The 55,000-nt window shown below is 69.5% G+C and carries 57 protein-coding genes and 1 tRNA gene (1 of these 58 cut by a window edge); 30 read left to right on the top strand and 28 right to left on the bottom strand.

The genetic code is table 11. The annotated features are described in order from the left end of the window. Positions 1-13: 13 nt before the first annotated feature. Entirely contained in the window at positions 14-1,312 is a 1,299-nt protein-coding gene (locus NCG93_RS16870; protein WP_194412909.1) for an ABC transporter substrate-binding protein, read from the bottom strand. A gap of 162 nt (positions 1,313-1,474) precedes the next feature. Between NCG93_RS16870 and NCG93_RS16875 the strand changes: the two genes are divergently transcribed. After that, a complete protein-coding gene (locus tag NCG93_RS16875; protein WP_194412910.1) occupies positions 1,475-2,500 on the top strand; it encodes a LacI family DNA-binding transcriptional regulator in 1,026 nt (341 codons plus the stop codon). 63 nt (positions 2,501-2,563) lie between these two features. Here the strand turns inward: NCG93_RS16875 and NCG93_RS16880 are convergent, their stop codons facing one another. From NCG93_RS16880 to NCG93_RS16890, 3 genes are read right to left on the bottom strand one after another with little or no spacing between them, the layout of a single operon-like run. Beyond that, a complete protein-coding gene (locus NCG93_RS16880) occupies positions 2,564-3,154 on the bottom strand; it encodes a DnaJ family domain-containing protein (RefSeq protein ID WP_194412911.1) in 591 nt (196 codons plus the stop codon). Further along, on the bottom strand, positions 3,151-4,002 hold the full coding sequence (locus NCG93_RS16885; RefSeq protein ID WP_194412912.1) for an NAD-dependent epimerase/dehydratase family protein: 852 nt from the start codon (positions 4,000-4,002) through the stop codon (positions 3,151-3,153). Before NCG93_RS16885 ends, NCG93_RS16880 begins: the two co-directional genes overlap by 4 nt. Positions 4,003-4,051: 49 nt before the next feature. Next, complete coding sequence (locus NCG93_RS16890) at positions 4,052-4,990, bottom strand: oxygenase MpaB family protein (RefSeq protein ID WP_194412913.1); 939 nt, start codon at positions 4,988-4,990, stop codon at positions 4,052-4,054. 151 nt (positions 4,991-5,141) lie between these two features. Here NCG93_RS16890 and NCG93_RS16895 point away from each other — a divergent pair, with 151 nt between their 5' ends. The 5 genes from NCG93_RS16895 to NCG93_RS16915 all read left to right on the top strand — a co-directional run bounded on the left by NCG93_RS16895 (position 5,142) and on the right by NCG93_RS16915 (position 11,578). After that, complete coding sequence (locus NCG93_RS16895; RefSeq protein ID WP_194412914.1) at positions 5,142-6,155, top strand: LacI family DNA-binding transcriptional regulator; 1,014 nt, start codon at positions 5,142-5,144, stop codon at positions 6,153-6,155. Positions 6,156-6,237: 82 nt separating this feature from the next. Beyond that, complete coding sequence (locus NCG93_RS16900) at positions 6,238-7,020, top strand: L-ribulose-5-phosphate 4-epimerase (RefSeq protein ID WP_194412915.1); 783 nt, start codon at positions 6,238-6,240, stop codon at positions 7,018-7,020. Next, positions 7,017-8,849: an FGGY-family carbohydrate kinase gene (locus NCG93_RS16905; RefSeq protein ID WP_241741586.1), complete on the top strand. Its 1,833-nt coding sequence runs from the start codon at positions 7,017-7,019 to the stop codon at positions 8,847-8,849. The genes NCG93_RS16900 and NCG93_RS16905 overlap by 4 nt, the downstream gene beginning before the upstream one ends. Before the next feature lie 94 nt (positions 8,850-8,943). After that, a complete protein-coding gene (araA, locus tag NCG93_RS16910; protein ID WP_194412916.1) occupies positions 8,944-10,455 on the top strand; it encodes an L-arabinose isomerase in 1,512 nt (503 codons plus the stop codon). Positions 10,456-10,633: 178 nt separating this feature from the next. Further along, positions 10,634-11,578 (top strand): aldose 1-epimerase family protein, encoded by a 945-nt coding sequence (locus NCG93_RS16915; protein WP_194412917.1) that lies wholly within the window; start codon positions 10,634-10,636, stop codon positions 11,576-11,578. A 135-nt stretch (positions 11,579-11,713) separates the two neighbouring features. Here NCG93_RS16915 and NCG93_RS16920 read toward each other — a convergent pair whose 3' ends face one another. Further along, positions 11,714-11,914 (bottom strand): hypothetical protein, encoded by a 201-nt coding sequence (locus NCG93_RS16920; protein WP_194412918.1) that lies wholly within the window; start codon positions 11,912-11,914, stop codon positions 11,714-11,716. Positions 11,915-12,016: 102 nt separating this feature from the next. After that, positions 12,017-12,865: an SDR family NAD(P)-dependent oxidoreductase gene (locus NCG93_RS16925; RefSeq protein ID WP_194412919.1), complete on the bottom strand. Its 849-nt coding sequence runs from the start codon at positions 12,863-12,865 to the stop codon at positions 12,017-12,019. A gap of 102 nt (positions 12,866-12,967) precedes the next feature. On the opposite strand from NCG93_RS16925, the gene NCG93_RS16930 reads away from it, so the two are divergent. The 3 genes from NCG93_RS16930 to NCG93_RS16940 all read left to right on the top strand — a co-directional run bounded on the left by NCG93_RS16930 (position 12,968) and on the right by NCG93_RS16940 (position 14,213). Next, on the top strand, positions 12,968-13,597 hold the full coding sequence (locus NCG93_RS16930) for an asparagine synthase (RefSeq protein ID WP_194412920.1): 630 nt from the start codon (positions 12,968-12,970) through the stop codon (positions 13,595-13,597). A 31-nt stretch (positions 13,598-13,628) separates the two neighbouring features. Further along, entirely contained in the window at positions 13,629-14,024 is a 396-nt protein-coding gene (locus NCG93_RS16935; protein ID WP_206687301.1) for an MmcQ/YjbR family DNA-binding protein, read from the top strand. 116 nt (positions 14,025-14,140) lie between these two features. Continuing rightward, positions 14,141-14,213: transfer RNA gene (locus tag NCG93_RS16940), tRNA-Arg, on the top strand. Between the two features lie 244 nt (positions 14,214-14,457). Here NCG93_RS16940 and NCG93_RS16945 read toward each other — a convergent pair. Next, positions 14,458-14,805, bottom strand: a complete 348-nt coding sequence (locus NCG93_RS16945) for a nuclear transport factor 2 family protein (RefSeq protein WP_194412921.1) — start codon at positions 14,803-14,805, stop codon at positions 14,458-14,460. A 107-nt stretch (positions 14,806-14,912) separates the two neighbouring features. Then, entirely contained in the window at positions 14,913-15,473 is a 561-nt protein-coding gene (locus NCG93_RS16950) for a GNAT family N-acetyltransferase (protein WP_206687302.1), read from the bottom strand. Between the two features lie 207 nt (positions 15,474-15,680). Between NCG93_RS16950 and NCG93_RS16955 the strand changes: the two genes are divergently transcribed. The 7 genes from NCG93_RS16955 to NCG93_RS16985 all read left to right on the top strand — a co-directional run bounded on the left by NCG93_RS16955 (position 15,681) and on the right by NCG93_RS16985 (position 22,834). Next, entirely contained in the window at positions 15,681-16,688 is a 1,008-nt protein-coding gene (locus NCG93_RS16955) for a LacI family DNA-binding transcriptional regulator (RefSeq protein ID WP_194412922.1), read from the top strand. A gap of 125 nt (positions 16,689-16,813) precedes the next feature. Further along, positions 16,814-18,121: an ABC transporter substrate-binding protein gene (locus NCG93_RS16960; RefSeq protein WP_194412923.1), complete on the top strand. Its 1,308-nt coding sequence runs from the start codon at positions 16,814-16,816 to the stop codon at positions 18,119-18,121. A 66-nt stretch (positions 18,122-18,187) separates the two neighbouring features. Next, on the top strand, positions 18,188-19,102 hold the full coding sequence (locus NCG93_RS16965) for a carbohydrate ABC transporter permease (protein WP_194412924.1): 915 nt from the start codon (positions 18,188-18,190) through the stop codon (positions 19,100-19,102). Further along, the gene (locus tag NCG93_RS16970) at positions 19,099-20,022 is read left to right on the top strand and encodes a carbohydrate ABC transporter permease (protein WP_194412925.1); all 924 of its coding nucleotides are present in this window, start codon (positions 19,099-19,101) and stop codon (positions 20,020-20,022) included. The genes NCG93_RS16965 and NCG93_RS16970 overlap by 4 nt, the downstream gene beginning before the upstream one ends. Next, the gene (locus NCG93_RS16975; RefSeq protein ID WP_194412926.1) at positions 20,019-20,957 is read left to right on the top strand and encodes a dihydrodipicolinate synthase family protein; all 939 of its coding nucleotides are present in this window, start codon (positions 20,019-20,021) and stop codon (positions 20,955-20,957) included. Before NCG93_RS16970 ends, NCG93_RS16975 begins: the two co-directional genes overlap by 4 nt. 21 nt (positions 20,958-20,978) lie before the next feature. Beyond that, positions 20,979-21,881, top strand: coding sequence for a dihydrodipicolinate synthase family protein (locus NCG93_RS16980; RefSeq protein ID WP_194412927.1), 903 nt, complete (start codon positions 20,979-20,981; stop codon positions 21,879-21,881). Further along, positions 21,878-22,834 (top strand): aldo/keto reductase, encoded by a 957-nt coding sequence (locus NCG93_RS16985; RefSeq protein WP_194412928.1) that lies wholly within the window; start codon positions 21,878-21,880, stop codon positions 22,832-22,834. The genes NCG93_RS16980 and NCG93_RS16985 overlap by 4 nt, the downstream gene beginning before the upstream one ends. Positions 22,835-22,980: 146 nt before the next feature. On the opposite strand, the gene NCG93_RS16990 is transcribed toward NCG93_RS16985, so the two are convergent. After that, entirely contained in the window at positions 22,981-23,256 is a 276-nt protein-coding gene (locus NCG93_RS16990) for an HPP family protein (protein WP_206687303.1), read from the bottom strand. A gap of 97 nt (positions 23,257-23,353) precedes the next feature. Here NCG93_RS16990 and NCG93_RS16995 point away from each other — a divergent pair, with 97 nt between their 5' ends. The 3 genes from NCG93_RS16995 (at position 23,354) to ppk2 (ending at position 27,727) form a co-directional block, all read left to right on the top strand. Next, positions 23,354-24,202, top strand: coding sequence for a caspase family protein (locus tag NCG93_RS16995; RefSeq protein ID WP_194412930.1), 849 nt, complete (start codon positions 23,354-23,356; stop codon positions 24,200-24,202). Between the two features lie 33 nt (positions 24,203-24,235). Beyond that, entirely contained in the window at positions 24,236-26,707 is a 2,472-nt protein-coding gene (locus tag NCG93_RS17000) for a caspase family protein (protein WP_194412931.1), read from the top strand. A 162-nt stretch (positions 26,708-26,869) separates the two neighbouring features. Then, positions 26,870-27,727 carry a polyphosphate kinase 2 gene (gene ppk2 / locus NCG93_RS17005; RefSeq protein WP_194412932.1) on the top strand — a complete coding sequence of 286 codons (858 nt, stop codon included), beginning with the start codon at positions 26,870-26,872 and terminating at the stop codon, positions 27,725-27,727. Between the two features lie 2 nt (positions 27,728-27,729). On the opposite strand, the gene NCG93_RS17010 is transcribed toward ppk2, so the two are convergent. The 6 genes from NCG93_RS17010 to dinB all read right to left on the bottom strand — a co-directional run bounded on the left by NCG93_RS17010 (position 27,730) and on the right by dinB (position 32,901). After that, positions 27,730-28,371, bottom strand: coding sequence for a nitroreductase family protein (locus NCG93_RS17010; protein WP_194412933.1), 642 nt, complete (start codon positions 28,369-28,371; stop codon positions 27,730-27,732). 147 nt (positions 28,372-28,518) lie between these two features. After that, positions 28,519-29,079: a dihydrofolate reductase family protein gene (locus NCG93_RS17015; protein ID WP_194412934.1), complete on the bottom strand. Its 561-nt coding sequence runs from the start codon at positions 29,077-29,079 to the stop codon at positions 28,519-28,521. A 1-nt stretch (position 29,080) separates the two neighbouring features. Beyond that, complete coding sequence (locus NCG93_RS17020) at positions 29,081-29,896, bottom strand: alpha/beta fold hydrolase (RefSeq protein WP_194412935.1); 816 nt, start codon at positions 29,894-29,896, stop codon at positions 29,081-29,083. Positions 29,897-29,951: 55 nt separating this feature from the next. Beyond that, positions 29,952-30,674 (bottom strand): helix-turn-helix transcriptional regulator, encoded by a 723-nt coding sequence (locus NCG93_RS17025; RefSeq protein WP_194412936.1) that lies wholly within the window; start codon positions 30,672-30,674, stop codon positions 29,952-29,954. 114 nt (positions 30,675-30,788) lie between these two features. Further along, positions 30,789-31,676: a zinc-ribbon domain-containing protein gene (locus tag NCG93_RS17030; protein WP_194412937.1), complete on the bottom strand. Its 888-nt coding sequence runs from the start codon at positions 31,674-31,676 to the stop codon at positions 30,789-30,791. Between the two features lie 28 nt (positions 31,677-31,704). Further along, the gene (gene dinB, locus NCG93_RS17035) at positions 31,705-32,901 is read right to left on the bottom strand and encodes a DNA polymerase IV (RefSeq protein WP_194412938.1); all 1,197 of its coding nucleotides are present in this window, start codon (positions 32,899-32,901) and stop codon (positions 31,705-31,707) included. Positions 32,902-33,049: 148 nt separating this feature from the next. Between dinB and NCG93_RS17040 the strand changes: the two genes are divergently transcribed. Next, on the top strand, positions 33,050-33,193 hold the full coding sequence (locus tag NCG93_RS17040; RefSeq protein ID WP_194412939.1) for a hypothetical protein: 144 nt from the start codon (positions 33,050-33,052) through the stop codon (positions 33,191-33,193). Between the two features lie 39 nt (positions 33,194-33,232). On the opposite strand, the gene NCG93_RS17045 is transcribed toward NCG93_RS17040, so the two are convergent. The 4 genes from NCG93_RS17045 to NCG93_RS17060 all read right to left on the bottom strand — a co-directional run bounded on the left by NCG93_RS17045 (position 33,233) and on the right by NCG93_RS17060 (position 35,531). After that, a complete protein-coding gene (locus tag NCG93_RS17045) occupies positions 33,233-33,442 on the bottom strand; it encodes a DUF2188 domain-containing protein (protein WP_194412940.1) in 210 nt (69 codons plus the stop codon). Positions 33,443-33,531: 89 nt separating this feature from the next. Beyond that, complete coding sequence (locus NCG93_RS17050) at positions 33,532-34,824, bottom strand: cytochrome P450 (protein WP_194412941.1); 1,293 nt, start codon at positions 34,822-34,824, stop codon at positions 33,532-33,534. A gap of 13 nt (positions 34,825-34,837) precedes the next feature. Next, positions 34,838-35,143, bottom strand: a complete 306-nt coding sequence (locus NCG93_RS17055) for a hypothetical protein (protein WP_241741587.1) — start codon at positions 35,141-35,143, stop codon at positions 34,838-34,840. Between the two features lie 214 nt (positions 35,144-35,357). Then, positions 35,358-35,531: a hypothetical protein gene (locus NCG93_RS17060; protein WP_194412942.1), complete on the bottom strand. Its 174-nt coding sequence runs from the start codon at positions 35,529-35,531 to the stop codon at positions 35,358-35,360. A gap of 124 nt (positions 35,532-35,655) precedes the next feature. Between NCG93_RS17060 and NCG93_RS17065 the strand changes: the two genes are divergently transcribed. Continuing rightward, entirely contained in the window at positions 35,656-36,024 is a 369-nt protein-coding gene (locus NCG93_RS17065) for a VOC family protein (protein ID WP_194412943.1), read from the top strand. A 104-nt stretch (positions 36,025-36,128) separates the two neighbouring features. Further along, complete coding sequence (locus NCG93_RS17070; RefSeq protein ID WP_194412944.1) at positions 36,129-37,727, top strand: L-serine ammonia-lyase, iron-sulfur-dependent, subunit alpha; 1,599 nt, start codon at positions 36,129-36,131, stop codon at positions 37,725-37,727. Between the two features lie 131 nt (positions 37,728-37,858). Here NCG93_RS17070 and NCG93_RS17075 read toward each other — a convergent pair whose 3' ends face one another. Then, positions 37,859-38,443 (bottom strand): thymidine kinase, encoded by a 585-nt coding sequence (locus NCG93_RS17075; protein ID WP_194412945.1) that lies wholly within the window; start codon positions 38,441-38,443, stop codon positions 37,859-37,861. A gap of 165 nt (positions 38,444-38,608) precedes the next feature. On the opposite strand from NCG93_RS17075, the gene NCG93_RS17080 reads away from it, so the two are divergent. Genes NCG93_RS17080 through NCG93_RS17090 form a run of 3 tightly spaced genes read left to right on the top strand, consistent with a single transcriptional unit; the run spans position 38,609 to position 41,261 of the window. Further along, complete coding sequence (locus tag NCG93_RS17080; RefSeq protein ID WP_194412946.1) at positions 38,609-39,604, top strand: DUF2804 domain-containing protein; 996 nt, start codon at positions 38,609-38,611, stop codon at positions 39,602-39,604. A 20-nt stretch (positions 39,605-39,624) separates the two neighbouring features. Then, the gene (locus tag NCG93_RS17085; protein ID WP_194412947.1) at positions 39,625-40,530 is read left to right on the top strand and encodes an ABC transporter ATP-binding protein; all 906 of its coding nucleotides are present in this window, start codon (positions 39,625-39,627) and stop codon (positions 40,528-40,530) included. After that, entirely contained in the window at positions 40,527-41,261 is a 735-nt protein-coding gene (locus tag NCG93_RS17090; protein WP_194412948.1) for an ABC transporter permease, read from the top strand. Before NCG93_RS17085 ends, NCG93_RS17090 begins: the two co-directional genes overlap by 4 nt. Positions 41,262-41,370: 109 nt before the next feature. Here the strand turns inward: NCG93_RS17090 and NCG93_RS17095 are convergent, their stop codons facing one another. Next, positions 41,371-41,811 carry a MarR family winged helix-turn-helix transcriptional regulator gene (locus NCG93_RS17095; RefSeq protein ID WP_194412949.1) on the bottom strand — a complete coding sequence of 147 codons (441 nt, stop codon included), beginning with the start codon at positions 41,809-41,811 and terminating at the stop codon, positions 41,371-41,373. Between the two features lie 42 nt (positions 41,812-41,853). On the opposite strand from NCG93_RS17095, the gene NCG93_RS17100 reads away from it, so the two are divergent. Then, positions 41,854-43,665 carry a DUF2207 domain-containing protein gene (locus NCG93_RS17100; protein ID WP_194412950.1) on the top strand — a complete coding sequence of 604 codons (1,812 nt, stop codon included), beginning with the start codon at positions 41,854-41,856 and terminating at the stop codon, positions 43,663-43,665. A gap of 3 nt (positions 43,666-43,668) precedes the next feature. Here NCG93_RS17100 and NCG93_RS17105 read toward each other — a convergent pair whose 3' ends face one another. The 4 genes from NCG93_RS17105 to NCG93_RS17120 are packed head-to-tail and all read right to left on the bottom strand — an operon-like array spanning position 43,669 to position 47,643. Continuing rightward, positions 43,669-45,153: a sodium/solute symporter gene (locus tag NCG93_RS17105; protein WP_194412951.1), complete on the bottom strand. Its 1,485-nt coding sequence runs from the start codon at positions 45,151-45,153 to the stop codon at positions 43,669-43,671. Further along, positions 45,150-45,662 carry a DUF485 domain-containing protein gene (locus NCG93_RS17110; protein WP_308212194.1) on the bottom strand — a complete coding sequence of 171 codons (513 nt, stop codon included), beginning with the start codon at positions 45,660-45,662 and terminating at the stop codon, positions 45,150-45,152. Before NCG93_RS17110 ends, NCG93_RS17105 begins: the two co-directional genes overlap by 4 nt. Beyond that, positions 45,659-46,402, bottom strand: a complete 744-nt coding sequence (locus NCG93_RS17115; RefSeq protein WP_194412952.1) for a LytR/AlgR family response regulator transcription factor — start codon at positions 46,400-46,402, stop codon at positions 45,659-45,661. Before NCG93_RS17115 ends, NCG93_RS17110 begins: the two co-directional genes overlap by 4 nt. Then, complete coding sequence (locus NCG93_RS17120) at positions 46,399-47,643, bottom strand: sensor histidine kinase (RefSeq protein ID WP_194412953.1); 1,245 nt, start codon at positions 47,641-47,643, stop codon at positions 46,399-46,401. The genes NCG93_RS17115 and NCG93_RS17120 overlap by 4 nt, the downstream gene beginning before the upstream one ends. Positions 47,644-47,825: 182 nt before the next feature. Between NCG93_RS17120 and NCG93_RS17125 the strand changes: the two genes are divergently transcribed. Together NCG93_RS17125 and NCG93_RS17130 are read left to right on the top strand one after the other, a co-directional pair. After that, positions 47,826-48,206, top strand: coding sequence for a DUF485 domain-containing protein (locus NCG93_RS17125; RefSeq protein ID WP_194412954.1), 381 nt, complete (start codon positions 47,826-47,828; stop codon positions 48,204-48,206). Next, on the top strand, positions 48,206-49,819 hold the full coding sequence (locus tag NCG93_RS17130; protein WP_194412955.1) for a monocarboxylic acid transporter: 1,614 nt from the start codon (positions 48,206-48,208) through the stop codon (positions 49,817-49,819). The genes NCG93_RS17125 and NCG93_RS17130 overlap by 1 nt, the downstream gene beginning before the upstream one ends. Before the next feature lie 352 nt (positions 49,820-50,171). On the opposite strand, the gene NCG93_RS17135 is transcribed toward NCG93_RS17130, so the two are convergent. After that, the gene (locus NCG93_RS17135) at positions 50,172-50,666 is read right to left on the bottom strand and encodes a hypothetical protein (protein WP_194412956.1); all 495 of its coding nucleotides are present in this window, start codon (positions 50,664-50,666) and stop codon (positions 50,172-50,174) included. A gap of 554 nt (positions 50,667-51,220) precedes the next feature. Between NCG93_RS17135 and NCG93_RS17140 the strand changes: the two genes are divergently transcribed. Both NCG93_RS17140 and NCG93_RS17145 read left to right on the top strand, forming a co-directional pair. After that, entirely contained in the window at positions 51,221-52,879 is a 1,659-nt protein-coding gene (locus NCG93_RS17140; RefSeq protein ID WP_194412957.1) for a sensor histidine kinase, read from the top strand. 94 nt (positions 52,880-52,973) lie between these two features. Beyond that, positions 52,974-53,549, top strand: coding sequence for a response regulator (locus NCG93_RS17145; protein ID WP_308212197.1), 576 nt, complete (start codon positions 52,974-52,976; stop codon positions 53,547-53,549). 112 nt (positions 53,550-53,661) lie between these two features. On the opposite strand, the gene NCG93_RS17150 is transcribed toward NCG93_RS17145, so the two are convergent. Both NCG93_RS17150 and NCG93_RS17155 read right to left on the bottom strand, forming a co-directional pair. Continuing rightward, a complete protein-coding gene (locus NCG93_RS17150) occupies positions 53,662-54,234 on the bottom strand; it encodes a YdeI/OmpD-associated family protein (protein ID WP_194412958.1) in 573 nt (190 codons plus the stop codon). Positions 54,235-54,319: 85 nt separating this feature from the next. Next, on the bottom strand, positions 54,320-55,000 hold the end of the coding sequence (locus NCG93_RS17155; RefSeq protein WP_194412959.1) for a carbohydrate-binding protein. The gene runs 1,959 nt beyond the window's last position; the window shows 681 of its 2,640 coding nt (coding positions 1,960-2,640); its start codon lies off the right edge, out of view; its stop codon occupies positions 54,320-54,322.

Raw genomic sequence — 55,000 nt, forward strand, 5'->3', positions numbered from 1 at the left:
CCACCGCCGCGGCTCACTGCGCGAGGATCTCGGTGATGGCGTCGTTGTCGCTGTCGACCGTGTCGGTGCCTTCGAGCACCGCGTTGCGCACGAGCGTCAGCCAGGGGCTGCCGGGTGCGTTGAACGCCTGCTGGAAGTTCAGCGCCACGGGCGTGTCGCCCTGCGAGGCCACCTCGTTGATGGTCACGAGCCGCGGGTCCTTCGCGGCGTACTCGTTGTCGGCGAAGTCCGCGCGTGAGACGACGTCGTTGTCCTTCGCGAGGACGTCCACCTGGGCATCCTCCGACATCAGCCACGTGAGGAAGTTCCAAGCCTGGGCGGCCTTCTTGGAGTCCTTCGAGATGCCGATGCCGTCGCCGCCGACGAATGTCGACGCGCCGCCGTCGACGCCCGGGATGCCGGCGACGCCCGCGTCGAACGGTGTCGATGACAGAAGGGTCGCGGGGTAGAACATCAGGCCGACGTTGCCTTCGGTGAAGCCGGCGGTCCAGGTCGGACCGGCTTCGTCCTGGGAGCTGGGCAGCACCGCGCCTGCCTCCCACAGATCGCGCCAGGTGTCGTAGACCTCCTTGGCGGCGTCGTTCGCGAGCAGCGATTCGTGGCCGTCGTCGCTCAGCACCTCTTCGCCGGACGCCCAGATGCTCGGGAACCACGTGAAGACGAGGCATCCGCCGCAGTTCAGGCCGGTGGCTGTGCCGTAGACGCCGTCTTTGCCGAGCGCCTGGATCTTCTTGGCCGCATCGGCGTACTCCGCCATGGTCGCGGGAGCCTTCTCGGGGTCGAGCCCGGCTTCTTCGAACAGCTCCTTGTTCCAGAACAGCATCGACAGGTCGAGCACGAAGGGCAGCACATGCTCCTTGCCGTCGGCGTCCGTTCCGGCCGAGAGGTGGCCCTGATTGATCTGATCCTTGTAGTCGAGGCCGTCGACCTGGGCACTGATGTCCTGGAACAGACCCTGCTCGACCCAGTTCGGCACGTAGACGATGTCGGCGGCGAAGAGGTCGGGCAGCCCGCCCGAGCCGGCAGCGGCGCCGACCTTCGCGACATAGTCGTCGTTCGGCACGACCGTCAGCTCGACCTGGTTCTCGTGCGACTCGTTGTAGGCGTCGACCAGCAGGTTCGCCTGCTTCTCGAGGGGCGCGCGGGTCCAGAGGGTGAGGGTCGTCCCGTCATCCGTCCCCTCGGCCGGGATGTCCTCCGCAGGCGTCGCCGCACCACCGGCGGCGCAGCCGGCGATGCCCACGAGGGCGCCTGAGAGGAGGAGTGCGGTCGCCGCGCGCCAGCCGGCGGCGCGACGTCGGGTGTTGGTCATTGCAGTCTCCTTGGCTCGTCTTCGAGCGTGCGCGTGCGGGATCGCCGCGCCGCTGCCGTGATGGATTCCGAAAACATCGAAATCGCTTTCGGCACGGTATCGTGAGAGTTCGCGAGCGGTCAAGACGTTGCTTCGATAACGTTTCCGCAACGAGGAGGGGTGATGGCGGCCAACGAGTCCGCGGGACGCAGCGCGACGCTGAGCGATGTCGCACGGCGTGCGGGAGTGTCGATCGCGACAGCGTCGAAGGCGCTCAACGGCCGCGAGGATGTCGCGCCGGCGACCCGGCGGCGGGTGATGGATGCCGCAGAAGAGCTGTCGTTCACGCCCAACGCCATGGCGCGCGGGCTCCTCGCGGGGCGCACCGGCACCGTCGGCCTGCTCACGAGCGACCTCGAGGGCCGCTTCATGATCCCGATCCTGATGGGTGCCGAGGACGCCTTCGGTGCCGGGCAGGTCAACGTGTTCCTCTGCGATGCGCGCGGTGACGCGATCCGCGAGCAGCATCACCTCAAGGCGCTGCTGAGCCGGCGAGTCGACGGCATCATCGTCGTCGGCCGTCAGACCGACCCCCGGCCCTCGCTCGGTCAGGAGATCCCCGTGCCGGTCGTGTACGCGTACGCCCCCTCCGACGATCCGCGCGACCTCTCACTCACGCCCGACAACTACGCCGGCGGCCGGCTCGCCGTCGAGCACCTCATCGCCTGCGGTCGCACCCGCATCGCCCACATCACCGGCGACCCCGCGTACGCCGCCGCACAGGATCGCATCGCGGGGGCGCGAGCGGCGCTCGACGCGGCAGGACTCGAGCTCGTCGGCGCGCCCATGTTCTCGGAATGGACCGAGCACTGGGGGCGGGATGCCGCCGCCATGCTGCTCGAGCGGCATCCCGACGTCGACGCGATCTTCTGCGGATCCGACCAGCTCGCCCGCGGCGCCCTCGACACCGCCCGCGATCTCGGTCGTCGCGTGCCGGAGGATCTCGCCGTCATCGGCTACGACAACTGGGAGGTGCTGTCGACGAACTCGCGCCCCGAGCTGACGAGCATCGACGCCAATCTGCAACAGCTCGGTCGCCAGGCGGCTCAGCGGGTGTTCGACGCGATCGACGGGGTCGACATCGGCGAGGGCACCCACCACCTCCCGGTGCGCCTCATCATCCGCGGCTCGACGATTCCACGACGCTGACGCGGCGTCCCGTGCGGCGGCGCAGCGGCGCGCGATGCGGCGCAGCGGCGCCCGACGCCGAAGCTACCCGCGTCCGCGACGGCGCCACCACGGGCTCCGACGCCGGGACACGGCATCCGCGTCCGCCTGCGCCTGCGCAGCCATGCGGGAGCTGCGGCGCTCCTGCCACGCCGCCACTTCGGAGTCGACGTCGCGGGTCGGTGTCACGACGGGCGGGCCTCCCTGCAGCTGTCGCCGGGCGTCGATGACGCGACGGTTGAAGTCCTCGAGCGCCTCACGCACGTCCGCCTCGCGGGACAGCGCGTCGAGCGTGCCCTCGAGCTCGGCGTTCTCGACCCGGAGCCGGAGGGCAGGCGGGCCGAGCCCGGTGAGCTTCTCGCTCTCGATCTTGCGCCGGATCCACCAGTCCGGATCATGCGTCTCGCCGAGACCGGGGATCGGCTTCCCCGCGCCCGGCAGGTCGTCGAACTCGCCGCGGCGGATCGCCTGCTGGATCGCGTTCTCGACGACGGCCGCACGCTCGGCGGCCGAGAAGCCCCGTGCCGGCGGGGCGGCTGCGTCCGCGGCATCCTCTTCGTCCGATAGGAGACCCTGCTCGCGCTGCCACTTCTCGAAGCGGTAGCGCTCGGCGGCTTCGCGCGGCCCCTCGGTCATGACGCCGGGAGGTGATCCCGCCACGAGTGCTGCGGGTCGTACCCGAGCACACGCCGGGCCTTGTCGATCGAGAGCAGGGTGTCGTGCTCGCCGAACTCGCGGGTCTCGACGCCGGGGAAGACCTCGGCGACGAGTTCGGCGTTGGGTCGCGACATCACGGTGTCGGCGGCGGCGATGATGTACGTCTCGAAGCCAAGAGGCGCAACCTCGAGGGCACGCTGCACCACCTGGGCGCCGTCGCGGGCGTCGATGTACCCCCACAGGTTCCACTTGCGCAGCGTCGCGTCGGCGTCGTACGAGGGGAACGCTTCGTAATCCTCGGGCACCATCACGTTCGAGAAGCGCAGGCCGGTGATCGACAGGTCGGGATTCCACCGCACGAGCTCGACGGCCATGCGCTCTTCGAGCGTCTTCACGAGCGAGTACACCGACTCGGGCCGCGGCGGGTACTCCTCGTCGACCGGGATGTACGGCGGCGGAACGTCGAACGGCAGGCCCAGCACGGTCTCGCTCGACGCGTAGACGATCTTGCGGATCCCGAGGCGCACCGCCGCCCAGAACACGTTGAACGTCGCGTTCATGTTGTTGTGGAACGTCGCCACGTCGGAGCGGATGCCGGGGGCCGGGATCGCGCCGAGATGCACGACCGCGTCGAACCCGTCGTGGCGATCGTTGACGGCGGTCAAAGCGTCGACGACCTGCCCGTAGTCGGTCAGGTCGACCTGGACGAAGCCGGGGCCGCGCGCCCCGACGACGTCGAGACCGATGACGTCGTGGCCGGCCGCGCGCAGTTCGCGGGCGACGACGGTGCCGAGCTTTCCGGATGAGCCGGTGAGGGCGATGCGCATGACTCCAGCCTGCCATTTCGTCGGACCGGTGGGGCGCTCGGGGGCGATGTCAGTGAGCGGCGGCTGTATCAGTGGTCGCCGTGGTCGTGCCCCGGAGCCGGAGGAGCCGCTCGCGGGCGAAGTCCTGCGCCCGCGGGCCCTCCTCGAGCGCCTTCGCCGACACCGCCAGCACGATCCGCGTGAGGGTCACGACGGGAAGCGGAGACCGGCGCAGCCCGAGCAGGCGCCGGTAGCTCCGCGGCAGGCTGGCGACGGCCGCCGCGAACAGCACGCGGTAGGCGAGGCGCATCATGCCGGTGAAAGGCGCCTTTCGGAGGAACCGCACCACGTCGTCGACGCGGTCGTCGCGGCGGAGCTCGCCGCGGGCGAGGAACCCATCCATGCGCGCGCGCAGGTCGGCCTCGGTCAGCGGCGGGTCCTCGAGGCGCATGAGACGCCCGGCCTGCGCCCACTCGCGCACGTACGCGTCGGCCCCGCCGGGGATCTGTCCGCCCCACCGCTGATGCGCGCCGAGGAACGCCTCCGTGAAGGCCAGGTGCACCCATTCGACGAGGTCCGCATCGCCGGCCGAGTACGCCCGCGGGCCGGTGACCGACTCGTACGAGCCCCGCACCCGCTGGTGGAGCCTGCCGACGCGCTGCGTCTCGCGCGCCGCCTGCGCGGTCGAGCCGTAGGTGACGCAGATGATCCAGCGCACGGTGCCGGTGAGGCGCCCGATCGGGTCGTCGCGGTAGCGCGAGAAGTCGTGCACGCCCGCCATCGCACCCGGATGCAGCGCCTGGATGAGCAGGGCACGGATGCCGGCGACAAAGGTCCCCGTCCCGGCATGCACCGTCCACACTGCGCCGCCGTCGGCGAAGTATCCGGCGTCGTCGCCCTCGGCGAGGGCTCGCACCCAGGGCGGCGTGCCGTCGGGGTCGCCGGCGAGGGCGGTCAGCAGCCGTGCGCGCAGCGTCGGCCGCCGCGTCTTCGGAGAGCGTGCACCCATGCGTCCAGCGTGCCACCGACACGGCGCAGTCGGGCGGGTTCGTCGCTGCGCGAGTCGGTGCGTTCACAGCGACTCGGCTCCGCGCATGAGCCGAGTCGCGGCAGATCGCCCGAGTCCGCCGCGGCGCGGACCGACGGATAGGGTGTGCGCCATGGACGACACGCGGCCGCTGCCCGCCGACCCCACCCGCGTGGGCGTGCGCGATGTGGCGCGGGCTGCCGGTGTGTCGACGCAGACGGTGTCGCGCGTCATCAACGAGCATCCGAACATCCGGCCCGAGACGCGCGACCGCGTGCTGGAGGCGATCGCCGCGCTCGGCTACCGGGTGAACAACGCGGCCCGCACGCTGGGCACCCGCACGACCCGCACCCTGGGAGTGATCGCGTCGGATGCGACGCTGTACGGGCCGGCGGTCGGGATCGCCGCGCTGGAGGCAGCCGCCCGCGACGCCGGACGCTGGATCGCCACGGCGTACTCGGATGCCTCGTCCGAGGCATCCGTCCACGATGCCGCCGATCGGCTGATCGGCCAGGGTGTTGACGGGCTCATCGTGCTCGCCCCGCATGCAGCCACGCTGATGGCGCTGACCGCGGCGCATCCCGGCGTCGCCATCGCCGCGTTGCACACCGGACCGGGCGCCGAGCAGCAGGAGGCGGGTGCGGCTCTCGCGATCACGCATCTCCTCGAGCTCGGCCACCGCCGCATCGGCCGGGTCGCCGGCCCCGAGGAGTGGCTGGAGGCGCGCTCGCGCGAAGCGGGGATGCGGCGCGCCCTCGAGGGCGCCGGCCTCGAAGCGGGGCCGCACTGGAGCGGCGACTGGACGGCCGCCGCCGGCGCAGCACTCGCTGGGCGGATCGCTGCGGCTGTCCGCGCGCCCGGTGGCCCCACGGCCGTCGCCGCTGCCAACGACCAGATGGCGCTCGGACTCATCGCGGGACTGCGCGAGGCAGGTGTCGGCGTGCCCGGCGATGTCAGCATCGTCGGCTTCGACGACAATCCGGATGCCGCGTACTACCGCCCCGCGCTGACCACCGTGGGCCTCGACCTGGCGGGGGAGGCCCGCCGTGCCGTCGCGGCCGTCCTCGGCGAGCCCGCAACCGCCGTCGCCGCACCCCGGCTCGTCGTCCGCGCGTCCACCGCCCCGCCTCATCCCTCGACCGCGTGAAAACGTCGGGACGGATCGTGGTTGTTACCGGTAACATAGCCGCGACGGCCGCGTATGGCCCGAAAGTTCCACACGAGACCCGATGGAGGACCCCGTGACCAGCCCCGAGCCGACGACGCCGGCACCCGCGTTCGCACCCGAGGTCGAGGCATCCATCGCCGCCGTCCGGGCCGATGTCGCGAAGCTCCACGGCGAGCTCGTGCGCTACGGCCTGGTGGTCTGGACCGGCGGCAACGTGTCGGGACGCGTGCCCGGGGCCGATCTCTTCGTCATCAAGCCGTCGGGCGTCTCGTACGACGACCTCGCCCCCGAGAACATGATCCTGTGCGATCTCGACGGGAAAGTCGTGCCCGGCAGCCAGGGCAGCGACCGCAGCCCCTCGAGCGACACCGCGGCGCACGCCTACGTGTACCGCCACATGCCCGACGTCGGCGGCATGGTGCACACGCACTCGACCTTCGCCGTGGCCTGGGCGGCGCGCGGCGAGGAGATCCCCTGCGTCATCACCGCCATGGCCGATGAGTTCGGCGGGCCTATCCCGATCGGCCCGTTCGCCATCATCGGCGACGACTCGATCGGACGCGGCATCGTCGAGACCCTCACCGGACACCGGAGCCGCGCCGTGCTCATGCAGAACCACGGTCCGTTCACGATCGGCACGTCGGCGAAGGATGCGGTCAAGGCCGCGGTGATGGTCGAGGACGTGGCCCGCACCGTGCACTACGCGCGGGAGGCCGGTCCGCTGATCCCGATCCCGCAGGAGGCCGTCGACCGCCTCTTCGACCGCTACCAGAACGTCTACGGCCAGTCGTCCGACGAGCGTCGCGACGGCACCGACGAGCGCGCGGAAGAGGGCGGGCGATGAGCGCCGACGCGATCCAGGCCGGGCGCACGGCGCTCGGCATCGAGCTGGGCTCGACCCGCATCAAGGCGTGCCTCGTGGATGCCGACGACCCGGCGAACGTCCTCGCCGTCGGGTCGCACGCCTGGGAGAACCGGTACGAGTCCGGCCTCTGGACGTACTCGCTCGACGACGTGTGGTCGGGTCTCCAGGCCGCGTACGCCGGCCTCGTCGCCGATGCGCAGCAGCGCCACGGCGTCGCGCCCGACACGTTCGGGGCGATCGGCGTCTCGGCCATGATGCACGGCTACCTCGCGTTCGACGAGGCCGGCACGCTCCTCGTGCCGTTCCGCACCTGGCGCAACACGAACACCGGCCCCGCGGCGGGGGAGCTCACCGACGCGTTCGGCGTGAACATCCCGCTGCGCTGGTCGATCGCCCACCTGCATCAGGCGGTGGTGGATGCCGAGCCGCACGTTCCCGACATCCGCTTCGTCACGACCCTCGCCGGCTACGTCCACCAGCGCCTGACGGGGGAGAAGGTGCTCGGCGTGGGGGACGCGTCGGGGATGTTCCCGATCGACTCCGCGACGGGCGACTACGACGCCGGGATGCTCGCCCGCTACGACGCCCTTCGACAGGCTCAGGGACCGGTGGCGGGACAGGCTCAGGGACCGGTGGGGGGTCAGGCTCAGGGACCGGTGGCGGGACAGGCTCAGGGACCGGTGGGGGGTCAGGCTCAGGGACCGGTGGCGGGCCAGGCTCAGGGACCGGTGGGGGGTCAGGCTCAGGGACCGGTGGGGGGTCAGGCTCAGGGACCGGTGGCGGGCCAGGCTCAGGGACCGGCCGCCGGCCGGCTGCCCGTCGCCCACGTCGCCGACCTGCTGCCCCGCGTGCTCGCCGCCGGCGCGCCGGCGGGCGAGCTGACAGCCGAGGGCGCGGCCCTCCTCGATCCGACAGGCGCGCTGCGCCCCGGCATCCCGTTCTGCGCTCCCGAAGGCGATGCGGGCACGGGCATGGTCGCCACCAATGCGGTCGCGCCGCGCACCGGCAATGTCAGCGCGGGCACGAGCATCTTCGCGATGGTCGTGCTCGAGCGGCCGCTCGAACGCGTCCACCACGAGCTCGACCTCGTCACGACCCCGTCCGGCGACGCGGTGGCGATGGTCCACTGCAACAACGGCGCCAGCGAGCTCGCCGCCTGGGCGGGCATGTTCTCCCGGTTCGCCGCCGCGTCGGGTATGCCGCTGGCCGACGATGCCGTGTACGAGACCCTGTTCCGGGAGGCGCTCGAGGGAGAGGCGGATGCCGGCGGCCTCCTCGCCTACAACCACCTCGCCGGCGAGCCCATCGCCGGCCTCACCGAAGGCCGCCCGCTGTTCGTGCGCACGCCCGACAGCCGCTTCACGCTCGCGAACGCCATCCGCGCCCAGCTCTACGGCGTGTTCGGGACGCTCGCGCTCGGCATGCGGGTGCTCGACGACGAAGGGGTTCGGCTCGACCGCATGTTCGCCCACGGCGGCATGTTCCGCACCGCCGGGGTCGCGCAGCGCTTCCTCGCGGGCGCGCTCGGCGCTCCGGTGTCGGTCGGCGACTCCGCCTCGGAGGGCGGGGCGTGGGGAATCGCGGTGCTCGCCGCGTACGCCATGACCGTGAGGGGGACGGATGCCTCGGCCGCGGCATCCGGAATCTCCCTGGCCGCCTACCTCGACGACCGGGTCTTCGCGAACGCCGCCATCGTGACAGCCGAACCCGACCCCGCCGATGTCGCGGGCTTCGCCGCCTATCTCGACCGCTACCGCGCGGGCCTGGCCGTCGAGGCCGCCGCCGTCACGTCACTCCCCGCTCGTTGAGCGAGCGAAGCGACACGAAACGCTCCGAAGGCTCACTGCGTTTCGTCTCGCTCGTTCCTCGCTCAACGACCGGTTCTCGCGAAAGGAAAGTCTCATGACCCGCACGCCCCTGTCCACCTCGCTCGACGCCTACGAGATCTGGTTCGTCACCGGCAGTCAGAACCTCTACGGCGAGGAGACGCTCCGCCAGGTCGCCGCGCAGTCGCAGGCCGTCGCCGAGGGCCTCGCAGGCCTTCCGGTCAAGGTCGTGTGGAAGCCCGTCCTCAAGGACTCCGACTCCATCCGTCGCCTCGCCCTCGACGTCAACGCGCGCGACGACGTCATCGGCGTCGTGGCGTGGATGCACACGTTCAGCCCCGCGAAGATGTGGATCGCAGGCCTCGACGCGCTGCAGAAGCCGCTCCTGCACCTGCACACGCAGGCGAACGTCGAGCTGCCCTGGGCCGAGATCGACTTCGACTTCATGAACCTCAACCAGGCCGCGCACGGCGACCGCGAGTTCGGCTACATCCAGACCCGCCTCGGTGTCGCCCGCAAGACCGTCGTCGGTCACGTCTCGAACCCCGCGGTGCGCCAGCAGGTGGAGGACTGGCAGCGCGCAGCCGCCGGCTGGGCCGCCTCGCGGTCCCTCAAGCTCGCCCGCTTCGGCGACAACATGCGCTACGTCGCGGTCACCGAGGGTGACAAGACCGAGGCCGAACTGCGGTTCGGCGTGCAGGTGAACACCTGGGGCGTGAACGAGCTGGTGGAGGCGGTGGATGCCGCGACCGACGCCGACGTCGACGCGCTGGTCGCCGAGTACCTCGAGTCCTACGACGTCGTCCCCGAGCTGCGGCCGGGCGGCGACCGCCACCAGTCGCTGCGCGACGGCGCCGCGATCGAGCTGGGCCTGCGGAGCTTCCTCGAGGAGGGCGGCTTCGGCGCTTTCACGACCTCCTTCGAAGACCTCGGGGCGCTGAAGCAGCTGCCCGGTCTCGCCGTGCAGCGCCTCATGGCCGAGGGCTACGGTTTCGGCGCCGAGGGCGACTGGAAGACCGCCATCCTGGTGCGCGTCGCGAACGTGATGGGGGAGGGCCTTCCTGGTGGCGCGAGCCTCATGGAGGACTACACGTACGATCTCGTCCCCGGCGACGAGAAGATCCTCGGCGCCCACATGCTCGAGGTCTCGCCGTCGCTGACCACCGCGAAGCCGCGGCTGGAGGTGCACCCGCTCGGCATCGGCGGCAAGGACGACCCGGTGCGGCTGGTCTTCACGGCCGACCCCGGACCGGCGCTGGTCGTCGCGATGAGCGACATGCGCGACCGCTTCCGTCTCGTGGCGAACGTCGTCGAGAACGTCGATGCGCCCGACCTGCCGAAGCTCCCGGTCGGACGTGCCGTCTGGAAGCCCGCGCCGGACTTCGCCACCAGCGCCGCCTGCTGGCTCGCAGCCGGCGCTGCGCACCACACCGTCATGACCACCGCGGTCGGCATCGAGGTGTTCCGCGACTTCGCCGAGATCGCAGCCACCGAGCTCGTCGTCATCGACGAGGACACCACGGTGCGCGGCTTCCAGCGCGAGCTCCGCTGGAACCAGGCCTACTACCGTCTCGCGCAGGGCCTGTAACGGCACCGTCACCCCGCCGCCGCACCGCCCGCGCCCGGCCCCCCGGTCTCGCCGAGACCGGGGATCCCCGCCGAAACCGAGGGCCTCACCACCGGTTTCGCCGCGAATCCCCGGGTTCGGGGCGCGTGACGCCCGCCGCTACTCTGGTGTGCGGCATCCCAGCTCCAAGGAGAACCCCATGGCACGTCCCCCCGCTTCCGGAATCCAGCACGCGCTCCGCGCCGGCGACTACGAAGCCGTCGTTGCGAGCGTCGGCGCGACGCTGCGCTCGCTCACCTACCGCGGCCGCGACCTCGTGGTGCCGTTCGAGGCCGACGAGGTGCGCCCGGCGCACCGCGGAGCGACGCTCGCACCGTGGCCGAACCGCGTGGTCGATGGCAGGTACTCGTTCGGCGGGCGGGACTTCCAGCTCCCGCTGACCGAGCCCGCGCGCTCGCACGCGCTGCACGGGCTGGCGACGTGGCTCGACTTCGAGGCGGTCGACAAAGGACCCGACCACGTGACCCTGTCCGCCGTCATCCAGCCGCAGACGTTCTACCCGTGGCGCCTGGTCATCACGACGACCTTCTCGCTCGGTCCCGACGGACTCACGCAGTCGGTCACCGCGCACAACGAGAGCGACGATGCGGCGCCGTGGGGCACCGCCCCGCACCCGTACCTCGTCGCGGGCGACGGCCGCGTCGATGGCTGGACCCTCGAGCTGCCCGCGACCCAGGTGCTGTCCGTCACCCCGGACCGCCTGATCCCGACCGCGCTGGTGCCGGTCGACGCCGAAGACCCGGAGCGCTTCGACTTCCGCTCGCCGCGGCCGATCGGCTCGGTGGAGATCGATCACGCGTACTCGGGCCTCGCGCGCGATGCGAACGGCACTGCCACCGTGCGGGTCACGAGCGATGCCGGCACGGGCGTCGACATGTCGTGGGATGCCGCGTGCCCGTGGGTGCAGATCCACACCGCCGACAAGCCCGACGCCGCGCAGAGCCGGCTCGGTCTCGCCGTCGAGCCGATGACCTGCGCACCGGACGCCTTCAACGCCGGGTCGTACGACTACGACGCGGGACTCATCGTCATCGAGCCCGCGGCATCCGCCACCGCATCATGGCGGATCGGCGCCATCGGCTGATCACAGCCGCCGATCGGATCGTCCCCTCCGCGGCTCTGCCGAGAGGACGACCGCCGCACGGCGGCGATGGCTGCCGCTCACGACGAAGGCGGAGCCGGCCCCCCGGTCGGCTCCGCCTTCATCGTGAGCGGGGTTTCAGGTGCTGTCCCGCAGATCTTCCTTGATGTCGTTGCGCGTTCTCACCGAGTCGCGCTCTGCTTCAGCCTTCTTCACGTCGGCGTCAGCCTTCATCTCGTCGACTTTGTCGCCGACTCGATCGGTGGTGTCTTCCCACGCGTCTTTGATCTTCTCGCCGACGGCCGCAGCCGTCTCCTTCGCGTCGTCCATGAATCCCATCGATCTCTCCTCTCATGAGGGATGACATCGACGCTACGCCGGGGGACTCGGCCGGTCCGGGGGCTTGCGCAACCGAGGACCGCTTGATACGGGAGGGCCCGGTCAGCGGATGGGCGTTGTGGTGTCGATCGCGTCGCGCAGCGGCCGCCGCATCGGCGCCCAGTAGTGGGTCGGCGTGACTCGTGCGAGCACGTCGACCAGCCGGGCCTCGCGCCCGATCATCGTGCGCGGACGACGGTGAATGGTCGCCGCGACGATGCGCGCGGCGGCGTCTGCGGGCTCCGTGTGGTACATCGCGGCCTGCGCCGCTGCAGCGCGCTCGGCGATCGCGGGATCGATCGCCGCCGCAAAACGTCCGCGCAGGATGATCCCCGTCTTCACTCCGGCCGGATAGACCGCGCCGACGCTGACGGTCGACCGCTCCAGCTCGTGCCGCAGGGCCTCCGTGAACCCGCGGACGGCGAACTTGCTCATGGCGTACGGGATGCGTCCCGCCGGCGCGGCGAGGCCGTAGATCGACACGAGGTGCGTGATGTGAGCGGCGGGCTCCCGGCGCAGCGCCGGCAGCAGGGCCTGCGTGACGTTGACCGTGCCCCAGAGGTTGACGTCCATGAGCCAGCGCATCTCTGCCATCGTCAGCTGATCGATGCCGCCCAGCATCGACGAGCCGGCGCAGGTCACGAGGGACTGCACATGGGGATGGGATGCCTCGACCTCGGCGACCACGGCCGCCACCGCGTCGTCGTCGGTGAGGTCGACGACGTGTGTCGTATGACTCGTGCCGCCGAGGCTTGCGGTCAGCCCCGCGAGTCCTGCGGCGTCGCGGTCGAGCAGCGCGATTCGGGCACCGCGTGCGGCGAGCTGGCGGGCGACCTCGGCCCCCATCCCGGCGGCCGCACCCGTGATGACGGTGGTGCGTCCGCGCACGTCCAGGGGTCGCGTCTTGCTCATCGGCTGCCTCTCGCTGCGCTCGTCGCCGTCGACGAGTCGTGCCTACGATTCTCGCTGACTCGACAACCCGCTGCGGACGCTAGCCTTCTGAGGGGAGGTGCGATGGGCAAGACCGCAGAGGCGATCGCCGAAGGGGTGTCCATCGCGTCCGCCGCCGCGCGGCTGGCGATCCGCAACCGCATCCTCGTCGAGACGATCGCGCATGACGAGCAGTTCGACATCGTCGCCTTCACCCCCTTCGCTCGCGAGACGCTCATCGCGCTCGCCGACGAGCAGGATGAGGCGGCGGCCATGGTGAAGCGCCAGCGCAAGAAGGCATGGGGCAAGTTCACCGATCCCGACGGCACGCACGACTACCGGGATCGCGACACCCGCAACCTGCGCCGTCGCGGGCGGCAGTACGCAGGAGTGGCGCAGGCCTTGCGGCGCATGGCGGACGACCCGCACGTCGTACGCTCTCTCATCGAACAGGCGCGCGACGCCGCGTGGGGCGATGTCGAGGCGAACCTCCAGCGTCGCCTTCGCGTCGAGGGCATGCGTCCCGACCTCGACCCGGACTACGAGCGGATGCGCGCCGCCCGCATGCAGTCGATCCGCCTTGTCGACATCCCGCGGCTCGCCGCGCACAAGCGTCATCGTGATGAGAGCGACACGGATGCCGCACCCGACGCCGTTCCGGCCACACCGTCGCCCCGTATCTCGGGTGTCGACGTCAGCGAGCTCGACTCCTGACAGCGGATCGCCGCGACGCTACGCTCGGCCTGTGAACGGCGACGCTGCCCCGGCCCACCCCATGTGGTTCCGGCCCGAGCACCCCCTCGTCGTGCGGGTGCGCGGACTGTGCATGGCCTACCCCGAAGCGGTGGAGGCGCTCTCGCACGGACGCTGCACGTTCCGCGCCGGCAAGCGTCAGTTCGCGCTGGTCGGCGTCGGCGCTGAACCAGCGGTGCTGTTCGTGCCCGACGAGCTGGAACGCCCCGTGCTCCTCGAACGCGACGATGTCTTCGTGCCGCCGTACGAGGGCGCGTACGGATGGCTCGCCCTGCGCATCGAACCGGATGCCGGTGACTGGGAGCTCCTCGCCGAGCTCCTCGACACGTCGTATCGTCTCGTCGCGCTGCAGCGTCAACTGCGAGCCCTCGATGCACGCGAAACCTGAGGGATCGGGCTCGCACCCGGCGAACACGCCCGGGAATCCGGCATCCCGCCGCCGATTCGCGCCGCGGGGGAGCGTGGGGTATTCTGGACGACGTTGTGCGCTGCTGCGGACAACATGCGCCCGTAGCTCAATGGATAGAGCATCTGACTACGGATCAGAAGGTTGGGAGTTCGAGTCTCTTCGGGCGCACACTGTGTTGAGACAGTGAATGGGAAAAGGGCCGGTAAGGCCCTTTTTCTGTATCCGGGATCCCCTTGGGAGTGCAGGACCGCTCGCGACCACTGACAGGTCCACGGGATCCTGCGACCTCCGCGCGCGTACGCGGGAGTTTCACCGCGCAGGCTACCCGGGCATCGCATCGATCCAACGTACGGGCTGGGCGCCGGCCGGCCCCGGCTGCAAGAGCACCGGCATCCGCCCTCTGGCCGACCGGCTATTGCGCCGTGATGATGGTGCCTTGGTGGAAGCGCAGTCGCGGCTTGTCGTCGGCCATGACCCACACGGATGAGTGACGACTGTCACTTTCGGCCCCGTGGACGGTGTAGCCGACGAGCGCGACGCCGGGCGCGATGTCGCCGATCTCCCAGTCGGACGTGGTGACGGGAGCACGCGCACCCTCATCGGCCAGCGCCGCCACGATTTCGTCCCGCGACCATCGCCTGCCCCATCGCCCGATCTCGACGAACTCGGGATGCAGGATCTCGCGCAGCCGGTCGGAGTCCCGCCGAGTCTCTGACGTCAGCAGTTGCTCTTCGGCGAGTCGGAGGGTGGAGAGGTCCATGCGGTCAGTTTGGCACTGGCACCCCGCTCGGAGCGCGTTGCGGCGGGCTGGCTGTGTAGGGCGGCTTCGGTGGCGCGCGCTGTGGCGGCCGAGTTCGCTGTGAGGGGTCAGAGGTGAGCGCGCATGACCCATCGCCACTTGGCGATGCGGCGGTCCCGCACGAACCCATATCGTGCGTACAGCTCTTCGGGGCCGGTGTGGAGATACGCGCCGCGCTGTGGCGATCGATCCTCGGTCTGCTCCGGGTAGGCCTCGACGATGCCCCCGCCAGCGCGCGTGATCTCATCCAAGGCGCCCCGCACCGCGGCCGACGCGATCCCCTTGCCGCGGTCATTTGAGTTCGTGAAGATGCAGCCGATCCGCCAGTCGGGCGGTTCCTGCTCTTCCGCGTCGTAGGCGCGCCGGCTCTTGATGTTGGGGAGCTCCGGCGGAGTGCCGAACTGGCACCAACCCACACAGTTGTCCCCGTCGTAGACCAGCACTTGGCGGGCGATGCCCTGCTCCACGAGCTGTCGCTTCGCATCACGGTTGCCCTGACGAGTTCCAGTGGAGCCCCCGGGGTGAAATCCCATGCACCAGCAGCCACCCCACACGCCGTTGTTCGACTCGACGAGCGCTGCGAAGTCTTCCCACGTCTCCGGTGTCAGCATCCGGGTGGTCAGCACCATGGCGCTATTTTCATCGAAAGCAACTCCGCCCTCAATGGGCGGCGTGCCCCGAAGCCGCACGGACGCCCGCTGGGAGATCGTCAGCGGACGGAATGCCCGCTGCGGGGAGGGACTTTCGTTCGTCGCTGGGAGAGGGATCGATCGCGAACAGTCCGGCTCACGGCTGCCCGCGCAGTAGTCTGGCGAGTTACCGGTAATCTGGCGATCATGTCCCGCGCTCGCCCCGATCGTCCCGCGACAATCTACGACGTCGCGAAGGCGGCGGGCGTCTCGCACCAGACTGTCTCAAAGGTCCTGCGGGGGCTCGGGGGCATGCGGGAGGAGACGCGGGAGCGCGTTGCGGCGGAGATCCAGCGTTTGAATTACCGGCCCAATGCGGGTGCGCGCGCGCTTGCCCGCTCGCAGCGACGTCGCATCGGTGTCGTGGGCTACGAGACGTTCGAGTCCAGCACCAGCAAGGTGCTTCGGGGCATCTCGGAGGTGGCGGAGGGCGCCGGCTACGTGCTGGAGATCGTGACCGTGGATCCGCTCGGCGCCGTGGACGAGATCGCGAGCGCCCTCGAGCAGATCAACGCCACGGATGTCGCCGGCGTTCTGGCGACATCGCCGACGAGCAACGTCCGCGAAGCTCTGGAGCGCATCCGCTTCCGCATGCCGGTGTTCCTCGACGTCAATGGCGATGCCGACACGGACCCGGCAGGCACCCACCGGAGCATCTCGGCCGGAATGGTGATGGACCACCTGGCAGAACTCGGGCACGAGCGTGTCGCGTTCGTCGGCGGCCCGCCCGGCTGGGACTCCGCGACGACGCGCGAGGCCGTGTATCTCGAACGCGTGGCGGCTCGTTCACTCGATGCGCGCATCCTGGGGCACGGCGACTGGTCTGCCGCATCCGGATACGAAGCCATGAAGGATGCCGACCTGCAGGACTCCACCGCCGTTTTCGTCGCCAACGACCGCATGGCGCTGGGTGTGCTCCGCGCTCTGGACGAACGAGGCCTGCGCGTTCCCGAAGACCTCAGCGTGGTGGGTATCGACGACATCCCAGAGGCGGCGTACTTCTCTCCGCCGCTGACGACGGTGCATATCGACTTCACGCAGGCGGGCCACGTCGCCGCGAAGAGCCTTCTCACGCTCATCGAGCTTCCGGGCTCCGCGATGCCGGTGTACCCGCGAAGCCGGCTCATCTCTCGCGCATCGGCCATTCCGGCCTGACCTCGCCGAGGCACTTGCGTTGACAGTGACGCGGCGCTAGGTTTACCGGTAATCCGATCTAGGTGAGCGGTAAACCAATCGATCGGATCCTCCGCCCCCCTTCATTCACGACAAGGAAGTTGACAATGAACAGCACTGCGTTCCGCCTCGTCGGAGGTGCACTCGCCACGTCCATCGCAGCAGCGAGTCTCGTCGGTTGCGCCGCCGGCGCGTCGGAGAACCCCGAGTCCGACGGTCCGATCGTCCTTCAGTACTGGTCATGGGCACCCAACATCGACAAGATCGTCGACGTCTGGAACGAGAGCCACCCCGACGTGCAGGTCGAAGTCAACACATCGGTCGGTGCGGCCGACATCGTGGCTAAGCTGGCCGCCGCCAAGGAAGCGGGGAGTCTCCCCGACGTTTCCAACACGACGTACGAGAACCTGCCGAACCTGATCGTCAACGGGATCGCGTCCGACATCACTGAGGCGTTCGGCGAGTACGAGGACCAGATCGCGCCGGCCGCGTGGAACCTCACCACCTTCGATGACAAGAACTACGCCGTCCCGCAGGGCACCGGCCCCCAGTTCCTCTTCTACCGTGCGGACATCTTCGAGTCCCTGGGCCTCGAGGCGCCGGCGACATGGCAGGCGTATGCCGACGCGGCGCGCACCATCCACGCGGCCGATCCGACGAAGTACCTCGCGACCTTTCCCGCCAACGACGCGCAGCTGTTCGCTGCACTGAGCGCGCAGGCCGGCGCTGAGTGGTGGTCGCAGTCTGACGGTGACTGGAGCGTCGGCATCGACAGTGAGGCGAGTCAGAAGGTGGCTGATTACTGGGAGGGGCTGGTTGATGAGGGCGTCGTGACAACGCTCAAGACGTGGACCCCGGAATGGCAGGCGGCGCTGGCGGACGGCACGCTCGCGAGCTGGCTGAGCGCCGTCTGGGCGCCGCCACTGATCCTGCAGAACGCGCCAGACACGGCCGGCAAGTGGGCCGCCGTCCAGCTCCCGCAGTGGAACGAGGGCGACTCCGTGTCAGCAGCGCTCGGCGGCTCGGCGACCGTCGTGACGACCGGCACGAAGCACGCGAAGGAGGCGCAGGAGTTCGCGATCTGGCTCAACAACTCCGAGGAGGCCTTGACCGCCTACATCGAGAACGCGAGCATCTGGCCCGCCAACCTCGAGGGGCGCGAGCTTCCCGGCCTCAAGGACACCATCCCGGAGGCGCTGGTTCCCGAGCAGACCGACTACTGGGATGTCGCCGCGAAGACCGATGAAGAGGCCGTCCCGGTCACCTGGGGACCCAACGTCGCCACCGCCTACAGCACCTTCGGCGACGCCTTCGGCACCGCCATCACTTCGGGTGGCTCGTTCTCCGATGCCCTGACGACAGTCCAGCAGGCGGTCGTCGCCGACATGGAGAAGCTCGGCTTCCAGCTCGACTGATCCGGTCCCACCACAGATATCCGATCCGACGGGTGGGCCCCACAGGGCCCACCCGAAAGGAAGCCCATGACTCTTCTCCGCACCCAGCGCCTCCGGCCCACCGTCGCACCCTGGCTCTTCCTGGCGCCGGCCATCGTCCTCTCGGCAGGCCTGCTGTTCGCCCCCCTCGTCTACACGATCGTGCTGAGCGTCCAGGGACGCCGGGTGCCGGTGTCCGGCATCGGGGTCGCGACCGACGTCTTCGTCGGCTTCGACAACTACGTCCGCACGCTCACCAACCCGGCGCTGCTCGCATCCTTCGGACGCATGCTCATTCTCGCCCTCATTGCCGTCCCGCTCACGATGGGGCTTGCCCTCCTGTTCGCGCTCCTGCTCGACCACCTCGCCAGCCGGTTCACGCGGTTCTCGCGCATCTCGATCTTCATCCCGTACGCCGTACCGGGTGTCATCGCAGCCCTCATGTGGGGCTTCATGTACTTGCCCGGCGTGAGCCCCGCCGGCGAGCTGTTGAGCCTCATCGGGCTCCCCGTTCCCGACCCGCTCGACGGCGGTTCCGTCTACTTCGCCGTCGCCAATGTCGGCATCTGGGGCGCGATCGGATTCAACATGGTCATCCTCTACACGTCGCTCCGGGGACTGCCGCAGGAGATCTACGACTCCGCACGCCTCGACGGATGCAGCGAGACCCAGCTCGCGCTGCGGATCAAACTGCCGCTCATCCTTCCAGGTCTCATCCTCACCGGGCTGTTCACGGTCATCGGAGCGCTCCAGATCTTCAGCGAGCCGAACATGATGATGACGCTGACGAACTCCATCACGTCGGACTGGGTTCCGATGATGCTCGTGTACCGCGACGCGTTCGTCACCAACGACCTCTATGGAGCATCCGCGACGGCGATCGTCATCACCGTCATCACCATGGTCGCGAGCCTCGGTCTGCTGCGGCTCCTTCGCACCCGCGCCTTCGGAGGAGAGTCATGAGCGCCTCGACCGCTATCCGTCGCACGAGGAGGGTCGAGCCGACCTCGCCGACGCCTGCCCGTCACGGCGACACGCGACCGAAGAAACCGCGGGGCGGATTCTGGCCCACGCTGACGCTCCTCGTCGGCGCCGCATACTCCCTGTTCCCCGTCTACTGGCTTGTCGCTGCGTCGACCAAGAGCGCGGGTGAACTCTTCACGACCTCGACGCTCGTCCCGAGCTTCACGGGTGGCTTCTTCGAGAACCTGACCGCGCTACTGCAGTACGACGACGGCGCCTTCCTCGCCTGGAGCGGCAACAGCATCCTCTTCTCGGTCGGCGGCGGACTCGCGGCCACGGCCGTCGCCGCTGCAGCGGGATACGGGCTCGCGAAGTACGACTTCCGCGGCAAGAGCCTCGTCTTCACCTTCCTGCTCATCGGCGTGCTCATCCCCGGCGTCGTGCTCGCGATCCCGCAATACCTGCTGCTCGCCAAGATCGGCATCGCCGGTACCTACTGGTCTGTCCTTCTGCCCTTCGCCATCAGCCCGTTCTCGATATACCTCGCACGCATCTACGCGGGCGCGGTGGTGCCCGGCGAACTGCTCGAGGCGGGACGGCTCGATGGCGCGAGCGAATGGCGGCTGTTCCGATCGATCGCGCTGCCTGCCATGGTGCCCGGATTGATCACCATCTTCCTGCTGCAGTTCGTCGCCATCTGGAACAACTTCCTGCTGCCGTTCATCATGCTCAGCCGGGACGAGACCTTCCCGCTCACCGTCGGGTTCTATTCGATGATGAACCAGGGCAGCGACCAGTTGAACGTGTACAACCTCGTGATCATCGGATGCCTCCTCGCGATCGTGCCGCTGATCCTGCTGTTCCTCTTCCTTCAGCGCTACTGGCGGCTGGACCTGGTGAGCGGATCGCTGAAGGGATGATGCACCGCCTGCCCGACGGCGCCTGGCCCGTCATGCTCACGCCCTACCGCGACGACCTGTCGATCGACTTCAACGCCGTCAACGAGTACACGGACTGGCTAATCGAGCTCGGGGCCGCGGGGCTGTTCTCCGTCTCGCTCTCGAGCGAGATGTACGACCTCAGCAAGGACGAGCAGCTTGTGCTCGCCCGTCACGTGCACGAGCGCGCCGCGGGTCGTGCTCCAGTGGTCGCGTCGGCGACCGCGCGCGGCGACTGGCGGGCTCAGGCCGACCGGGTGGCCGAGGTCGCGGCGACCGGCGTGGATGCCGTTGTGCTCATCTCGTCGCTCGTCACACCGCCTGATGCGACCGACTCCGCCTGGATCGACACCGTCGAACGGATCCTGGATGCTGTGCCCGGTGTCGACCTCGGCGTGTACGAGTGCCCACTGCCGTTCAAGCGCCTGCTTCCGGTGCAGACGGTTCGCTGGCTCGCTCAGACCGGCCGGTTCACGTTCTACAAGGACACGAGCCATTCGCTCGCGACGATGACCGAGCGGCTGAACGTCATCGGCGACACCCGCATGCGCCTCTACAACGCGGCGATCTCCTCGCTCGTCGCATCGATGCAGGTGGGCGCGTCGGGACTTTCAGGCTATGCGGCCAACGTCTACCCCGACCTCGTCTCGTGGGTGTGCCGCCACGCGAGCGACGCCGATCAGACCGACGTGTTGCGCGTGCAGCGCGTGCTGACGATGGTCGAGCACAGCATCAATCTGCGGTATCCGACTTCGGCCAAGTTCCTGCTGGATGCCTCGTCACGCCTGCGCTGGCGTGCGCGAAGCCGCTGGAAGCCCGAGGCTATCGGCGATCACGAGGGCGAGCCTCTCCGCCAGATCGCCGAGCTCGTCCGCGACTTCGACCTTGGAAGAGCCGACCTGCATCCCTCCCGATGACATCGAGAAACCGGAGATAGCGTGACTGAAACCCCGGGCGTCTGGCCCGTCGTCCTGACCCCGTTCACTGACACCGACGAGGTCGACTACGCGGCACTGGGCAGCTACGTAGATTGGCTCATCGACAACGGCGCCGACGGGCTGTTCGCTGTCGCGCTGTCGGGCGAGATGTACGAACTCGATCCCGCCGAGCGGGTGGAGGTAGCCCGGTGCGTGGTCGAGCGCGCGGCCGGGCGGGTGCCCGTCGCGGCATCCGTCGTGGGCGGTTTCCACCTCGGCGATATCGTCGCCGAGGCGAGCGACCTGGTCACTGCCGGTGTCGACGTCGTCGTCCTCGTCGCGTCGGTGGTACTGAACCCCGAGGACGAGGACGGACGGCTCGTGTCACTCGCCCAGGCTCTCGCGGCCGACCTCCCCGACGTCGCCCTCGGCATCTACGAGTGCCCGATCCCCTACCATCGCGTGTTGTCGGAGGACGTCGTAGCGGCGCTCGCGCGCACCGAGCGCTTCGTGTTCTTCAAAGAGACCAGCCACGACGTCTCGCGCATGGCGACTCGCGTCGCAGACGCGGAAGGCACTCCGCTCAGAGTCTTCAACGCCGATATCGAAAGCTACGTCGAGTCCCTCGGCGTCGGCGTGGCAGGCCTCTCCGGCTGGATCGTCAACGTTGCCCCCGACCTCGTCGCCCGGCTGGGCGAGCTGGCCGCCTCCGAGGGCGTGACCCCGCGGGTGCAGGGACTGCAGCGACTGCTCGTCGACATCGAGCAGCGGATGGGGCCGACGTATCCCGGCTCCGCGAAGGCTCTCGTCGCGCGCCGCACCGGGCTGAGCTGGTCGTCGCGATCGCGCTGGCGTGCGGCTGAGATCGACGACGCGCTCGTACGAGAACTCGCCGACACGATCGCGCGGGCGGCCGCTCGGTGAAATACACGACGCTGGGCGCCAGCAGGCTCGAGGTGTCGCGGCTCTGCCTGGGGACCATGAACTTCGGCCGCCACGCCGACACTTCCGCCTCACACGCGATCCTCGACGAGGCTCACGAGATCGGCATCAACTACATCGACACCGCCAACCGGTACGGCACAGCAGATCGCCCCCACGCCTCCGAGGAGATCATCGGCGAGTGGTTCGCGAAGGGCGGCGGACGTCGAGAGCGGACGGTTCTTGCCACCAAAGTGTTCGAGCAGACCGACCCATGGCCCAACAACGGGGGGCTCTCCGCGCTGAACATCCGCCGGGCGTGCGAGGCATCTCTGCGGCGCCTCAGGGCGGACCACATCGACGTCTATCAGATGCATCACGTCGACCGGAGGGCACCGTGGGACGAGGTCTGGGAGGCGTTCGAGACTCTGCGCAGCCAAGGCAAGATCATCTATGCGGGCTCGTCCAACTTCGCCGGCTGGCATCTCGCCCTCGCGCAGGCGTCGGCGAAGGACAACCACTGGCGCCTGATCAGCGAGCAGTCGGTGTACAGCCTCGCCCGACGAGACATCGAGCGCGAGGTCCTACCCGCGGCACGGGCGCTGGGAATCGGCGTCGTGCCGTGGAGCCCGCTTGCCGGCGGTCTACTGGCCGGGAGGGGCGAGGGCATGCGCCGCAGCGATGCTGCGACACTCGCGGCGTCAGAGGAGCGGCGCGCGGCGCTGGAGGGCACCCGGGCGCTCGCCGCCGACCTCGGGATGGATTCTGCCGCGCTCGCTCTCGCCTGGCTCCTCGCGCAGGAGGGTGTGGCCGCGCCGATCGTCGGGCCGCGGACGACGGAGCAACTCCGCACCTTCGTGGGAGTGCCCGACCTCGAACTCGGTGCCGACGTCCTTGCGCGGCTCGACGCGCTGTGGCCCGGTCCAGGCGTCGCCCCGGAAGCGTACGCCTGGTGACCACCTGCCCACACTGTGACCACCCACGTCCCGCGCGCATCGAGACGGCGCGGGCCGGGGATCCGTATCGAACGCTCGCTCCGAGAGCGATGCCCACTCGATCAGCGCCGAGTCTGCGGCAGTCGCCGGCGCCCTCGGGATTTCGGTCAGCGCTCGCGACCCAGCAGGAGCGTGTTGAGCGCCCAGCCGGCGAGCGTGACGAGCACGATGGCGCCCGCCATCGCGAGAAGCTGCGGCGGTTGTGCGAGGATGCCGAGGCTCACGATGAGCGTGGTCGCTCCGGCGGGCGGGTGAGGCGTCTTGAGCAGCGTGAGCACGAGCGTCGTGATGGCAACCGATAGCGTGCCGGCCACCACGTACGAGACGGTCAGGCCGCCATCAGGTGCGGCGATCTTTCGCCATCCCGGTCGAGTCGCTGGCATCTGACAAGGAGACGTCGTACGGCGGCAACCACTCTTGACCGCGCCAACCAGCAGGCCTACGTTGAGCACGGGGTTTGCTGTTCTTTGGGGGAACACCATGGCCAGCGGTTTGTCGTTGCACATCGGGCTCAATCGCGTCGACCCTGCCCACTACGACGGGTGGGACGGCGCGCTCAACGCGTGCGAATTCGACGCGCTGGACATGCAGGCGATCGCCGAAAGCTGCGGCTTCGACACGAACCTGCTGCTGACGCAGGACGCGACCGCTGACGCCGTGAAGGCCGCGATCAGCCGAGCCGCGGATGAACTGGCTCCGGGCGATCTGTTCTTCCTGTCGTACTCCGGCCACGGGGGGCAGGTCCCCGACGGCAACGGTGACGATGAAGTGGATCATCTGGACGAGACCTGGGTCGCGTTCGACCGGCAGCTGGTTGACGACGAGCTCTACGCGCTTTGGGCCACGTTCGCGCCTGGAGCCCGCATCGTCGTGCTGTCCGACAGCTGTCACAGCGGTACTGCCAATCGGAGAATCGGTGACGAGGCCGAAGTGCCGAACGTGGTCAAGACGAGGCAGCAGGCGGCCGCCGCGTCACCGCGGTACAGAGCGATGCCGCAGGACGTGCTTGCCGCAACCTACCGTGCGCACGCCGAACTGTACGACGACATCCAGAAGCAGGTTCCCAGTGCGGGGCAAGCCCAGCCGGAGGCCACCGTGCTGCTCATCTCCGGCTGCCGCGACGACCAGTTGTCCCGGGATGGTCTCGCCAACGGGCTCTTCACCGAGAACCTGAAGGCGGTGTGGAACGACGGCGCGTGGGAGGGCGGGTACCCGGCGTTCCGCGAGACCATCCGCGCCCGTATGCCTCAGGACCAGCAACCGAACTACAACCCGGTGGGGGCCGGCAATCCGGAGTTCGAGCAGCAGAAGCCCTTCTCGATCGGCTGACGCCGTGAACACGTCCCGCGAATAGCCACGCTCATGCGCTGGGCCATCGTCATCGGTGCGGACGACTACGGCACGCCCGAGATGGAATTGTCCGCCGCGGCAGACGACGCGTGCGACTTTCGCGATTGGGTGATTGCTGGTGGCGGCGTCCCGGCCTCCAACGTGCGGTTGCTGCTGTCTCCGCCATCGAAGGATCCGCATCCGGATGAAGACCCAGGGCGGCGCGCGCGGCCGGCGACGAAGGACAACATCGTGTCCGCGATCAACGAGGTGGTGGTGGCCACGGCCGACCAGAAGCCGGAGCGGCTCTACTTCTACTTCGCGGGCCACGGCATCACCGCTCGAGTCTCCAATCGCGACGAGAGCGCGATCGTCCTGCCGGGGTTCGACGAGGTGCACCCCGACCATTCACTGGCCGTCCGCTCGATCGCCGAGTATTTCGAAACGACGTCCTTCGCCGACCAGTTCCTGTTCATCGACGCCTGCCGCAACGTCCCGTGGGCCAACAGGGAGCTGGAGATCGGACGCTGGCCGGTTCCGCGCAAGCGCGATCCGGGCGCGCCACCGACCCAGCAGTTCATCCTCTACGCGACAGCGCCAGGTCATACCGCCCAAGAGGGCGGTTGGTTGGGGGAGCAGGAAGGGAGGTTCACGGGCGTCCTCCTCGAGGGTCTGGCGGGCGACAAGAATGCCAAGGCCTGGTCGTGGGAGCGCAACTGCTATGAAGTGCGCTGGGAGCGCCTCGCCTCGTTCATCAACGACGGGATGAGGGCGAAGATGCCCGTGGGCATCGCCGAGGCCGACATCCAAGCCCAGATCCCGCAGGACACCGGCACGCGTGGGGTCGCCAACCGGGAGCGCGATCCGGTCGTGGTGTCGTTCCCGAGCGGCCACTTCGACCCCGCGACACTGACCGTCCGGCTCGCGGTGGAAGCGAAGCGCAAGAAAGCGCAGGTCAGCGTCCTGGACGCGCTCGGTGCGCCGGTCGCGTCCGCGCTCGGGGTCACCGGCGAGGTCCAAGCATTTCAGCTTCCGCCCAAGACCTACGCTGTTCAGGCGACGACCACTACTCCGAAGGGTCTCTCCGGGTCGGCCATGGCCCCGATCGAGCTCTACGAAGACCAGCCCGTGACGATCGAACTGCTCCCGGGAGGCAGAAAGCCGGCGGGGCCGTCGTTCCCCCAGCCCGAAGTGACGCCGATTGCCGAGCCGATCGGCGATATGGCCACTCCGGGCTCTCGCCAGCAGCCCGGCGCCACGATCTCGATCGAGTCGGAAGACTCTCTCGCTGTGGCCGAGATCGTGGACGAGGCCGGTCGCGTGTGCGCGGTCAAGCGAGCAGGCGAGAAGGCTGACGTCGAGCCCGGGTTCTACTATGTCCGGCAGATCGGCCCTGACGGGACGCGCGACGGGGTATTCGTCCGGCTGACCGCAGGCGAGTCGGAGCCGGTGACGCTGAAGCCTCGCGCGCCGGGCGTGTTGGTGAAGGAACTGGCCTCAGCGATGGGCGGACGCGTCCGCGACGGCTACCTCACCATGGGGAACGACGCTATTGCGTGGGCGCAGCCCACCACAGTCGTGACGGCCGGACTGGCGAAGTACCTCGCCGGAGACGAGCCGGCGGCCATGGCCGCCGGTACGGTGCGCGCTGAGTTCGGCAATGGCTCCGGCGTCGCGGTGTTCGCCGTCGGTGTCGGCCGCGATGGGCGTGCGGACGTCGACGCAGTACGGCACGTCAAGGTGGCGATCTGGAGAGCCGGCGAGCCGGTCGTCGGGACAGGGTGGGGACTCCAACCCTCGGCGGCCGGCGTGGCTGGGAGGGTCAAGTCCGTGGATGCCGCGCCGCATTGGGTCTCCTTCACGGCCCCCGGTGCCGCTCCCATGGTCGTCGCCCTGCCGGTGCTGCCACAGCGGTTGGCCACCCTTGTTGCACAGATCGACATCGATCGCATCCGGCTCTACCAGTACCACCCGAGCCTCGCGGCCGGCGCATCGGCGAACGTGAGCCGGCTGTGGCGCATCGAGTACCTCCAGCGGATGCTGCTCGCCGGACGCATCGACGTCGCAGACCGTCTCGCGGGGGAGCTCGCGGCCACAGCGTCCGAGGACCCCTTCGCCGGAGTCGTCGCCGGATATGTGCTGCTCCGCCTGGGACTCCATGAAGAACTCGGCGCGCTCGCCTCAGCGATTATCACGGCTGCTCCCACCTTGAGCGACGCGTACATCCTCCGCGCGGAGGATGAAGCTCTGAAGGGACATAGCGAGCTCGCGGAACAAGCATTCATCAACGCGGTCGACTGCGGTATCCCGGCGTTCGGCGAGGGCATGACGCGACTCCTCGAGGGGCTGCGGCACATCAGATTGACCCTGCCACGCGGCGCGGTCGTCCGACATGTCTTCCAACGGCACGTGCGGGGTTCGATGTGGGCAGCGTTCACCCCGCGCCGAGGGCTCGAGCGAGGGAGTGCGGTGATCAGTTCCGCGGACCTCGGCTTGGAAGCTTGACCGCTTCGCCTATGCGTCGAGGAATTGTCAAGACCCGGCTGAACAGATGCACGGTGCATAGTGTGGGCGGCGCGGCGGACAAGACGCCGGGAATCGATGGCGATCATGAACGACCGCAGAGGCGCGACCAGGACGCGCACGGCGCGATCCAGGGCGAACTGAATGTCCACGAAGAAGGCGACCACCTCGTCGGTCAAACGCCTGCCCAAGGGACTGTACGAGGCTGAGCTCGAGCGTCTGCAGGTGGAGCTCGTGGAGATGCAGCAGTGGGTCGCGGCATCCGGCGCACGCGTTCTGGTGATCTTCGAGGGGCGCGACGCCGCGGGCAAGGGCGGGGCCATCAAACGGGTGGTGCAGTACCTGAACCCGCGACATGCGCGCGTCGTCGCGCTGCCGAAGCCTTCCAAGAAGGAGCGCGGCCAGTGGTACTTCCAGCGCTACATCGAACGGCTGCCCACCAAGGGCGAGATCGTCCTCATGGATCGGTCCTGGTACAACCGTGCGGGAGTGGAGCATGTCATGGACTACTGCTCCGAAGAGCAGTATCAGCTCTTCCTCCGCCAGTGCCCGATCGTCGAACGCCTGCTGATCGACGACGGGATCATCTTGATCAAGTACTGGTTCTCCGTCTCGGACGACGAGCAGCAGGCGCGTTTCGCGTCGCGGCTGGGCGACCCGATGCGTCGCTGGAAGCTCTCTCCGACGGATCTCGAGTCGATCCTGCGGTGGGAGGACTACTCGCGAGCGAAGGATGCGATGTTCGCCGCGACAGACACGTCGGAATCGCCGTGGTGGACGATCGAAAGCGATGACAAGCGCAGCGCGCGGTTGAACGTGATCGGACACCTGCTCAGCAGCATCCCGTATCAGCATCTCGAGCTCGAAGACGTCTCGATTCCCGATCGACCGGACGCCGACGACTATCAACGACCACCCGTCGAGCAGTTCCGGTACGTTCCCGACCTCGCCGGCCGGCTCCTCAAGACCAAGAGCAAGCAGCGCCGGTCAAAAGCGCGCTGACTTCACCAACCGTCGATGTGCAGAACGTCGTCCAGTGGCGCGCGGTGCGCGGGTCGGAAGTCCGTGCCCACGGTGTACGCGACGGGTAGCAGCACGCCTTGGCGTACGGTCGGCGGGATGCCGAGGAGCTCGGCGATCTCGCGCTCGTATGCGAGATGGAGGGTCGTCCACGCGCTGCCGAGGCCGCGGGCCCGCAGCGCGAGCTGCAGACTCCAGGCGGCAGGCAGAAGCGATCCCCACAGACCGGCCTGGCTTCCGGGTTCGAAGTCCTCGCCTCCCGCATAGATCGCACCGATCACCAGGACGGGGACGTCCGCCATATGCTCGGCCAGGTAGTCGGCGCTCGACGAGACCCGCTGCTGCACGGCCTGGCGCGTCGGGTCGGCGTAGGTCCGGCCACCGGACGCGCGGTACCGCGCGAACGATTGGGCATACAGTCCGGCGATCGCCGCGCGCTTCTCCGGGTCGGTGACGACGATCCAGTGCCACGTCTGAGCGTTGCCGCCCGTCGGTGCCTGCAGCGCCACCTCGAGCGCTTCGCGGACCACGTCGAGCGGCACGGGGCGCTCGAGGTCGAGCCGTCGCCGCACGGAGCGGGTCGTCGTCAACAACTCGTCGGGGCTCAAGGGGAGGGCGTCGCTCATAGGTCGACGTTATCGGGCGGTCGGGATCGGTCGGCGAACTCCGCCGTCGCACTGATCGCGCGGCGTCACGCAAGCGAATGTGGGGCCTCTTGCCGGCCGGGGCTCCTCGAGTGCCTGACGGCGCCCGAGCCGGTCGAGCAACGTCTCTCAGCGGCGCTGGTAGACCGTGAGCAACGTGCTGTCGCCGTAGACCGTAGCTTCGGTGAGCGTCCATGCGGTCTTGTCGGGTGTATGCGCCCACAGGGTACGGCCGTGGCCGAGGATGACCGGGGACGCCATGAGGTGGATCTCGTCGACCAGATCGTGGGCGAGCAGACTCTGGGCGAGCTGGATGCTGCCCGCGACGGAGATCTCGCCGTCGATCTCGCGCGTGAGGCGTGGCACCTCCTCGGCCATGTCGCCGCTCAGCACCGTCGTGTTGGTCCACGCCGGATCGGTGAGCGTGCCGGAGACCACGAACTTCGGCATGGAGTTGTATTTGTCGGCCAGTTCGCCTTCGTACTGCGGCCACGCTTCGGCGAATCCTTCGTAGGTCTTGCGGCCGAGGAGCAGCGCCGCCGCCCCCAGTGCCTCCCGCTCCTTGAACGCCTCGCCTTCGGGGCCGCGGTCGAACTCGAAGCTCCAGTTCGCGTACCTGAAGTCTTCGCCGCCCGGTGCTTCTACCACCCCGTCAAGTGAGATGAACTCGGTCAGCACGATCCGTCCCATGTCAGTTCTCCTTGATGAACGCGCGCAGCGCGGCGGCGAGGACATCGGGCGTGGTGCTGTGCTCCTGCCCGGGCACCGGCTGCAGGGTCGCAGCGGGCAGGTGAGCGGCGACGGCGCGGGCACCGGCGACCATGGCCGGCCACGTGTCGATGCCGTGCATGACCAAGACGGGTACATCGACGCCGTCCCAGAGCTCGGCGCGCAACGGCTTGCCGGAGAGGGCGTCGCCCACCTGGCGGCCGTCGTACGCGATCGTCGGTGCGATCGCCTCCAGCCCCTGCCACCAGTCCTGCCCCCGCATCCCGTCGACCATCTCCGGCGGCATCATCACGGCTGCGGTCATGAACAGGGCGACGGCGTCACCGGGTCGACCGTCGGCGACAGCGGCATCGAGACGCTCGACGTAGTCCTCCGGCAGGGGAGGGCGGGCGTCGTCGACGGCTGCGTTGGGCTCGAACAGCGCGATCCGCGCGATCGGAACACCGGCCTGGGCCGCGTTGAGGGCGAGGTTGCCCCCCGACGACCAGCCGAAGACCGTGGCGGGACGACCGTGACCCACGTGCTCGATGATCGCTGCCAGGTCCTCGAACTCCCGCTCGACGGCATAGGGAGCGGTGTCGCCGCTCTCGCCGCGACCGCGACGGTCGTAGTCGATCACGAGGAACTCGTCGGCCAGCAGCGCGGCCGTCGGTGCATTCTCCGGCGTCGTGGCGCGGGACGCGGTCGCCCCATCGACGATGACGATCGGGTCTCCGTCGCCCCACGCTGTAAAGGCGATGGTGGTTCCGTCTGCCGATGTCACGGTGCCTTCAGGCATGGTGCTGTCTCCTCTTGGGCTTCGCGGGGGTGTCGATCACCGCCACGAGATGAGGCTACGAAGCACCCGGGTCGTCGGGCTTGTACAGAAGCGACAGGGGAGTGGAGGCACCGTCGGGTTGCCGCAGCTGCGTCGCGGTACGGCCGATGAACCGCTGGAGCGACCGCGCGAGGTGGGGCTGGTCGTAGTAGCCGAGCTGGTGGACGACATCGAGCGGCAAGGCTCCCGCGCTGAGCAGCACCGCCGCCTCCCGCGCGCGCTCGATCTGCCGGATCGCCCCCTGGGTGAGCCCCGTCGCCGCCGCGACGCGGCGCTGCACCGACCGTGAGCCGACGCGTGCGACCCCACCCCACACCACGTCGTCCACCAACGGGTCGCGGACGAGGACGCCGGCCCGCACGAGCTTCTGCACGAGCAGTTCGGCATCGTCCAGATCGGGGATCTCCCAATCCTTGCCTCCCAGAAGGAACGTTCGCTCGGTGACGTGCCGGCTCTCGCGCTGGCCATCGACGAGGTCCGCGACGGGAAGGTGCGGCATCGACGTGCCGTGGGAGAGGGTGATCCCGAAGGATGCCGAGTCCGCCGTGATCTGCACCGTGGAGGCGGCGGTCTCCGGCCCGCGGACCGCGGCGTGGACTGCTCCCGCGTCGTCCCAGAAGACCAGCTCCCACGTCGACGTGGCCACCGAGGTCATGGTCTCGACTCCCGATGTGCGACCGCGCCAGACCCGCGCCACGTACGGCGAGTCAGAACTGCGGTCAACGCTGTCGATCGGCATCCCGAGCCTCTCCGGCGAGCACGGAGACGCGCCGCCACGTGTACACGATAGGAGTCGCTCCGGCATGCCGTCGTCCTTCGGCCCACGTCGGATCGAGCGAGGACGCTGGACGCGTCACGAGAGGTATGGGTCCACGAGCAACGCACCGCGGATGTCCCGGAGCGTGTCGATGAGACGCTCGAGACCTGACCGATTCCAGGTCGCCAGCTGCAGGTCGAACGGGCCGAGCGGTTCGAGCTTTCCGGTGCGGATGCGCACGACCTCCCACTTCGCACTGCGCAGCGCGCGGTCCTTTCGCCGGTCGGTGTCCTCGCGCTTGCCGACGTGCTCGAGGCCATGCCGGCCGGTGCTGTCGTACTCGATGGCGACGCGCAGTTCGGGAAGGAGGATGTCGGGCCATACCTCCACGTGATCGAAGAAGGGCCGCGCGACCCGTACCGCGTTGAACCCCGGCGTGAGCGACAGGCGTGCGAACAGGTCGGCGCGCAGCTGGGCTTCGATCGCCGAGGCGGGCTTCGGCGCACACTCCGAATGGAACGGCTCGCCGACGGGCAGATCGGGTGTCTTCGTGCACACGCGCTGCTTTCGCTTCGGCATCCTCGGCCGGAGAACGGCGCGCTCGACCGGGTTGGCGATCGCGGCGGGCACGGGAGAGTCCGGAGCGGTGACCACCTCGCGCATCGGGAGGGCCCGCACGGGTCGGGCGAGGTCCGCACAGTCAGGACACCACGCGGAGCGTCGGCGCTCGCGGCCCGGGCGGTTGCGCTGCTCGTCGGGCGTGGCGGCGAACTTGTGGCCCGCTTCGCACTGCCACAGCAGCAGCACGTCGGCCGCCGGCGGGACTTGGCTCAGCACGATCCCGGCATTGAGCTCGGGGTGGTACTGGCGGATGAGAGCGGGAAACGGCGCCCACGCCTCCCGATAGCTGCCGACCGGGTAGGGCACCTCCGCGCCCTTGGAGAACTGGCGGCGCGCCCACCACAGTTCGACACGCTCGGCCATGGCAGCAGAGTAAGCGCGGCCGGCGACATCACTCGTGCTCGGGCAGCACCGGCGTCGACCAGCCCGGGTCGCGACCGAGCTGCGCGGCCCGCGAGACCGACGTCGCACCGAAGCGATCGCGCACCGCGTCGAGCACCGTGTCCAGGCGCTCACCGTCGGCCCAGTCGATCGGCAGCTCCGGCTGGATGCTGTCGGCGCGCCCCAGCTGCGACAGCGAGATGCCGATCAGCGTGATGCCGCGTTCCGAGATCTGGGGCTGCGCGGCGGCGAGCAGGCCCCGCGCGACCTCGAGCAGCACGGCGGTGCGGTCGGTCGGGAACCGGACCGTGCGTGAGCGGGTCGCCTTCGCGTAGTCGCCGTAGCGGAGGCGCAGCACGACCGTGCGGCACACGCGGTCCCGCTCACGCAGGCGGCGGGCGAGTCGATCGACGATCTGAGTGAGGAAGAGGTCGAGCTCCTCGGCTGAGCGGGGGCGGTTGCCGAGCGCCCGTTGCGAGCCGATGGATCCCCGGCGCTTCGTGGTGTCGACGGGGCGAGGATCCCGCAGGCGCGCCAGCGCGTGCAGGTGCGCGCCGGTCGCCTTGCCGAGCAGCCTTTCGGCGGTCGCCGCTTCGAGTTCGGCGAGCTCCCCGACGGTGTGGATGCCGAGCCGGTGCAGCTTCTCGGCGGTCACGGCGCCGACGCCCCAGAGCCGTTCGACCGGCAACGGCAGCAGGAACGCCTCCTCGCGCTCGGGCTCGACGACGAGCAGCCCGTCGGGCTTGCTGACGGCGCTCGCGACCTTGGCGAGGAACTTGGTGCGCGCCACCCCGACCGAGATCGCCAGACCCACTTCGGCATGGACGCGCTGACGCAATCGCACGGCGATCTGCTCGGGCGTCCCGGCGATGCGTCGGAGGCCGCCGACCTCGAGGAACGCCTCGTCGATGGAAAGCCCCTCCACGAGCGGCGTCGTGTCGCGGAAGATCGCGAAGACGTCGCGACTGGCGGCGGAGTAGGCGTCCATGCGCGGGGGCACGACCACGGCGTCTGGGCAGAGGTCGCGCGCCTGGCGGCCACCCATCGCGGTGCGCACGCCACGCGCCTTTGCTTCGTAGCTCGCCGCCAGCACCACTCCACCGCCGACGATGACCGGCCGGCCACGCAGTGCGGGCGTGTCGCGCTGCTCGACCGAGGCGTAGAAGGCGTCGAGGTCGGCGTGCAGCACGGTCGCCTCGCCCCGCATCCCACCCTCCCGCCGATCGCCCCGTGCGGATCATCGCACCAACCGGCGACACCACACCTCGTGCGTCGGGTCAAGCCCCCAGACGCGGTGGCGCCCAGCGGATATCCCTGTATTCCAGACAACCGCCACTGCTTGAAGGTGAGCAGCCATGAACCCGATCGGATCCGCTCTCCGCTCCTTCCGAGACGCGCTGAGGAAGCTCTTCGACCGCCGGCGCCCGCGGCGAAGCACCTGGAAGGCCACGCTCGCCGACGTTCGTCGCGCCGAAGAGCATCACTTCCCGATCGCGTGAACGCCTCCGCCGGGCGCCGCGCGAAAGCCCCGCGGCGCGTCAGTCCTCGGCGGGGTCAGTGATCACGCCGGTGGGCTCGGCATCCTCCACGACGTGCCGCCAGCCCAGCTCGTCGGCGGTCGTGCGCCCCGCATCGATCGCCTCTTCGCGGCTCGAGAAGCTCTGCGAGAGGTCCGGCCGTTCGGCAACGGACACCTCCCACTGTCCGCGATTCGAACGGGTGACGACGGTCTGCTCGGTCTCGGCCATGATTCCTCCTGTCAGATCCCGCTATCTTCGGCGGCGCAGATCGACCCGTCGAGTGGGTTGACCGCGGCGTGGGATGCCGCATCCCGCCGTCAGTGGACCGGGCAGTGCGACGGCGATCCGTCGGCCCGCACGCGTGCTCCCGATCTCGGCATCGTCGGGAGCCGGCGGCGGTTCACGGTGAGGCCCGAGTCCAGGACCGTCAGCCGCGGGTCGCTCAGCGCGGCGATCGCCGTCGCGAGGCCGGTGATCGCGATCTTCTCGCCCGGGCAGCGGTGGCCGGTCGCCACCTCGCCACCGCCGTGAGGGATGAAGGTCGTCAACTGCTCGTAGTCTTCGATGCCGCGGAAGCGTTCGGGATCGAACGTCGCCGGGTCCTCCCATGAACGGGCATCCGTGTCGGTGCCGAGGATGTCCAGGACCACGCGCCCGCCGGTCGACAGGTGCTGCCCGTCGAGCTCGACGTCCTGGATCGCCCATCCCGGGAGCATCGGCACGAAGGGTGCAGTGCGCCGGATCTCCTGCGCGAACATGACGGCGAAAGGACCTCCGACGAGCGTTCCCCGTTCCGCCGTCTTGGCCGCGATGCGCGCCCGCCACTCGGGCCGGTCGTGCAGTTCTTTCGCGGCGAAGGCCACGAAACGAGCTACGGCGATCGTGGGCCGGAGCGTGTTCTGAAGCTCCACCCCCGAGAGCCGCGCGGGCAGGAGCTCGCCGACGCGGTCGCGGTGCCAGGCCCAGGAATGAAGCGCCGTCCCCTCGCGCGCCGGGAGCTCGCCCGCGCGCACGGCCTCGATCAGCCGCCGCGCGTGCCGGTCCGACCAGAGCCGGTTCGCGACAGCTGCCACGTAGGCGGGGGAGTAGGGCGCGCCGAAGCCGTCGACGATCTGCGCCAGACGCGCCGCCCAGCGGGTCATCGCCGCGGCCGTGCCCGGCAGTCCGGCCCACGCCATGATCGCCCGGCCCAGCGCACCGACCGCGGCGTCGTAGGCCGTACGCTCTCCGCCGCGCACCCACGCGTCGAGCTCGTCGCGCCACTCCCGCTCGAGCAGCGGCTGCAGGCGTTCGACCTCGGCATCCTCGTAAGCGACGTCCACGAACGTCGCTTTGCGATGGCGGTGTTCGTCGCCGTCGAGACTGTGAACCGAGCCATGTCCGAACAGGGTCTCCTGCACGACAGCGGGCATCGCGCCGTGGCGGGCGATGCGCGTCTCGTCGTAGAACAGCGCCACGCCGTCCGAGCCGCGCACGAGGAGCGCGTCACGGCCCAGCAAGCGCATGGGTGCGGATCGCGCACCGTCGCGCACCCGCCGCCACACGCGCTCGCCGAAGTCGTAGCCGTGGACGAGGACCGCGAGCGACTCGTCGGCGAGAGGACGCCTCATCGCCCCGGCCGCATCAGCGGCGGCCGGGCTTCACAGGCGGACGATGGGGGATCGGTATCGGCCGCGTCGTCCCGGTGCTGCGGCGACCATGGCGGATCAGGTCGCGCAGCACCGCGTCGGCCGTGCGGTAGTGGGTGGGCAGACCGACGGGGTTCAGCCACAGCACGTCGACGCCGTCGAGCGGAGCCTGGCTGATGCAGGCGACGAGGCTCCTCGCGTCGCTCGTGGGGACATGCGCGTCGCGGATGATCCACGTCGACTGATCCACGCGCTGCAGGTCGTACTGTCGTCCTGTCGGACGAGCCTGGGGTTCGAGCATCACCATTGTTCGCTCACCTCTCCTGTCCGGTGCCGGACCATGGCGATGCGGATATCGCTGTTCTCATTTGGTGCCTCCGCGCTGATGCAGCGAGTCGATTGTCGCCGACGACGAGCCGGGAGCCGCCGGGGTTGACAAACGGCGTTCGGCGCGTCAGACGCGATGCAGCAGTCGACGGAGAGCGCGATCGCCTCTCTGTCCGCGGGGCAGCGGGCTACTTGCGCGGGCCGCTGTCGATCCGCTGGGCCGCAATGGGAAGGGCCACCGCGAGTGAGATGCACAGCACTCCGGCGACGAACACCAGGGCCGGCAGGAACGGCGCCGCGAAGGCCGAGCCCACCAGGTACATGCCGCCGATGAGCAGGATGAGGTAAAGGACGAAGAGCATCGCGCACCCTCTCTCGAACCGCCTCCGTCGCGTGCGCGCGGGGCTGCTACCTGCCTATCGCACCGCCGCCGGATGCGCCAGAGGCAATGGTGCGCCGATACGCGCGCCGGGGCAGAATGACGCCATGAGACTCGTCCAGGTCGCCCAGCACGCCGACGACCTGGAGCGCGCCGCCGCCTTCTACACCGACCTGCTCGGCGTGGCGCCCACGGCGCTGTTCGATCCGCCGGGGCTCCTCTTCTTCGACCTCGAGGGCGTCCGGCTGCTGCTCGACCGCGGGGCTCCGACAGCACTGCACTACCTGCGGGTCGACGACGTGCGCGAGGCCGTCGAGCGCCTTCAGGAACGCGCCCGCGTGGTGACGGCTCCCCACGTGATCTTCACGCACGAGGACGACTCCCTCGGCCCAGCCGGCCACCAGGAGTGGCAGGCGTTCGTTGAGGACTCGGAGGGCAACACGGTGGGGCTCGTGTCGTTTCATCCGCGGGCGTGAGCGATCACTCTGCACCGTCGGATGACCCTGGCCGAGGCATCCTGCCCCTCACGACTCGGTAACGGCAGGCAGATCGCACCGGCGACCGCGTTAGCCTGGTGGCGATGAACGCCTACGTCTCGGCGTTCGAGCTGTTCTCCATCGGCGTAGGACCCTCGAGCTCCCACACGGTCGGACCCATGCGGGCCGCCCACGACTTCGTCGTCCGCCTGCGCGAGGCCGGCGTGCTGCCCCGGGTGGGGCGCGTCACCTGCACGCTGTACGGATCGCTCGGCGCCACCGGCATCGGCCACGGCACCCCGGACGCGGTCGTGGCGGGGTTGAGGGGGCTGGAGCCGGAGACGGTGGATCCGGATGCTGTCCGCTCGGCGTGGAGCGCCTGGCCCGACGGGCAGTCGCTCGAACTCGCGGGCATCCGCACCGTGCCGTTCGCCCGGGGCGATGTCGTTTTCGCGCCGCGCACGCGGTTGCCCGGCCATCCCAACGCGATGACGCTGGAAGCGTGGGCGTCTCCCGATGACGGACCCGCGCGCCCCACCGCGGTGGCAGGGCTGCGCGAGACCGGAGCCCCGTCCGTCGCACCCCTCGTCGACGTGTCGGATGCCGGACTCCTCGCCCGCGAGACCTACTACTCGGTCGGCGGTGGGTTCATCCGCCGCGAGGGCGACCAGTCGGCCCCGCACGGCGGGGGATCGTCCGCGCACGGGTTTCCCCTCGACTTCGCGAGTGCCGAGGAGCTCCTCGCGCTCTGCGACGAGCGCGGCATCACGATCGCCGAGGCCGCGCGCATCAACGAGGAGTCGCTGCGTCCCGACGACGAGATCGCCGCGAGGCTCGATCGCATCTGGGACGCGATGGCCGCCTGCGTCGAGGCGGGCCTCGGCGCCGGCGGCGTGCTGCCAGGCATGCTGGGCGTGAAGCGCCGCGCGGCATCCATCCGCGCGCAGCTCGAGGCCGCAGAGAAGGACGGTCGGCGAGAGCTGCCGGGTGAGTGGCTGGGAGCCTTCGCGCTCGCCGTCAACGAAGAGAACGCCGCGGGCGGACGTGTCGTGACGGCCCCGACGAACGGCGCCGCCGGCATCGTCCCCGCGGTGGCGATGTACTGGTGGCGGTTCCTGGCGGACTCCGGTCTGGGAGCGGGCAATGCGGTCACCCCGTATGGCGAGCTCGTCGGCAGCGCCCTGCTCGGCTACCCCGGTCAGGGTGCCACCGCCCCCGAGTCGGCGCACTGGAACGACGAGCAGGTCGCCGAGGCGAACCGTCGCCGCGGCATCCGTCGCTTCCTGCTCACCGCCACCGCGCTGGGCTCGCTGTTCAAGGCCAACGCGTCCATCTCAGGCGCGGAGGGCGGCTGTCAGGCCGAGGTCGGCTCGGCCTGCGCGATGGCGGCCGGGGGACTGACGGCAGTGATGGGCGGCACGAACCGGCAGATCGAGAATGCGGCAGAGATCGCGATGGAGCACCATCTGGGCCTCACCTGCGACCCGGTGGGCGGCCTCGTGCAGATCCCGTGCATCGAGCGCAACGCCATCGCGGCATCGACGGCGGTGACGGCGGCCCGGCTGGCACTGCGCGGCGACGGGTCGCACTACGTCTCGCTGGACGCCGTCGTGGAGACCATGCGGCAGACCGGCATCGACATGTCGCACAAGTACAAGGAGACGAGCGAAGGCGGGCTCGCGGTCAACGTCATCGAGTGCTGAAAAGCGGGCCGTGTTCGTTCTGAGCGAACACCGCAGCGCTTAGTAGTCGCGCGGCTCTGCGCGGAATAGTTCCGCGAAGAAGATCGGATGCCTCGTCCCGGCCGGGACGAGGCATCCGTCGTTCTGCGCCGCTACGGGCGCGCGGCACCTGTGAAATGGCGGCGGCACCGCGCCTGGTACGACTCGATGCCTCCCACCTGCTCGGTCGTCGGAATGAGGGGATCGCCGGTGTCGGCCGACGAGAGCCGCTGGTGGAAGGCCGCGTCCTCGCCGCACACCGCGCAGACGGCCGTGAGCTTGAGCACGTCCTCGGCGATCGCCATGAGCTCCGGCAGCGGCTCGAAGGGCCGCCCGTCGAAGGTGACGCAGAGGCCGGAGACCACCACATCGATGCCCTCGGCGACCAGTTCATCCACGGCGGCGACGAGGCCGGAGCCGAAGAACTGCGCCTCATCGACCGCGACCAGATCCAGTCCGCGGCCGTGCACCGAGCCGACCAGCGTCTCGACATCGGGCACCGACCGCGACGGCACGCTCAGCCCCGAGTGGGAGCTGACCTGGCCCTCGCCCCGGCGGTGGTCGAGCGCGTGACTCACGACCTCGACCGACAGCCCGGCGATGCGCGCGCGGCGGACGCGACGCAGCAGCTCCTCGGACTTGCCGGCGAACATGGGACCGGCGACGACCTGCAGCCTCGCCTGCGTGCGCGTGTGCATGGCGCCCACACTACGGCCGCCTAGGATCGAACCACCTCACCCGGACCGTCAGCAAGGACGCCGATGCCCGCAGAATCTCCCTCGCCCGCGCGCGTCCCGCTCCCGCCGGGCGCCGTACCCTCCGCACCGCGTGCGGAGGCGGCGGCCGTCGCTCCAGGATCAGGGATGACCGAGCGCGAGCTCACCGCGCGTGTGTCGCTGACCTTGCCGAATGGCCGCGTGAACCCGGACGCGATCGGCTGGGCGCGCCAGCCGATCGTGGACACGTCCGGCATCCGCCGCGGACGGGGGCGCAACAAGCGGTGGGAGTACTGGAACGTCACGACGCCGACGCACATCCTCGCGCTGACGGTGTCGTCGCTCGACTACGCCGCCGTGCACGAGGTGTGGGTGTTCGACCGGGCGACCGAGCGCACCTGGGGCAAAGCTGCGACCGTCCTCCCGGCACACGACGTCGAGCTGCCGGCCCAGGTCGAGGGCGGGCCGGCGCGGGCTCGGGCCCAGGACCTGAAGATCGACGTCGTGCCCGAGGTCGGCGGCACCCGGCTGCAGGCACGGATCCCGGACGCCTCGTTCGACGTGTTCGCCGCGCTGCCCGCGGGGCATGAGCGCCTGGCCGTCGTGGTGCCCTGGAGCAGGACGCGCTTCCAGTACACGGTCAAAGACGTCGCCCGCCCCGCCTCGGGGTCGGTCACCGTGGACGGCGCCACCTACGACGTTCCGGAGGGGGAGTCGTGGGCCGTGCTCGACCACGGCCGTGGCCGCTGGCCGTACGACATCCGCTGGAACTGGGGCGCGGGCTCCGGCATCTCGGACGGCCGGACCATCGGCATCCAGGTGGGCGGCAGGTGGACCGAGGGCACCGGTTCCACCGAGAACGCCGTCTTGATCGACGGACGACTGCACAAGATCCACGACGAGCTGGACTGGGAGTACGACATCGCCGACTGGCGGAGGCCCTGGCGGCTCACGGGCGGCGGGCTTGCGGCATCCTTCACGCCCTTCTACGACAAGGTGACCCGCACCAACCTCGGCGTCGTCGCCTCGCGCACCGACCAGTGCTTCGGCCACTGGGCAGGCACGTACGCCGTCCCCGCCGGCGAAGTGGTGCGCTTCGACGGCATCCTCGGGTGGGCGGAAGAGGTCCACAACCGCTGGTGACGCGGGTCTAGTCTGAGCGCATGGACGCCGTCAGCGTGCGCGATCTGCACGTGCGGCGCGGAAAGACCGAGGTCTTCACCGCGCTCGACCTCGACATCCCGCGCGGGCAGATCACCGGGCTTCTGGGGCCATCGGGCTGCGGCAAGACGACGCTGATGCGCGCGATCGTGGGCGTGCAGAAGATCGAGGACGGCACCGTGACCGTCCTCGGCGAACCCGGCGGATCGCGGGCGCTGCGCCGGCGCGTGGCGTACGACACGCAGGCGGCGTCGGTGTACGGCGACCTCACGATCCAGCAGAACCTGCGGTACTTCGCCCGGCTCGTCGGCGCCCGGCACAGCGACGTCGACCGCGTCATCGAGCAGGTGGGCCTCGCCGACCAGCGCGATCAGACCATCGATTCGCTCAGCGGTGGACAGGAGAGCCGCGTCTCGCTCGCCGTGGCCATGCTCGGTGCGCCGGAGCTGCTGGTGCTCGACGAGCCGACGGTAGGCCTCGACCCGCTGCTGCGGGCCGAGCTGTGGGAGGTCTTCCGCGGTCTCGCCGACGCGGGGGCGACGCTCATCGTCTCGAGTCACGTCATGGACGAAGCGCTGCGGTGCGACCGCCTCGTGCTGATGCGCGCGGGCCGCATCATCGCCGACACGACGCCCGACGTTCTGCTCGCCGACACCGGGACCGCGGATCCGGATGCCGCGTTCCTCGCGCTGATCGAACGGGACGCGCTTCGGCAAGCTCAGCGACCGGATGCGGCTCGGGCTGTGGATGAGTCCGATGGTGCCCAGGCGTCAGCCGACGACACCGACGAACCGCACCCGCTCACCCGCCGCGAGGCGCGTGAGCAGGCGGCGCACCCGCACTCGCCTGTCCCGGAGCGGGAGCGCCCGCCCGTTGAGCCCTCCTCGGATGAGGAGAGCGCTCCGTGAACGGCATGCTCACTCTCGCGACGGCCGGGCGGGTGCTCCGCCAGCTCAGCCACGATCCGCGATCGATCGTCCTGATGCTGGTGGCGCCGAGCCTTCTCGTCGGCCTGTTCGCGTGGCTGTTCAGCGACCAGGAGGGGGTGTTCGACCAGTTCGGCGGTCCGATCCTGGCGCTGTTCCCGTTCATCGTGATGTTCCTCATCACCTCGATCACGACGCTCCGGGAACGCCGGTCGGGAACGCTCGAACGCCTGATGACAACCCCGATCGCGAAGGCCGACTTCATCCTCGGCTACGGCCTCGCGTTCGGCCTGATGGCGACGCTGCAGGCCGTCATCACCGTCACCTTCGCGGTGTGGGTGTGCGGCCTCGAGGTCGAGGGGCCGCTCTGGCAGCTGGGACTCGTGGCCGTCGTGGACGCGATCCTCGGCACGGCACTCGGGCTGCTCGCGAGCGCCTTCGCACGCACCGAGTTCCAAGCGGTGCAGTTCATGCCGCTCATCGTGTTCCCGCAGATCATCCTCGGCGGCCTGTTCATGCCACGCGAAGACATGCCCGAGGCGCTCTACCAGATCTCGAAGGTGCTGCCGCTGAGCTACGCCATCGACACCATCAACGCCGTCACCGCAGGCGACGAGGGGTGGGACGTCTTCGGACCGCTCCTGGTCGTGGTGGCGTTCGCGGTCGGCGCGCTGATCCTCGCGTCGCTCACGCTCCGGCGCCGCACCGCCTAGGCGCCGGATCCCCCAGCTGCCGGTCCCTGAGCTTGTCGAAGGGCGCTTCGACAAGCTCAGCGACCGGGAGCGGCTCAGCGGCCGGGAACGGCTCAGCGACCGGGAATGATCAGCAGCTGGGCTGCTTCTTCCGCAGCTTCGCCGTGAGCTCGCGCAGCTGCGAGAGCTCCTCGTCCGAGAGCAGTGACATCCGCTCGGCGATGGCCTTGCCGTGGGCGCTGGCGATGCGGCGGAACAGCGATGCCCCGGCATCCGTCGCGTGCACGAGCGCCCCGCGCCCGTCGTCGGGATCCGCGCACTTCGTGAGCAGTCCGCGAGCCACCATGCGGTCCACCAGGCGCGACACGCTGGGCTGGCTGATGAGCATGTTCGCGGTCACGTCTCGCAGCCGCGCGGTCAGGTCGTCGGAGCGGGTGACGGTGAGGAGCACGTCGTACTCGGCCTGGCTCAGCTGCTCGTCGTCGAAGTCGCCGTTGATGTCGCCGAACACCTCGTGCTGGGCCCGGAAGAGGCTCTCCCAGGCGTCGATGGCGAGACGGCGGTCGGTCATATCGTCAAGAGTAGGGCAGGCCGAGGACCCTAGGCTGGCGGTATGTCGTCTTCGGTCTCCGCATTGCGCCGCCCTCGCCCCCCGCGGGTGATGGGGCGGATCGTGGGGCTGCTGCTCGCCGTCTTCATCGGCCTGCTCCTGGCGAGCGTCGGCGCCGCCCCGGCTCGTGCGGACGTCGATGACTTCTCGTTCGAGAGCCTCGATGTGGAGTACCAGCTCGGTCGCGCCGAGGACGGCACCAGCACGCTGACCGTCGTCGAGACGTTCGTGGCGCTGTTCCCCGAGTTCGACCAGAACCACGGCATGCGGCGGCAGATCCCGGACTCCTACCAGGGCGCGCCGCTGAACCCGCAGCTCGTCTCGATCACCGACGAGAACGGTGCGCCGCGCGAGGCCGAGACCGAGGCGGACGATGGTCTCTTCTCGATGACGTCTCGTGCGGACGGCTTCGTCCACGGCCGCCAGACCTATGTCTTCACGTACACCCTCGAGAACGTCACGCGGTATTTCGCCAACACCGGCTCTGACGAGTTCTACTGGGACGTGAACGGCACCGCCTGGCCGCAGTCGTTCGGGCGTGTCACGGCACGCGTCTCCATGTCGGACGGGGTGGATGCCGCGCGCACCGGTGCGCAGTCCTGTTATGTCGGCTACCAGGACGACACGCGCACGTGCGCCATCGCCGACGTCGACGGCGCGGTCGAGGCATCCGTCTCAGAGGTGCAGCCGTTCCAGACGATGACCATCGCCATCGGGTTCGAACCCGACACGTTCACGGAGTTCGACCCCGGGTACCTCTCCTCGCCGTGGGGCTGGCTGCAGGCGGTCGTGGCGCTGCTGGGACTCGGCACCGCCGTGGTGCTCGCCGCCGTCGGGCGTGCGCGGCATCTGCGCGACGAGCCCGGTCGCCCCGTGATCATCGCCGAGTACACCCCGCCGCGCGGCATCGACGCTCTCGAGAGCGCGGTGCTGCTCGGCCACACGACGAAGGCGATCCCGGCCGAGGTGCTCGAGCAGGCGGTGGTGGGCAGCATCCGCATCGAAGAAGGACCGGCGAAACTGTTCGGCGGCACGAAGCTGAAGGCCGTGCTCGTCGACCCATCGCTCGCTGACGGGGACGGACGGATGCTGCTTCCCGGCCTCTTCCCGACCGGCACGCCGGGCGAGGAGTTCGAGTTCGGTCGCACCGACACCCGCTTCTCGACGACGGCGCAGAAGGTGCTGAAGGCCGCCACGGCGGAGCTGTCGACGCGCGGACTGCGCCGTGCCGTGCCGGCGCGGGTGCGAGCGTGGCCCGTGGTGATCGCGATCGTGTCTGCGGTGCTGGTGCTGCTATTCGGCATCGGCGCCCTGGTGGCCTTCGTGACACCCGTGGTGCCGATCCTGCTCATCATCGGCGCGGTGCTCGTCGTGCTGGTGGTCGCCGGCCTGGTGTCGCGCAAGCCGCTCACCGCCGCCGGCGCCGAGGTGCGCGACCACCTCTTCGGGCTGAAGGAGTTCATCGACTGGGCTGAGGCCGATCGCATCCGGATGCTGCAGTCGCCGCAGGGCGCCGAACGGGTGCCGATCGATGTCTCCGACCCGCGCGTCAAGCTGAAGCTGTACGAGACCCTGCTGCCCTATGCCGTCGTGTTCGGCCAGGAGAAGAAGTGGGCCGACGAGCTGGCCGTGCTGTACGGCGAGGGCAACTCGCCCGGCTGGTACGCCGGGTCGTCGGGCTTCCACGCGGCCGCGTTCTCGGCCGGCATCTCGACGCTGTCGTCGTCGGCCTCCGCCTCGTCGTCGTCGGGAGGCTCGTCGGGTGGCGGTTCGGCCGGTGGTGGCGGAGGCGGGGGAGGCGGGGGCGGGGTCTGACCTTCAGCCCTCGAGGCCGTGCCGGCGGCGTGCCGCTTCCGGCACGTGCAGCCGCGTGAGGAACAGGTCGGTGCCGCGCGGGATCCCGCGCCGGTCGCCGCGTGAGACGAGCACGATCACGAGCACCGCGACCGGCACCGTCCAGGCCGCGGGCTGCTCGAGGAGCGGACGCAGCGCGGGCAGCCACGCCGAGACGATCCCACCCCCGAGGATGGCGACACCCGACAGCACCGCGCCGGTGAGCATGCCCGTGATCGCGCCGCGCGCTGTCAGCCCGCGCCACCAGATGCCGAGCAGGAGCACCGGACACAGCGTGGACGCGGTGAACGCGAAGACGAGGCCCACGCTGCCGGCAAGGCCGGCTGACTCCGTCGCCAGCGCGACGACGAGCGGCACGAACGACGACAGCACGGCGGCGATGCGGAAGCCTCGCACGCTGCCGCCGAGCAGATCCTGGCTGATCACGCCCGCGAGCGAGACGACGAGGCCCGACGACGTCGAGAGGAACGCCGCGAACGCGCCCGCGATGACGAGTGCCGTGAGCACGTCGCCCCACGGCCCGGGCACCAGCCGGCCGGGCAGCAGCAGGACGAGTGCATCGGCGTCATCGGAGTCAGCGAGGTCGGGCGCGAACGCCCTGCCGAGGAACCCGAACGCCGTGGGGAACAGATAGAAGACGGAGAGCAGCACGAGCACGATCACCGTCGTGCGCCGTGCCGCGACGCCGTCCGGGTTCGTGTAGAAGCGCACGAGCACGTGGGGGAGGCCCAGCGTGCCCAGCAGCAGGGCGACCATGAGCGAGACGGTCCGGTAGATCTCGAGGTCTCCGGGCCCGGCGGTCGCCGGGAACGCCTCGACGGGCGGCAGGGCGGCGGGAACGTCGCCCACCAGCAGCAGGATCGCCACCACCGGGATCGCGAGCGCGGTGAGCTTCAGCCAGAACTGGAACGCCTGCACGAAGGTGATGGAGCGCATGCCGCCTGCGGCGACCACGACCGCGACGATCACCGCGACGGCGAGAGAGCCCACCCAGGCGGGCAGCCCGGTGGTGATCCGCACGGTGAGTGCCGCACCCTGCAGCTGCGGCACGATGTAGAACCAGCCGATGACGATGACCAGTGTGCTCGTCACGCGGCGTGCCCACACCGACTCGAGCCGCGCCTCGGTGAAGTCGGGAATCGTGTACGCGCCCGAGCGCCGCAGAGGCGCGGCGACGAAGAGCAGCAGCATGAGGTACCCGGCCGTGTAGCCGATGGGGAACCAGATGCCCGCCGATCCGGTGAGCAGGATCAGGCCCGCGATGCCGAGGAAGGACGCCGCCGACAGGTACTCGCCGCCGATCGCCGAGGCGTTCCACCACGGCCGCACCGTGCGGCTCGCCACATAGAAGTCGCTCGTCGTGCGGGAGACGCGCAGGCCGTAGAACCCGATCAGCGCCGACGCGACCGCGACGGCGGCGATCGCGGTGTAGCCGACCGCGGGGTTCACTCCTCCTCCGTCAGCGATCGGTACCGCGCCTCATTGCGCGACGCCGCGCGCACATAGAGCGCCGCGACGGTGATGGCGAGCGGATAGACGCCTGCACCGAGCAGCAGCCACGACAGCGGCACGCCGGCAACGAAGGTGGTGTCGAGCTGCGGCACGAGCGCGATCGCGAGCACGAACAGGGCGGTCGCCACCGCGAACCCCACGGCGAACACGATCCCCAGCCGCAGCTGCGAACGGATCAGCGAGCGCACGTACACCCCGGCGATGTCGCTCGTGGGTGCATCGGCGTCGTTGCGCGGCACCCCTCGACCGGACGCCGCGGGCGATCCTGCCCGCGGCGCGGTGACGCGTACGCGAGCGGGCGACGGCGGCGCGGCGGTGCTCGCGGGCGGCGCAGCAGGCGAGGGGCGGGCGGCGTTGGGGGAGCCCGCCGCATCCGGGGATCCGACGCCGTGCGGGCCGGCATCGGACGGACCGCCCGCGCCACCGATGGAGGGCGTCGGCGTCATGGCCGTGGCCGGAGCGTCGTCGACTCGAGCCGCTCCCGCAGCGTGGGCAGAAGGCGCCGGCTCACCGGCAGCTCGGCACCGCCGACGACGACGCTCGGGTGGTCGCCGCCGAGCCGGAGGCGAGCGAGGTGCGGTATGGCGACGAGGTACGAGCGGTGGATGCGCACGAACGCGTCGGACCACTGCCGTTCGAGGTCCGACAGCGGCACGCGCACCAGATAGCTCGCCTCCTCGGTGTGCAGTCGCGCGTAGTCGCCCTGGGCCTGCACGTACCGCACCTCGTCTCGACGGATCATGCGCGTCGTGCCGCCCAGTGTGACGGCGATCATCTCGGGCTGCGCGGATGCTGCGGCATCCGTCGCCGGTGCGGCCTGGGCTTTCATCGCCTCGACGATGCGGGTGATCGAGCGGTGCAGTCGCTCGGTGCGCACGGGCTTCAGCAGGTAGTCGACCGCAGCCAGGTCGAAGGCCTCGAGCGCGCTGTCCTCGTCGGCGGTCACGAAGACGAGGGCCGGCCGGCGCTCGAACCGCTGCAGGGCGCGGGCGAGGTCGAAACCGTTGAGACCGGGCATGTGGATGTCGAGGAAGGCGGCGTCGACGGGCTCGCGCGTGAGCAGGCGGATCGCCTCGGCGCCCGACGACGCCTGATGGATGGTGCCGATGCGAGGGTCCTGCCTCAGAAGGAACGCCAGCTCGTCGATCGCGGGCTGCTCGTCATCGGCGATGAGCGCGGAGATCACGGGTGCCGCCTCCACTCCGCATGCACGGGAGAGGGGCTGGCCGGTGCGCGATCCGGACCGGACGCCGCCGTCATGCGACCTGGCTGCGACTTCGGGACCCGCATCCGCACCAGGGTGCCGGCGCCCACATTCGTCTCGACGACGAGTCCGTTCTCGTCGCCGTAGACCTGGCGCAGGCGAGCGTCCACATTGCGCAGCCCGACGTGCTCGCCCGGCGCACCGCCGGCGAGCGCGCGTTCCAACGCGGCCGGGTCGATGCCGACGCCGTCGTCCTCGACGCTGATCTCGGCGAACGCCCCCTGGTCGGAGGCCTCGATCGTGATGCGCCCGCCGCCCTCCTTCCCTTCCAGCCCGTGCCGCACCGCGTTCTCGACGAGAGGCTGGATCGACAGGAACGGCACGACCGTCGAGAGCACCTCGGGTGCGATCTGCAGCGTCACCTTCAGACGGTCGCCGAATCGCGCGCGCTCGAGCTTGAGGTAGCTGTCGATCGAGCGCAGCTCCTCGGCGACCGTCGTGAAGTCGCCGTGCCGACGAAAGGAGTACCGGGTGAAGTCGGCGAATTCGAGCACGAGCTCGCGTGCCTTCGCCGGGTCGGTGTTGATGAACGACGCGATCGCGTTCAGCGAGTTGTAGATGAAGTGCGGGCTGATCTGGGCGCGCAGCGCGCGCACCTCGGCTTCGGCGAGCGCGGCTCTCGAGGCGTCGAGCTCGCCGAGCTCCACCTGGGCGGCAACCCAGTCCGCCACCTCTCCGGTCGCGCGCACGAGGCCGGCTCGTGCGCGAGGCGCGAACGCGACGATGGCCCCCGCGGGCGCACCACCCGCGAGGATCGGCGCTGCCACGGCATCCATCTCCCGTTCTCCGATCCGGGTGCGACGCTGCAGCTGCGACCGTCCTGAAGTGCGCGCCTCGGCGGCCAGCCGACCGGCGACCGCACGCACGGCGTCGTCGCCCTCGACGGTCACGTGGCCGGCGCGATCGACGAGGGCGAGCGACTCGCACCCCAGCAGCGCGCGGAGATGCCGCCCGGCCCGCGTCGCGTCGCCTTCGGCGATGCCGCCACGCAGGTGCTGGGCAGCCCTGCTGGCGAGGTGGAGCGTCTGGTACGTCGCCTGTTCGACATCCGTCCCGAGGTCTTTCGAAGTGACGACGATGCGCCGGAGGAGGACGACCACGCCGACCGCGAGTGCCCCGGCGACGACGCCGGCGGCAGCGGCGAGCAGCATCGACTCGGGCATGCACGCCAGCGTAGCCGTCGTTCGTCGTCGTCGATCCGCCGTTCGTCGCACGGTGGACGCCGTTCACCGACGACGAGCGGCGTGCGTCCCTCGCGCAGCCGGCCGAGCGCGAGCATGGTGCCACTGTCAACGCAGCGGCGCGGCCGACGGGCGCGCCGAACCCCCCTCGAAGGAGAGACGCCATGGGCAACGAAGCCCCGCGTGCCGCCACGGACCTCGCAGAGGTCGACTACGGCGCGGTCCAATCGTCAACCGAGTTCCAACGACTACGACGCACGCACCGGAGCTTCGTCTTCCCCGTGCTGGGCGCGTGTCTGGTCTGGTACTTCGCGTACGTGCTGCTCGCGACGTACGCGCACGACTTCATGTCGACCCCGGTCTTCGGCAGCGTGAACATCGGCATGGTGCTGGGCATGGCGCAGGTGGTCACCACTTTCGCCGTGACCACCTGGTACGTGCACTACGCCAACCGCCGTCTCGACCCCCTCGCCGCTGAGATCCGTGACGGGATCGAGGACGGCACCTTCCAGAACGGCACCTTCACGAACGAGGAGTCACGCTGATGCGGTACTTCGCAGCGGCGAGCACATCGCCCGGTGAGCCCTGGCTCAACATCGCCATCTTCGGCGCCTTCGTCGCCGTCACGATGGTCATCGTGTTCCGCGCGAGCCGGAACAACAAGACCGCCGCCGACTACTACGCCGCTGGGCGTTCGTTCACCGGCGGCCAGAACGGGTCGGCGATCGCGGGCGACTATCTGTCGGCCGCATCGTTCCTCGGGATCGTGGGCGCGATCGCGATGACCGGCTACGACGGATTCCTGTACTCCATCGGGTTCCTGGTGGCCTGGCTGGTGGCACTCCTGCTCGTCGCGGAGCTGCTGCGCAACACCGGCAAGTTCACGATGGCCGACGTGCTGTCGTTCCGTCTCAAGCAGCGTCCGGTGCGCATCGCCGCAGCGACCACGACCCTCGTCGTCTGCTTCTTCTACCTGCTCGCGCAGATGGCAGGTGCCGGTGGCCTGGTCTCGCTGCTGCTCGGCATCGGCGACCAGCTCGGTCAGGCGATCGTGATCACGGTGGTGGGCGCGCTCATGATCCTCTACGTGCTCATCGGCGGGATGAAGGGCACCACGTGGGTGCAGATCATCAAGGCGGTGCTGCTCATCGCCGGCGCCGGCGTGATGACGGTGTGGGTGCTCGCGCTCAACGGGTTCGACTTCTCGGCGCTGCTCGACAAGGCCGTCGCCGTCGCAGAGAACCCGGCGATCCTCGAGCCCGGCATGAAGTACGGCGTCTCGGAGGTCGCGAAGATCGACTTCCTGTCGCTCGGACTCGCCCTCGTGCTGGGCACCGCCGCGCTGCCCCATGTACTCATGCGGTTCTACACGGTGCCCACGGCGAAGGAAGCGCGCAAGTCGGTGGTCTGGGCCATCTGGCTGATCGGCATCTTCTACGTCTTCACGCTCGTGCTCGGCTACGGCGCGGCGGCACTCGTCGGCCCGGCGGTCATCGCCGCGGCACCGGGCGGCCCGAACTCGGCGGCACCCCTGCTCGCGTTCTCGCTCGGCGGTCCGCTGCTGCTCGGCCTCATCTCGGCGATCGCGTTCGCGACGATCCTCGCGGTCGTTGCCGGTCTCACGATCACGGCGGCAGCCTCGTTCGCGCACGACATCTACGCGTCGGTCGTGAAGAAGGGCAAGCCCGAGCCGGGCGCGGAGGTCAAGGTCGCGCGTCGCACGGTCGTCATCATCGGCATCGTCGCGATCATCGGCGGCATCGGCGCGAACGGGCAGAACGTCGCGTTCCTTGTGGCTCTCGCATTCGCCGTCGCGGCGTCGGCGAACCTCCCGACGATCGTGTACTCGCTCTTCTGGAAGCGCTTCACCACGAAGGGCGCCCTGTGGAGCATGTACGGCGGTCTCGCCTCGGCGATCCTGCTCATCATCTTCTCGCCGGTGGTGTCGGGCTCCGAGACGTCGATGCTCAAGACGGAGGCGATCGACTTCGCCTGGTTCCCGTTGTCGAACCCGGGCATCATCTCGATCCCCCTCGCGTTCCTGCTGGGCTGGATCGTGAGCGTGCTCGACAAGACCCCGGAAGACCCGGCGAAGCAGTCCGAGATGGAGGTGCGCTCGCTCACCGGCATCGGTGCCGAGAAGGCGGTGAACCACTAGCAACTCGAGGATGAGCGAGGGCCGGTCGGGATGCTCCGACCGGCCCTTGTTCGTGGGCTGATCGAGACATTCGCCGATGGCAAGAGTAAGGGCCGGTCGGAGAGGCTACCGACCGGCCCTTGTCCCTTGCACCAAGAGTGTCCTGCAATCACATGCCGGTAGCTGCCACAGCAAAACAACTACCGTGCAAGCACTCTATAACGGCGAGATAACGAAGGGAAGTGTCTGCCGTTATCTTTTTGTGATGAGTTTCCTGAGCGTCGTGGCAGGCCAGCGCGGTGCGTCGCCGCGACGGTACCGTGACACGGCGTCGAGCTGGGCTGCCACGCTTTCCCACCGCCGCCGCCCACCGTCAACCGGCCTGAGCGGGCACATCGCCGCTGGCCCGGCGCCTGACCGACCGCGCGTGTACCGGGCGCATCAGCTGGACGCTCGCCCAGACGCACGGCAAGAGTACGAGCAGGCTGAGCACGATCCAGGGCACGCCCGCGAAGACGGGGACGAGGCTGAACAGCGGCGGGAGCAGGAACAGCAGCGGAACGACGATCGGAATCACGCGACTGCGCCAGAGGGCGAAGGCCAGAATCGGCAGCGCCAGGGAGTACCCGCCGAGGCCGACGAGCAGGAGGATCAGAAAGAACGGTTCGTTGAACAGGTCCACCGCCATTGCGACCCTCGTGTTCACGTCCGCATCGGACGTCAGCGCGAGGAGCGTAGCCGATTCGTATCCCATCAGCAGAAGAAGTGCGATCGAGCCCAGCATCCCGACGATCAGGCCGATGAAGCCGAGTGCCCGACCGCGACGTCCCGCGATCACGAAACCGCCGATCCCGAGCGCAGCCAGCATCACGAATACCGCACCGCAGGTCTGCACCGCCTGCCCGGCGAATCCACCATGACTCCCTTCCGCGATCGCTCTGAACTGCTCCTCGTTGGTCTCGAAAGCGCCGGAGTACATCAGGCCTGGGATGACGAAGATGCAGAGGGGAGCGAGCGTGATTCCGATCGCTCCCAACCAGCGAAGCACCGATTGACTACGTGGCATGGCTACCTCCGGATCCGCGCCTCGGGGTGAGCCGCATCTGGAGTGATCTTGTCTGGCGTCCTCGTGTCGACGCGTCAGGCAGGACGCTCGGCTGTCTAGACCGAACGTCTTGACTGCGAACGCGTGAGGGAGGATGTGGGGTCCGACCCAGGTCTGATGCGGTCCCAGCCTCGCCGCAGTACGCTCGCGCCATGTGGCTGCGCCGCCCCTCGCTCGCGGACGCCATTCCGGCTGTGCTGTGCGGAGTCGCCGTGGCGGTCACCCTGCTGCCCAAGACGTGGTGGGGACTGCCTGCTGCACTGGTGGTGACAGGGCTCATCATGATGATGCCGCAGCGACCGCTCACAGCAGGAGCGTTGCTGACGGCGGTCTACGCGGCGCTCTCACTCGCCGGCCTGATCCCCGGCAGTGCCGCCTATCTGGCGCCGCTCTTCGTCGCGGTGTATTCGCTCGGCCGGTATGCGCCGCTCTGGCAGGGCGCCCTGGTCGCACTTGTCTTCGCAATCGCGTCAGTGGAGATGTGGATCAACCCGCAGGCGATCGCATTCTTCGTCGCCTTGACCGGGTGCATTTTCGCCTACGGCCGGGTGGTCCAGCTCCGCGCACAGAAGGCTCAGCGCGCGAGAGCGTCGGAGAGTGAACTGCAGTCCGCGGATGCCGCGATGCTCGCCAGCCGGATCGTCGCAGACGAGCGAGCTCGCTTGGGTGGACAGTCGCTGGGGCTGCTCCGTGCCGCAGTCGAGAGCATGCGAGTCGATGCCGCAGCAGCAAGAATCGAGCTCGACGTGCGCCTCATCGATTCGGTCTGCGAGCGAGGGCGCCTGGCCGTCACCGAGTTGCGGTGGCTGCTCGGGATCCTGCGGTCTGAGTCGGTGGCCGACCCACCGATGAGAACCTCCAGTGTCCGGAGGTGGATAGTCGATGTCCTCCTCGCGACGGCCCTGCTCGTGCTCTGTGTCTGGGAGACCTGGCAACAGGTGTGGGGACCGCCCACCCCGCTCGCCTGGGCGCTCGCGGTTGTGCTCCCGGCCTGTGTGGTGGTGCGGCGGCGCTACATCGCGCTCGCCTGCGGTCTGGCAGCGACCGGTGTGGGCGCGGCCCTGCTTACCGGCATTCTGCCCACTGTCGGGAGCCTCTTCTGCATGGTGCTGCTCGCGTGGTCGGCGGGTTCCGCCGGCCGGCCGTTGGTCTGGGGGATCTTCGGGGCGCTCGCCGTCGGCACGGCTATCTGGGGCGCCCGCCATGATCCCGAGAATTGGGAGTTCACGTTGGCGCTTCTTGCGCTTCCGGCGTTCGCGGGGTTCGAGTGGTCGGCTCACGACCGCGTCGCCCGGGCTGCCTCCGCTCACGCCGATGAGCTGCGGGCCGAACTCGAAGCCCGCGTCGAAGCGGCCCGCCGCGAGGAGCGACTTCGCATCGCTCGCGAGCTGCACGATGTCGCCAGCCACGCCGTCGGTGTGATGGTGATGCAGGCCTCGGCCGCTTCAGCATTGCGCGAACGCCAGCCTGGAGCGGCGAGGGACGCGTTGAAGACGGTGGACGAAGCCGCGGCGCAGACCTTGGAAGAACTCGACGTGATGTTTCAGCTGCTCGACTCCGGCGCGATCGGTGGGCCGGGTCTCGCGAGCGCGAGCCCCGAGCCGATCCAGACCCTCATAGACCGGATGCGCAGGACCGGGCTCGACATCACGCTCGAGCAGGCACCGGTGCCAGCGCACCTGGGCGGTGTGGTCTATCGGATAGTCCAAGAGAGCCTGACGAACGTCGTGCGTCACTCCAACGCCCGGCATGTGCGCGTCATCGTGGCACGCGAAGCGGGTCAGCTGCGTGTTCGTGTCGTGGATGACGGGGCGCCGACCCCGGATAGACCCTTTCTGGGTGCAGAGCCGCCGGGTTTCGGGCTCACTGGTCTCGGAGAGCGGGTGGACGGAGTGGGCGGAGCGTTCCGTGCTGGCTGGCGCGCGGAGGGTTTCACGGTGGAAGCATTCCTCTCGATCGAACCGGTGAAGTCATGATGGACGGATCGCCGATCCGCGTGCTGGTCGCCGATGACCAGCACCTGATACGAGGGGGCTGCGGGCGATCATCGACGCGCAGCCAGACCTCCGGGTGGTCGGGGAGGCGGCGGACGGAGCGTCGGCAGCACGCGAGGCGGTTGCAGGTCGCGCCGACGTTGTGTTGATGGATGTGCAGATGCCGGGCGTGGACGGAATCGAGGGCGTGCGGCTGGTGATCGAAGCGCGACCCGAGGCGCGCGTTCTCATGCTCACGATGTTCGACCTCGACGACTACGTTCTGCGCGCCCTCCGCGCCGGGGCGAGCGGCTTCCTCCTGAAGACCACCCCACCGGCCGACCTCACTGCCGCGATCCGCGCCTCCCGGGATGGGACGATGCTGTTCGCCCCGTCGGTGACCCGACGCCTGGTGGAGTCGTATGTGAACCAGCCCACCCCGGTGGACGGCGTGCCTGAGCGGATTGCGAGTCTGACCCCGCGCGAACTCGACGTGTTCCAAGCAATCGCGCGGGGGTTGTCGAACACCGAAATCGGCGCGCAGCTCTACATGGGTGAAGCCACGGTGAAAACCCATGTCACCCGAATCCTCGCGAAACTCGGTCTCCGCGACCGAGTGCAGGCTGTCGTACTCGCATATGACAGCGGCATGATGCGGCCGGCGATCGATTGACTGGCATGGCACCCTGGGCGTCCCGAGCGGCCGGGGAGAACGGGCAACTCCCACGCTTGCGGCGTTGTGGAGAGACCGCCGTCCGGCGAACTCGATCTGCCGATCCGCCGCCTCAGTAGATCGATTCGCCGCGCTTGAGCATCTCGGCGTACTCGGCGGCGCGCGCGGTGCGCGACTCAGGTCGCTTGAGGTTGCCGACGCGGAAGCTCATCGCGAACCGGTTCTGCGCCGACTGCGCGGCGAACGCGGCGGCGATAGTCGGGTCGGCGTCGAGGGCTTCCTGCAACTCCGCGGGGAGGTCGCGGTCGCGCTGGCGGTAGGCGGCATCCCATCGTCCGTCCGCCTTCGCCCGATCGATCTCACGCTGACCCTCGGGTCGCATGCGGCCCTCTTCGATCAGTCGCGTCACATGTCCGATGTTGACCTTCGACCAGATGCTGCGCGGCCGTCGCGGCGTGAACGCCTGAAGGAAGTAGTCGGCGTCGAGAGCCTGCTTCTGCCCGTCGATCCACCCGAAGCACAGTGCGACATCGAGCGCCTCGGCGTACGTGATCCCCGGTCTGGTCGTCGCCGTCTTGCGGAGGCGGAGGCGAACCCCGGCGGGATCGGGGGCGGACTCCAGCCAGTTCTCCCACTCCACGACGGTGTCCACGTGCAGCTGGGGCTTGTCGGCATGGGCGACCATGGCCGAAATGCTAGCCAGAACGACCGACACCGGATGCCGCGGGGCACAGGCGCCCGCGGCATCCGGTGTCTTCAGCTGAGGCCGTTCACCTGATGCGATCCCACGGGTCGTGCTTCGACGACCCGGGTTCGTCGCCGCGCGACCACCACTTCGCGCGCCAGAGGCTGCCGCCGGACGACACGACATCGCCGGTGTCGAAAATGCGCGACGCGGTCCAGACCGCGACACCGGTCGGGGTCGCGGCGATCTCCTGCCAGGGGCCGTTCTTCTTGGCGCCCGGTCGCTGCCCCTGCGTCCACCACGACGCGACCCACACCGCGCCACGGGAGCTGACCACGTCGCCCTTGTCGTACACCGCGCTCGACGACCATTCGTGCGTGGATGCCGCCGACGTGTCGTCTCCGACCACGATGCCGCGGCCGTTCGTCGCCAGGTAGACGCGGCCGAACACGTCGGGATCACCCTCGATGTCGGCCCCTATCCAGCCCCACTCGTGCTCATCGTCGTTGATGCGCGCCCACGTCGCTCCACCGTCGATCGAGCGGTAGACGCCGCGCACGCCGTCGCGCGAGGCAGCCGTGTACACCGCCGGGCCCGGCGCTCCGGGCGCCGCCTTGCCGAAGCCGACGGCGTCGGCTTCGTCGAAGCCCTCGACCGCAGTCCAGGTCGAGCCGCCGTCGGTCGAGTGCCACAACCCGTACACGCCGCCCTCGTCGGACCCGCCCGCAAGCCAGAGATCGCCGAGGGCGCCTGGCGTCGAAGCGAA

The organism is Microbacterium yannicii (assembly GCF_024055635.1).
GTDB lineage: Bacteria > Actinomycetota > Actinomycetes > Actinomycetales > Microbacteriaceae > Microbacterium > Microbacterium yannicii.

Excerpts from the sequence above, each read along its gene's own strand:
- NCG93_RS16870 (WP_194412909.1), bottom strand. The coding sequence starts at position 1,312 with ATGACCAACACCCGACGTCGCGCCGCCGGCTGGCGCGCGGCGACCGCA.
- NCG93_RS16875 (WP_194412910.1), top strand. The coding sequence starts at position 1,475 with ATGGCGGCCAACGAGTCCGCGGGACGCAGCGCGACGCTGAGCGATGTC.
- NCG93_RS16880 (WP_194412911.1), bottom strand. The coding sequence starts at position 3,154 with ATGACCGAGGGGCCGCGCGAAGCCGCCGAGCGCTACCGCTTCGAGAAG.
- NCG93_RS16885 (WP_194412912.1), bottom strand. The coding sequence starts at position 4,002 with ATGCGCATCGCCCTCACCGGCTCATCCGGAAAGCTCGGCACCGTCGTC.
- NCG93_RS16890 (WP_194412913.1), bottom strand. The coding sequence starts at position 4,990 with ATGGGTGCACGCTCTCCGAAGACGCGGCGGCCGACGCTGCGCGCACGG.
- NCG93_RS16895 (WP_194412914.1), top strand. The coding sequence starts at position 5,142 with ATGGACGACACGCGGCCGCTGCCCGCCGACCCCACCCGCGTGGGCGTG.
- NCG93_RS16900 (WP_194412915.1), top strand. The coding sequence starts at position 6,238 with ATGGAGGACCCCGTGACCAGCCCCGAGCCGACGACGCCGGCACCCGCG.
- NCG93_RS16905 (WP_241741586.1), top strand. The coding sequence starts at position 7,017 with ATGAGCGCCGACGCGATCCAGGCCGGGCGCACGGCGCTCGGCATCGAG.
- araA (WP_194412916.1), top strand. The coding sequence starts at position 8,944 with ATGACCCGCACGCCCCTGTCCACCTCGCTCGACGCCTACGAGATCTGG.
- NCG93_RS16915 (WP_194412917.1), top strand. The coding sequence starts at position 10,634 with ATGGCACGTCCCCCCGCTTCCGGAATCCAGCACGCGCTCCGCGCCGGC.
- NCG93_RS16920 (WP_194412918.1), bottom strand. The coding sequence starts at position 11,914 with ATGGGATTCATGGACGACGCGAAGGAGACGGCTGCGGCCGTCGGCGAG.
- NCG93_RS16925 (WP_194412919.1), bottom strand. The coding sequence starts at position 12,865 with ATGAGCAAGACGCGACCCCTGGACGTGCGCGGACGCACCACCGTCATC.
- NCG93_RS16930 (WP_194412920.1), top strand. The coding sequence starts at position 12,968 with ATGGGCAAGACCGCAGAGGCGATCGCCGAAGGGGTGTCCATCGCGTCC.
- NCG93_RS16945 (WP_194412921.1), bottom strand. The coding sequence starts at position 14,805 with ATGGACCTCTCCACCCTCCGACTCGCCGAAGAGCAACTGCTGACGTCA.
- NCG93_RS16950 (WP_206687302.1), bottom strand. The coding sequence starts at position 15,473 with ATGGTGCTGACCACCCGGATGCTGACACCGGAGACGTGGGAAGACTTC.
- NCG93_RS16955 (WP_194412922.1), top strand. The coding sequence starts at position 15,681 with ATGTCCCGCGCTCGCCCCGATCGTCCCGCGACAATCTACGACGTCGCG.
- NCG93_RS16960 (WP_194412923.1), top strand. The coding sequence starts at position 16,814 with ATGAACAGCACTGCGTTCCGCCTCGTCGGAGGTGCACTCGCCACGTCC.
- NCG93_RS16965 (WP_194412924.1), top strand. The coding sequence starts at position 18,188 with ATGACTCTTCTCCGCACCCAGCGCCTCCGGCCCACCGTCGCACCCTGG.
- NCG93_RS16970 (WP_194412925.1), top strand. The coding sequence starts at position 19,099 with ATGAGCGCCTCGACCGCTATCCGTCGCACGAGGAGGGTCGAGCCGACC.
- NCG93_RS16975 (WP_194412926.1), top strand. The coding sequence starts at position 20,019 with ATGATGCACCGCCTGCCCGACGGCGCCTGGCCCGTCATGCTCACGCCC.
- NCG93_RS16990 (WP_206687303.1), bottom strand. The coding sequence starts at position 23,256 with ATGCCAGCGACTCGACCGGGATGGCGAAAGATCGCCGCACCTGATGGC.
- NCG93_RS16995 (WP_194412930.1), top strand. The coding sequence starts at position 23,354 with ATGGCCAGCGGTTTGTCGTTGCACATCGGGCTCAATCGCGTCGACCCT.
- NCG93_RS17000 (WP_194412931.1), top strand. The coding sequence starts at position 24,236 with ATGCGCTGGGCCATCGTCATCGGTGCGGACGACTACGGCACGCCCGAG.
- ppk2 (WP_194412932.1), top strand. The coding sequence starts at position 26,870 with ATGTCCACGAAGAAGGCGACCACCTCGTCGGTCAAACGCCTGCCCAAG.
- NCG93_RS17010 (WP_194412933.1), bottom strand. The coding sequence starts at position 28,371 with ATGAGCGACGCCCTCCCCTTGAGCCCCGACGAGTTGTTGACGACGACC.
- NCG93_RS17015 (WP_194412934.1), bottom strand. The coding sequence starts at position 29,079 with ATGGGACGGATCGTGCTGACCGAGTTCATCTCACTTGACGGGGTGGTA.
- NCG93_RS17020 (WP_194412935.1), bottom strand. The coding sequence starts at position 29,896 with ATGCCTGAAGGCACCGTGACATCGGCAGACGGAACCACCATCGCCTTT.
- NCG93_RS17025 (WP_194412936.1), bottom strand. The coding sequence starts at position 30,674 with ATGCCGATCGACAGCGTTGACCGCAGTTCTGACTCGCCGTACGTGGCG.
- NCG93_RS17030 (WP_194412937.1), bottom strand. The coding sequence starts at position 31,676 with ATGGCCGAGCGTGTCGAACTGTGGTGGGCGCGCCGCCAGTTCTCCAAG.
- dinB (WP_194412938.1), bottom strand. The coding sequence starts at position 32,901 with ATGCGGGGCGAGGCGACCGTGCTGCACGCCGACCTCGACGCCTTCTAC.
- NCG93_RS17040 (WP_194412939.1), top strand. The coding sequence starts at position 33,050 with ATGAACCCGATCGGATCCGCTCTCCGCTCCTTCCGAGACGCGCTGAGG.
- NCG93_RS17045 (WP_194412940.1), bottom strand. The coding sequence starts at position 33,442 with ATGGCCGAGACCGAGCAGACCGTCGTCACCCGTTCGAATCGCGGACAG.
- NCG93_RS17050 (WP_194412941.1), bottom strand. The coding sequence starts at position 34,824 with ATGAGGCGTCCTCTCGCCGACGAGTCGCTCGCGGTCCTCGTCCACGGC.
- NCG93_RS17055 (WP_241741587.1), bottom strand. The coding sequence starts at position 35,143 with ATGCTCGAACCCCAGGCTCGTCCGACAGGACGACAGTACGACCTGCAG.
- NCG93_RS17060 (WP_194412942.1), bottom strand. The coding sequence starts at position 35,531 with ATGCTCTTCGTCCTTTACCTCATCCTGCTCATCGGCGGCATGTACCTG.
- NCG93_RS17065 (WP_194412943.1), top strand. The coding sequence starts at position 35,656 with ATGAGACTCGTCCAGGTCGCCCAGCACGCCGACGACCTGGAGCGCGCC.
- NCG93_RS17070 (WP_194412944.1), top strand. The coding sequence starts at position 36,129 with ATGAACGCCTACGTCTCGGCGTTCGAGCTGTTCTCCATCGGCGTAGGA.
- NCG93_RS17075 (WP_194412945.1), bottom strand. The coding sequence starts at position 38,443 with ATGCACACGCGCACGCAGGCGAGGCTGCAGGTCGTCGCCGGTCCCATG.
- NCG93_RS17080 (WP_194412946.1), top strand. The coding sequence starts at position 38,609 with ATGACCGAGCGCGAGCTCACCGCGCGTGTGTCGCTGACCTTGCCGAAT.
- NCG93_RS17085 (WP_194412947.1), top strand. The coding sequence starts at position 39,625 with ATGGACGCCGTCAGCGTGCGCGATCTGCACGTGCGGCGCGGAAAGACC.
- NCG93_RS17095 (WP_194412949.1), bottom strand. The coding sequence starts at position 41,811 with ATGACCGACCGCCGTCTCGCCATCGACGCCTGGGAGAGCCTCTTCCGG.
- NCG93_RS17100 (WP_194412950.1), top strand. The coding sequence starts at position 41,854 with ATGTCGTCTTCGGTCTCCGCATTGCGCCGCCCTCGCCCCCCGCGGGTG.
- NCG93_RS17110 (WP_308212194.1), bottom strand. The coding sequence starts at position 45,662 with ATGACGCCGACGCCCTCCATCGGTGGCGCGGGCGGTCCGTCCGATGCC.
- NCG93_RS17120 (WP_194412953.1), bottom strand. The coding sequence starts at position 47,643 with ATGCCCGAGTCGATGCTGCTCGCCGCTGCCGCCGGCGTCGTCGCCGGG.
- NCG93_RS17125 (WP_194412954.1), top strand. The coding sequence starts at position 47,826 with ATGGGCAACGAAGCCCCGCGTGCCGCCACGGACCTCGCAGAGGTCGAC.
- NCG93_RS17130 (WP_194412955.1), top strand. The coding sequence starts at position 48,206 with ATGCGGTACTTCGCAGCGGCGAGCACATCGCCCGGTGAGCCCTGGCTC.
- NCG93_RS17135 (WP_194412956.1), bottom strand. The coding sequence starts at position 50,666 with ATGCTGGCTGCGCTCGGGATCGGCGGTTTCGTGATCGCGGGACGTCGC.
- NCG93_RS17150 (WP_194412958.1), bottom strand. The coding sequence starts at position 54,234 with ATGGTCGCCCATGCCGACAAGCCCCAGCTGCACGTGGACACCGTCGTG.